General features: G+C 44.5%; 62 protein-coding genes, 1 pseudogene and 1 riboswitch (1 of these 64 running past the window's edge). Of the genes and pseudogenes, 52 read left to right on the forward strand and 11 right to left on the reverse strand.

Annotated features, from left to right (window positions below):
* Window positions 1-17: 17 nt before the first annotated feature.
* Both DEHRE_RS05870 and DEHRE_RS05875 read right to left on the reverse strand, forming a co-directional pair.
* Window positions 18-815: an ABC transporter permease gene (locus tag DEHRE_RS05870; protein WP_019225750.1), complete on the reverse strand. Its 798-nt coding sequence runs from the start codon at window positions 813-815 to the stop codon at window positions 18-20.
* A gap of 16 nt (window positions 816-831) precedes the next feature.
* Window positions 832-1119, reverse strand: a complete 288-nt coding sequence (locus tag DEHRE_RS05875; RefSeq protein ID WP_015042425.1) for a thiamine-binding protein — start codon at window positions 1117-1119, stop codon at window positions 832-834.
* Between the two features lie 115 nt (window positions 1120-1234).
* Window positions 1235-1341, reverse strand: a riboswitch (TPP riboswitch).
* A 186-nt stretch (window positions 1342-1527) separates the two neighbouring features.
* Between DEHRE_RS05875 and DEHRE_RS05880 the strand changes: the two genes are divergently transcribed.
* From DEHRE_RS05880 to DEHRE_RS05925, 10 genes and pseudogenes are all read left to right on the forward strand, one after another.
* Window positions 1528-2247: a demethylmenaquinone methyltransferase gene (locus DEHRE_RS05880; RefSeq protein WP_019225751.1), complete on the forward strand. Its 720-nt coding sequence runs from the start codon at window positions 1528-1530 to the stop codon at window positions 2245-2247.
* A 240-nt stretch (window positions 2248-2487) separates the two neighbouring features.
* The gene (locus DEHRE_RS05885; protein WP_019225752.1) at window positions 2488-2910 is read left to right on the forward strand and encodes a CBS domain-containing protein; all 423 of its coding nucleotides are present in this window, start codon (window positions 2488-2490) and stop codon (window positions 2908-2910) included.
* A 395-nt stretch (window positions 2911-3305) separates the two neighbouring features.
* Window positions 3306-3944, forward strand: coding sequence for a cobalamin B12-binding domain-containing protein (locus DEHRE_RS05890; RefSeq protein ID WP_019225754.1), 639 nt, complete (start codon window positions 3306-3308; stop codon window positions 3942-3944).
* Window positions 3945-3965: 21 nt separating this feature from the next.
* Window positions 3966-4145: pseudogene (locus tag DEHRE_RS05895) on the forward strand (uroporphyrinogen decarboxylase family protein); the annotation flags it as partial.
* A gap of 383 nt (window positions 4146-4528) precedes the next feature.
* Entirely contained in the window at window positions 4529-5155 is a 627-nt protein-coding gene (locus DEHRE_RS05900) for a YigZ family protein (RefSeq protein WP_019225756.1), read from the forward strand.
* Window positions 5156-5452: 297 nt separating this feature from the next.
* Window positions 5453-5929 (forward strand): TadE/TadG family type IV pilus assembly protein, encoded by a 477-nt coding sequence (locus DEHRE_RS05905; RefSeq protein WP_242837049.1) that lies wholly within the window; start codon window positions 5453-5455, stop codon window positions 5927-5929.
* Between the two features lie 15 nt (window positions 5930-5944).
* Entirely contained in the window at window positions 5945-6499 is a 555-nt protein-coding gene (locus tag DEHRE_RS05910; RefSeq protein ID WP_019225758.1) for a TadE/TadG family type IV pilus assembly protein, read from the forward strand.
* A 62-nt stretch (window positions 6500-6561) separates the two neighbouring features.
* Window positions 6562-7020: a pilus assembly protein TadG-related protein gene (locus DEHRE_RS05915; RefSeq protein ID WP_242837050.1), complete on the forward strand. Its 459-nt coding sequence runs from the start codon at window positions 6562-6564 to the stop codon at window positions 7018-7020.
* A 240-nt stretch (window positions 7021-7260) separates the two neighbouring features.
* Complete coding sequence (locus tag DEHRE_RS05920; protein ID WP_019225760.1) at window positions 7261-8256, forward strand: acyltransferase family protein; 996 nt, start codon at window positions 7261-7263, stop codon at window positions 8254-8256.
* Window positions 8257-8468: 212 nt separating this feature from the next.
* Window positions 8469-9110 (forward strand): HAD family hydrolase, encoded by a 642-nt coding sequence (locus DEHRE_RS05925; RefSeq protein ID WP_019225761.1) that lies wholly within the window; start codon window positions 8469-8471, stop codon window positions 9108-9110.
* Window positions 9111-9198: 88 nt separating this feature from the next.
* Here DEHRE_RS05925 and DEHRE_RS05930 read toward each other — a convergent pair whose 3' ends face one another.
* Window positions 9199-10593, reverse strand: a complete 1395-nt coding sequence (locus DEHRE_RS05930) for an NAD(P)/FAD-dependent oxidoreductase (RefSeq protein WP_019225762.1) — start codon at window positions 10591-10593, stop codon at window positions 9199-9201.
* 176 nt (window positions 10594-10769) lie between these two features.
* Here DEHRE_RS05930 and DEHRE_RS05935 point away from each other — a divergent pair, with 176 nt between their 5' ends.
* Window positions 10770-12086, forward strand: a complete 1317-nt coding sequence (locus DEHRE_RS05935; RefSeq protein ID WP_242837051.1) for a hypothetical protein — start codon at window positions 10770-10772, stop codon at window positions 12084-12086.
* 116 nt (window positions 12087-12202) lie between these two features.
* The gene (locus DEHRE_RS05940) at window positions 12203-13045 is read left to right on the forward strand and encodes a PRC-barrel domain-containing protein (RefSeq protein ID WP_019225764.1); all 843 of its coding nucleotides are present in this window, start codon (window positions 12203-12205) and stop codon (window positions 13043-13045) included.
* A gap of 18 nt (window positions 13046-13063) precedes the next feature.
* Here DEHRE_RS05940 and nth read toward each other — a convergent pair whose 3' ends face one another.
* Window positions 13064-13717 (reverse strand): endonuclease III, encoded by a 654-nt coding sequence (nth, locus tag DEHRE_RS05945; protein ID WP_019225765.1) that lies wholly within the window; start codon window positions 13715-13717, stop codon window positions 13064-13066.
* A 28-nt stretch (window positions 13718-13745) separates the two neighbouring features.
* The gene (locus tag DEHRE_RS05950; RefSeq protein ID WP_019225766.1) at window positions 13746-15125 is read right to left on the reverse strand and encodes a uridine kinase family protein; all 1380 of its coding nucleotides are present in this window, start codon (window positions 15123-15125) and stop codon (window positions 13746-13748) included.
* 267 nt (window positions 15126-15392) lie between these two features.
* Here DEHRE_RS05950 and thrC point away from each other — a divergent pair, with 267 nt between their 5' ends.
* The 10 genes from thrC (at window position 15393) to DEHRE_RS14095 (ending at window position 28310) form a co-directional block, all read left to right on the forward strand.
* Entirely contained in the window at window positions 15393-16874 is a 1482-nt protein-coding gene (gene thrC / locus DEHRE_RS05955; RefSeq protein ID WP_019225767.1) for a threonine synthase, read from the forward strand.
* A 373-nt stretch (window positions 16875-17247) separates the two neighbouring features.
* The gene (gene acs, locus DEHRE_RS05960; RefSeq protein WP_019225768.1) at window positions 17248-19179 is read left to right on the forward strand and encodes an acetate--CoA ligase; all 1932 of its coding nucleotides are present in this window, start codon (window positions 17248-17250) and stop codon (window positions 19177-19179) included.
* A 270-nt stretch (window positions 19180-19449) separates the two neighbouring features.
* On the forward strand, window positions 19450-19926 hold the full coding sequence (locus DEHRE_RS05965) for a hypothetical protein (RefSeq protein ID WP_019225769.1): 477 nt from the start codon (window positions 19450-19452) through the stop codon (window positions 19924-19926).
* Window positions 19927-20143: 217 nt separating this feature from the next.
* Entirely contained in the window at window positions 20144-20659 is a 516-nt protein-coding gene (locus DEHRE_RS05970; protein ID WP_176714397.1) for a CYTH domain-containing protein, read from the forward strand.
* A 144-nt stretch (window positions 20660-20803) separates the two neighbouring features.
* Window positions 20804-22603: an oligoendopeptidase F gene (gene pepF / locus DEHRE_RS05975; protein ID WP_019225771.1), complete on the forward strand. Its 1800-nt coding sequence runs from the start codon at window positions 20804-20806 to the stop codon at window positions 22601-22603.
* A gap of 14 nt (window positions 22604-22617) precedes the next feature.
* On the forward strand, window positions 22618-23469 hold the full coding sequence (locus tag DEHRE_RS05980) for an Mrp/NBP35 family ATP-binding protein (RefSeq protein ID WP_019225772.1): 852 nt from the start codon (window positions 22618-22620) through the stop codon (window positions 23467-23469).
* A gap of 111 nt (window positions 23470-23580) precedes the next feature.
* On the forward strand, window positions 23581-24834 hold the full coding sequence (locus DEHRE_RS05985; RefSeq protein WP_019225773.1) for an adenosylhomocysteinase: 1254 nt from the start codon (window positions 23581-23583) through the stop codon (window positions 24832-24834).
* Entirely contained in the window at window positions 24827-25453 is a 627-nt protein-coding gene (locus DEHRE_RS05990) for a GNAT family N-acetyltransferase (protein WP_019225774.1), read from the forward strand. Before DEHRE_RS05985 ends, DEHRE_RS05990 begins: the two co-directional genes overlap by 8 nt.
* 1280 nt (window positions 25454-26733) lie before the next feature.
* Entirely contained in the window at window positions 26734-27036 is a 303-nt protein-coding gene (locus DEHRE_RS15225; RefSeq protein ID WP_242837052.1) for a hypothetical protein, read from the forward strand.
* Window positions 27037-27251: 215 nt separating this feature from the next.
* Complete coding sequence (locus DEHRE_RS14095; protein WP_242837053.1) at window positions 27252-28310, forward strand: HD domain-containing phosphohydrolase; 1059 nt, start codon at window positions 27252-27254, stop codon at window positions 28308-28310.
* A 134-nt stretch (window positions 28311-28444) separates the two neighbouring features.
* Here the strand turns inward: DEHRE_RS14095 and DEHRE_RS06000 are convergent, their stop codons facing one another.
* The 4 genes from DEHRE_RS06000 to DEHRE_RS14915 form a co-directional block, all read right to left on the reverse strand.
* Window positions 28445-28861 (reverse strand): bactofilin family protein, encoded by a 417-nt coding sequence (locus DEHRE_RS06000; protein ID WP_019225776.1) that lies wholly within the window; start codon window positions 28859-28861, stop codon window positions 28445-28447.
* 18 nt (window positions 28862-28879) lie between these two features.
* Window positions 28880-29773 (reverse strand): M23 family metallopeptidase, encoded by an 894-nt coding sequence (locus DEHRE_RS06005; protein ID WP_019225777.1) that lies wholly within the window; start codon window positions 29771-29773, stop codon window positions 28880-28882.
* A 179-nt stretch (window positions 29774-29952) separates the two neighbouring features.
* The gene (gene uvrC, locus DEHRE_RS06010; RefSeq protein WP_019225778.1) at window positions 29953-31710 is read right to left on the reverse strand and encodes an excinuclease ABC subunit UvrC; all 1758 of its coding nucleotides are present in this window, start codon (window positions 31708-31710) and stop codon (window positions 29953-29955) included.
* Window positions 31670-31819, reverse strand: coding sequence for a hypothetical protein (locus DEHRE_RS14915; protein ID WP_162147878.1), 150 nt, complete (start codon window positions 31817-31819; stop codon window positions 31670-31672). Before DEHRE_RS14915 ends, uvrC begins: the two co-directional genes overlap by 41 nt.
* On the opposite strand from DEHRE_RS14915, the gene DEHRE_RS06015 reads away from it, so the two are divergent.
* Window positions 31809-32324 carry a hypothetical protein gene (locus DEHRE_RS06015; RefSeq protein WP_019225779.1) on the forward strand — a complete coding sequence of 172 codons (516 nt, stop codon included), beginning with the start codon at window positions 31809-31811 and terminating at the stop codon, window positions 32322-32324. The genes DEHRE_RS14915 and DEHRE_RS06015 overlap by 11 nt on opposite strands.
* Window positions 32325-32327: 3 nt before the next feature.
* On the opposite strand, the gene DEHRE_RS06020 is transcribed toward DEHRE_RS06015, so the two are convergent.
* Window positions 32328-32771: a DMT family transporter gene (locus DEHRE_RS06020; RefSeq protein WP_019225780.1), complete on the reverse strand. Its 444-nt coding sequence runs from the start codon at window positions 32769-32771 to the stop codon at window positions 32328-32330.
* Between the two features lie 146 nt (window positions 32772-32917).
* Here DEHRE_RS06020 and DEHRE_RS06025 point away from each other — a divergent pair, with 146 nt between their 5' ends.
* The 5 genes from DEHRE_RS06025 to DEHRE_RS06045 all read left to right on the forward strand — a co-directional run bounded on the left by DEHRE_RS06025 (window position 32918) and on the right by DEHRE_RS06045 (window position 36541).
* On the forward strand, window positions 32918-33274 hold the full coding sequence (locus tag DEHRE_RS06025; protein WP_015042459.1) for a hypothetical protein: 357 nt from the start codon (window positions 32918-32920) through the stop codon (window positions 33272-33274).
* A 199-nt stretch (window positions 33275-33473) separates the two neighbouring features.
* On the forward strand, window positions 33474-33959 hold the full coding sequence (locus DEHRE_RS06030) for a metallophosphoesterase family protein (protein ID WP_015042461.1): 486 nt from the start codon (window positions 33474-33476) through the stop codon (window positions 33957-33959).
* 46 nt (window positions 33960-34005) lie between these two features.
* Window positions 34006-34662 (forward strand): DUF2103 domain-containing protein, encoded by a 657-nt coding sequence (locus DEHRE_RS06035; protein ID WP_019225781.1) that lies wholly within the window; start codon window positions 34006-34008, stop codon window positions 34660-34662.
* Window positions 34663-34750: 88 nt separating this feature from the next.
* Window positions 34751-35356, forward strand: a complete 606-nt coding sequence (locus DEHRE_RS06040) for an FMN-dependent NADH-azoreductase (RefSeq protein ID WP_019225782.1) — start codon at window positions 34751-34753, stop codon at window positions 35354-35356.
* Window positions 35357-35752: 396 nt separating this feature from the next.
* Window positions 35753-36541 carry a GGDEF domain-containing protein gene (locus tag DEHRE_RS06045; RefSeq protein WP_242837054.1) on the forward strand — a complete coding sequence of 263 codons (789 nt, stop codon included), beginning with the start codon at window positions 35753-35755 and terminating at the stop codon, window positions 36539-36541.
* A gap of 151 nt (window positions 36542-36692) precedes the next feature.
* Here the strand turns inward: DEHRE_RS06045 and DEHRE_RS06050 are convergent, their stop codons facing one another.
* Window positions 36693-37985 (reverse strand): replication-associated recombination protein A, encoded by a 1293-nt coding sequence (locus DEHRE_RS06050; protein WP_025205466.1) that lies wholly within the window; start codon window positions 37983-37985, stop codon window positions 36693-36695.
* 209 nt (window positions 37986-38194) lie between these two features.
* Here DEHRE_RS06050 and DEHRE_RS06055 point away from each other — a divergent pair, with 209 nt between their 5' ends.
* From DEHRE_RS06055 to DEHRE_RS06165, 24 genes are all read left to right on the forward strand, one after another.
* Window positions 38195-38638, forward strand: coding sequence for an RrF2 family transcriptional regulator (locus DEHRE_RS06055; RefSeq protein ID WP_019225784.1), 444 nt, complete (start codon window positions 38195-38197; stop codon window positions 38636-38638).
* A gap of 75 nt (window positions 38639-38713) precedes the next feature.
* Window positions 38714-39883, forward strand: a complete 1170-nt coding sequence (nifS, locus tag DEHRE_RS06060; protein WP_019225785.1) for a cysteine desulfurase NifS — start codon at window positions 38714-38716, stop codon at window positions 39881-39883.
* A gap of 70 nt (window positions 39884-39953) precedes the next feature.
* Window positions 39954-40328: a Fe-S cluster assembly scaffold protein NifU gene (gene nifU / locus DEHRE_RS06065; RefSeq protein ID WP_019225786.1), complete on the forward strand. Its 375-nt coding sequence runs from the start codon at window positions 39954-39956 to the stop codon at window positions 40326-40328.
* A gap of 21 nt (window positions 40329-40349) precedes the next feature.
* Window positions 40350-41417, forward strand: a complete 1068-nt coding sequence (gene mnmA / locus DEHRE_RS06070; RefSeq protein WP_019225787.1) for a tRNA 2-thiouridine(34) synthase MnmA — start codon at window positions 40350-40352, stop codon at window positions 41415-41417.
* 164 nt (window positions 41418-41581) lie between these two features.
* Window positions 41582-42037, forward strand: coding sequence for a PRC-barrel domain-containing protein (locus tag DEHRE_RS06075; RefSeq protein ID WP_242837055.1), 456 nt, complete (start codon window positions 41582-41584; stop codon window positions 42035-42037).
* Window positions 42034-42237 (forward strand): hypothetical protein, encoded by a 204-nt coding sequence (locus tag DEHRE_RS06080; RefSeq protein ID WP_015042471.1) that lies wholly within the window; start codon window positions 42034-42036, stop codon window positions 42235-42237. Before DEHRE_RS06075 ends, DEHRE_RS06080 begins: the two co-directional genes overlap by 4 nt.
* A gap of 195 nt (window positions 42238-42432) precedes the next feature.
* On the forward strand, window positions 42433-43482 hold the full coding sequence (locus DEHRE_RS06085; RefSeq protein ID WP_019225789.1) for an AI-2E family transporter: 1050 nt from the start codon (window positions 42433-42435) through the stop codon (window positions 43480-43482).
* A 131-nt stretch (window positions 43483-43613) separates the two neighbouring features.
* Window positions 43614-46247, forward strand: coding sequence for an alanine--tRNA ligase (gene alaS, locus DEHRE_RS06090; protein ID WP_019225790.1), 2634 nt, complete (start codon window positions 43614-43616; stop codon window positions 46245-46247).
* A gap of 113 nt (window positions 46248-46360) precedes the next feature.
* A complete protein-coding gene (locus DEHRE_RS06095) occupies window positions 46361-46603 on the forward strand; it encodes an IreB family regulatory phosphoprotein (protein WP_020491685.1) in 243 nt (80 codons plus the stop codon).
* Between the two features lie 160 nt (window positions 46604-46763).
* Entirely contained in the window at window positions 46764-47723 is a 960-nt protein-coding gene (locus DEHRE_RS06100; RefSeq protein WP_019225791.1) for an aldo/keto reductase, read from the forward strand.
* A gap of 139 nt (window positions 47724-47862) precedes the next feature.
* A complete protein-coding gene (locus DEHRE_RS14980) occupies window positions 47863-48027 on the forward strand; it encodes a hypothetical protein (protein ID WP_015042477.1) in 165 nt (54 codons plus the stop codon).
* A gap of 35 nt (window positions 48028-48062) precedes the next feature.
* Window positions 48063-48470, forward strand: coding sequence for a Holliday junction resolvase RuvX (gene ruvX, locus DEHRE_RS06105; protein ID WP_025205471.1), 408 nt, complete (start codon window positions 48063-48065; stop codon window positions 48468-48470).
* 78 nt (window positions 48471-48548) lie between these two features.
* On the forward strand, window positions 48549-48863 hold the full coding sequence (locus DEHRE_RS06110) for a DUF1292 domain-containing protein (protein ID WP_015042479.1): 315 nt from the start codon (window positions 48549-48551) through the stop codon (window positions 48861-48863).
* A 163-nt stretch (window positions 48864-49026) separates the two neighbouring features.
* Window positions 49027-50061 (forward strand): endolytic transglycosylase MltG, encoded by a 1035-nt coding sequence (gene mltG, locus DEHRE_RS06115; protein WP_019225793.1) that lies wholly within the window; start codon window positions 49027-49029, stop codon window positions 50059-50061.
* A gap of 64 nt (window positions 50062-50125) precedes the next feature.
* Window positions 50126-51379, forward strand: coding sequence for a peptidase U32 family protein (locus tag DEHRE_RS06120; protein WP_019225794.1), 1254 nt, complete (start codon window positions 50126-50128; stop codon window positions 51377-51379).
* Window positions 51380-51490: 111 nt separating this feature from the next.
* Window positions 51491-51775, forward strand: a complete 285-nt coding sequence (locus tag DEHRE_RS06125; protein WP_019225795.1) for a DUF4911 domain-containing protein — start codon at window positions 51491-51493, stop codon at window positions 51773-51775.
* An 86-nt stretch (window positions 51776-51861) separates the two neighbouring features.
* Complete coding sequence (gene pilM, locus DEHRE_RS06130) at window positions 51862-53346, forward strand: pilus assembly protein PilM (RefSeq protein ID WP_242837056.1); 1485 nt, start codon at window positions 51862-51864, stop codon at window positions 53344-53346.
* 12 nt (window positions 53347-53358) lie between these two features.
* A complete protein-coding gene (locus DEHRE_RS06135; protein WP_019225797.1) occupies window positions 53359-53904 on the forward strand; it encodes a hypothetical protein in 546 nt (181 codons plus the stop codon).
* 14 nt (window positions 53905-53918) lie between these two features.
* On the forward strand, window positions 53919-54443 hold the full coding sequence (gene pilO, locus DEHRE_RS06140) for a type 4a pilus biogenesis protein PilO (protein WP_019225798.1): 525 nt from the start codon (window positions 53919-53921) through the stop codon (window positions 54441-54443).
* 407 nt (window positions 54444-54850) lie between these two features.
* Window positions 54851-55594 (forward strand): RNA polymerase sporulation sigma factor SigK, encoded by a 744-nt coding sequence (sigK, locus tag DEHRE_RS06145; RefSeq protein ID WP_019225799.1) that lies wholly within the window; start codon window positions 54851-54853, stop codon window positions 55592-55594.
* Between the two features lie 89 nt (window positions 55595-55683).
* The gene (locus tag DEHRE_RS06150) at window positions 55684-56217 is read left to right on the forward strand and encodes a YqeG family HAD IIIA-type phosphatase (protein ID WP_019225800.1); all 534 of its coding nucleotides are present in this window, start codon (window positions 55684-55686) and stop codon (window positions 56215-56217) included.
* 29 nt (window positions 56218-56246) lie between these two features.
* The gene (gene aroE, locus DEHRE_RS06155) at window positions 56247-57071 is read left to right on the forward strand and encodes a shikimate dehydrogenase (RefSeq protein ID WP_019225801.1); all 825 of its coding nucleotides are present in this window, start codon (window positions 56247-56249) and stop codon (window positions 57069-57071) included.
* Between the two features lie 2 nt (window positions 57072-57073).
* A complete protein-coding gene (locus DEHRE_RS06160) occupies window positions 57074-57514 on the forward strand; it encodes a prepilin-type N-terminal cleavage/methylation domain-containing protein (RefSeq protein ID WP_019225802.1) in 441 nt (146 codons plus the stop codon).
* A 14-nt stretch (window positions 57515-57528) separates the two neighbouring features.
* A protein-coding gene (locus tag DEHRE_RS06165; RefSeq protein ID WP_019225803.1) for a shikimate kinase crosses the window boundary here: on the forward strand, window positions 57529-57671 show its 5' portion. The gene runs 397 nt beyond the window's last position; the window shows 143 of its 540 coding nt (coding positions 1-143); it begins with the start codon at window positions 57529-57531; its stop codon lies off the right edge, out of view.

Raw genomic sequence — 57671 nt, forward strand, 5'->3', positions numbered from 1 at the left:
AAAGATACGTCCCTGGGTCAGCTTGTCCGTCTGTATCGGGAATACCAGGGAAGCAGTAGCCTGGTCAGAATAATAATGATTGCATAATAAAAGAAGCTGAGAGCAGTGATTGCAATGATTGCTGCAAATACTCTGTCGGTAAGGAAATTATTCGAAGAACGCAGCAGATAGACACCGAGCCCTTGGCTTGCTCCAAGCCATTCACTGATGACAGCCGTCATGACACTGTAGGCAGCAGCAATTTTCAAGCCTGAAAACAGTGCCGGCATAGCGTGAGGCCAACGGATTAGGGAGAATACCTGCCATTTGGATGCGCCCATGCTTTGCAGCAGATGCAGAAGATCTAAATCGCTTAATTCAAGGCCTTCAAGCAAACTGATCGCGATCGGAAAAAAACAGACCAGAACGACAATCAAGATTTTAGGCAGTACCCCATACCCCAGCCAGAGCAACAGCAGCGGTGCGACCGCTATCAAGGGGATCGTCTGGGAAATGATCAGAAATGGGTAAAACACCCGCCGAGACAGCGGAAACAGCGTCATTAGTGTGCTGACCGTCATGCCCAGAGCAACAGCGAGCCCTAAGCCCAACGTCGTCTCAATGATCGTTGCTTTGGTATGGCCCCAGATCACGTCCTTCGTATTCCAGAGAGCTTTCCCGATCTGAGAAGGAGAGGGAAGAAGCCAGCGGGGGATGCTGAAGTAATTTACCGTAAGCTGCCAGACTGCCAGCAGCACAACCAAAAAGAAAAGGGCAGGGGCATACCTCAGCAGTACAGCCGGTGGTCGGAATCTCCGGCTATTGTTTTTCAGCAATGGGAATCCCTTCTTTTCAGCGGTACTTGGCAATTTTCTCATTGATCGTGGAACCCTGGGGTACATAGTCAATTTTTACATTGGTCATTACCCTGGAAGCCCCGGCTTTGATACAAGCCTCCATAGCATCTTTGATGACCTGCCAGATTTCATCAGGCTCTCCTTCAAGTGCTGTTTCCATCGGACCGACTTCGTAGGGAAGGCCGCTTTGGGCGACAACTTTGATTGCTTCATCAACAACCGGATAGATTCTGGATTCCTCAACTTTTGGAATGACCTGAAAGGCCATTGTTATCTTCGCCAAAATACATTTCTCCTTCACGTATTTTATAGATTACTGTCCGTGACTTTGTAAATAATAAGACACTGCTTATCAACCATGACCGACAAACAAAAAACGCTGCAAAGGCAGCGCAGTTATTAAAGTTTTTTATTATTACTACGCTGGCATTACCCAGATCAGTTTTAAGGGTCGGATACGTGATATCCCTCTCAGCCAGCATCCCCAGCTCCCCATACTATTAAATTAGTTTTATCCTACCATAGTTGAAAATCATTAGCAATAGTGTTTTAGATTACTGTTTGCTTTTCATCAGATCATTTGCTTCTCAGGTGAGATATTCTAGATAGTTCTTAAATTGGACAATTTGGGCTAATTATCATATGATAGTACTGACCATATACTGGGCAAGATGGTACAAGGAGAGAGAAAATGGATTTTGCAGGCAAAGATAAATCAGAATACGTCAAGGAAACGTTTAACGCGATTGCCGGGAAATATGATCTAATGAATTCCCTGATGAGTATGGGGATGGATAACGCCTGGCGGGCCAAAGCAGTCAGGATTGTCGAGGCTAAACCCGGAATGAAGATGATTGACCTGTGCTGCGGAACCGGCAAGCTTACCAGAGAAATTGCCGTCGCCGTCGGGGATTCCGGCAGAGTCACCGGAGTCGATTTTTCAGAGGAAATGCTGGTTGTGGGCCGGAAAAATATTGAAAATGACCGTTACAAAGCGAGTATTGAGCTTTTGCAGGGCAATGCGATGAGCTTGCCTTTTACCGACAACAGTTTTGACGGAGCGACCGTTGGCTGGGGGCTCAGGAATCTTCCTGATCTGCGCCGCGGAATCCGGGAAATGATCCGTGTTGTCAAACCTGGTTCGATGGTTGTATCTCTGGATATGGGAAAACCGACTATACCGGTTTTCAAACAGTTTTACTGGCTGTATTTTGAGAAGATCGTCCCGTGGCTGGGAAAAATCCACGGCGGAAAACAAAAAGAATACACGTATCTTTATGATTCAGCCTGTGAGTTTGAATCTCAGCGTCAGCTCACCCTGATCTTTGCTGAATGCGGACTTCAGGATACGGGATATAAAAATCTTGTCGGCGGTGTTGTGGCGATCGTGTATGGCCGAAAACCAAAATGAATCAAACAAATAGAATAAAAATAAGGAATTCAATTATAAACAACAATAATAGCAGTAAATAACGTAATAAAATTATCCCCGGGTCAACCGAGGATAATTTTATTTTTACAGCAAAAGATAGTATAGATAATCATTTTTCTTTAATTAAAATCAACGTTTTACAAAGGGATTATTTACTGACATAATTCATTGGTTTCAGTGAAAAACTAGTGGAAATATTAAAACGGAGGTGTTTTTTATATGCGGGTCATGGATATTATGTCAACAGATGTAAGCTGGGTGGACCCAGCAGCCAAAGTTACGGATATCGCTAAAATTATGAGAGATAAAGATATTGGTGCTGTTCCGGTCGTTCAGGCCGGCAAAGTATTGGGAATTATTACAGACCGGGATATTGTTCTGAGGGTCATCGCTTCGAACAAGGATGTCAACCAGATGACGGCCGAGCAGTGCATGACGGTAGATCCAATCTGTATCGATGGCACGCAGGATATCGATACTGTTGCTGAAACCATGGCTGAATACCAGGTAAAACGTCTTCCTGTGCTGAACAAGGGGCAAATTATTGGGGTCATTGCGTTAGGTGACCTCGCGATTGAAAATATTCATATCAATGAGGCTGGAGAGGCTTTAAACGGGATATCGCGAGGCATCAGCCATTAATGCCAGATAGGAAAGATACTTCAATCATAAATGGGATATGCTTTACAATGGCATATCCCATTACATATTTTATGGAGGTTTTATGAGTGAAAACAAAATATCATTTTTAAGCGGCTCTTTTTTATGGTTTGGTGCTGCAATTTTCTCAGGCAGTTACGATGTGGTGGAAATTCAATAAATAGATACTGTCAGACAAAATCCAAAAGTATGAATTGAGATACATGTACCATAAAAGATTGTGTAATGTTACAGCTAAAGCAGTTCTAAAGATGCAATCAATGATCCGGATATATTTGAACATAAAATTTCTAAAAATCATTTCATACTAAATTTAAAAAAATGTATATTTGGTATAGTTGCTTGTATACACAAATTTTTATGGAGGATGATCTGAAGTGGTGGATTTGAAAGTCCTGACTCAAGCGATGTCCGATTTGGACGAAGACGTGCTAAACAAGGCCATTGATGAAGTACTAAGTAAAGACGACAATGCCGCAGAAGCTCAAGAAGTTGTTAAAGCTTGTCAGCAAGGTATGACACTCGTAGGTGAACGCTATGATTCGGGCGAGTACTTTATTGGAGATTTGGTCTTCGCCGGGGAAGTGTTGCAAAGTGTAATGGACAAGCTCAAACCGGCTTTAAGTGCAGGTTCCTCAGCAAAAGGCGGAAAGATTGTTTTAGCTACAGTCTTTGGAGATATTCATGACATAGGCAAAAATATTTTCAGATCCGTGGCTGAAGCCGCGAGTTTTGAGGTGATCGACCTGGGGATCAATGTTCCGGTTAACCAGATCGTGGACAAGGTAAAAGAGGTTAACCCTGATATTATAGGATTAAGCGGCGTACTGACTTTGGCGCTGGATAGTAAGAAAGAAACAGTTAATGCGCTTAATGAAGCAGGCCTTAGAAATTCAGTTAAGGTGATTATCGGCGGAGTACCCGTTAATGAGAATGTATGTAAAAGTATAGGTGCCGATGCCTTTTCGACAAACGCAGCTGAAGGTGTAAAAATATGCCAGAGATGGGTGGGTTGATCAATAAGTGAAGCTATGAACCTCTATCAAGAGCGGACCAAGGAAGAATGTATTGCCAAAGCGAAAGAATTAATCGATGGTATGGCAGGCGGAGGATACATTTTTGGCACCGATAAGGAGCTTCTTGCACCAGCGGATGGCAAGGCGGAAAACATCATCGCCGTAAATGAATTTGTCATGGAGTATGGTATTTATAAATAGGAGGTGTTTCACGATGGAAGAACAATTGTTGATTTCTTGGAGTGATATCGTTAAAGAGCTCCGGAACTCGCAGACAAGGACCCCGCGATGGGAATGAATTGGGATATTGGACAGGAAATGAGTTTTGCCTAGCCTATGTAACTTTCCTGGCACTCTTTTAAACAAATATCCGTACTGCCGGAAGTAGTTTACCAGTGCCTACTGGCAGGGAAAAATATAGAAGCAACTATCAGCCAGGAGAAAATCCTGGCTTTTTTGTGTTCGGTTATAGTGTGAAAAAGTCAAATATAAGAAGGGTTAAAGGATATAAGTTGAAATCTATGTTATATTTAGAATATAGGTACTGGCTAAAACTATAATTAAGTTAATGGTGGGGACGAAAAGTGGAAGCATTTAAAACAATCGAGAGAGAGACAGAGGCCGAACAAGTCGTTGAAAAATCAAGGTTTATCGCTTTGGTTAAATATATCGAAGGCACGGCCGAAGCCGAAAAAAATATGAAGGAAATCCGGGAAGTCCTTCCTAATGCCCGTCATTATGTATACGCTTACCGTATTCACGAAGGCAGGATTGAGAAAGCCTCGGATGACGGCGAACCGCAGGGTACAGGGGGAAGACCGGTCATGGAACTGCTCCAGCACCGGCAGCTCTGGAACATCCAGATCATTGTTGTGCGTTATTTTGGCGGTATCCTGCTTGGTACCGGTGGACTTACAAGAGCCTATGGCGGGACAGCCCGCCTTGCATTGGAGAACACAGCGATTGTCCAGCTCGTTCCGCACCGGATCTATGTACTCCGGATTCCGTACTCCTGGTTTGAACAGATCCGGTACGGCCTGAAGCAAAAGGGCATGGAAAGCGGTAATGAAAAGTTTAGTGAAGAAATTGATCTTGAAGTATACATCCGGGATGGAGATCAGGATACCTTTACTGGCTGGCTGCATGAATTCACCAACGGGCAGGTTTCCTGGAAGGATGCTGGGGCTGTATTAAAGTCGGTTAGCGTATAGAAAATAAGACCCTCAGGGGCCTTTTTTTTTACGCAAAATATGTAGGTACTGGGAACGCATGGATTAATCTACTGGTACTATTGGGAAACAAAAATAGTCCGAAAGTATCAATTTCTTGTAAAAGACATCATTTCGACAAATTTCCTCTTGAGGGTCTGAGTTTTTATAGATAGAATCCATATAAAACCAAATGTAAAATGATTGTAAACTAAACGTAAATATATTGTAAAAAATAGACAAGGCTTAACTAGTTGCATATGGCAGCGGCTGATTATATTAATGCTGGGCGGTAAAAATATGAAAATCAGAGAATTTATTAGTTTAAGAAAAATACGGGAATGCAAAAAAGGTCAGGCTATGGTGGAATTTGCACTGGTTTTGCCTATCTTACTACTATTTTTTGGTTTTATTTTGGATGCCGGACGAATTGTCGATGCACAAGTATTGGTACAGAGTGCAGCAAATGAGGGAATCCGGCAAGTTACCAGCAAGACAAATATCAAAGAACAAGTAAAAAATTCCATTAGTGATTATACAGACAGATTGGATTTTGATCAGTTAACCGTTGAGGCCAAAGCTGGAGAGACAAAACGAAGGAATTATACGTATCATGCGAACAAGGGATCTCAATTTCAAGAATTACCAAGCTATTATACATATTTTAACGCGACAGTAACCTTGGAATATGATGTACCGGTGCTCATGCCGCAGTCAAAATTGTTTTTGGTGATGAATTTAGGGTATTGTCAACATTTACTTCGCAGGTGTTTTTAGAGGGGTACCCTGAGGATGGTTAGAGATATCGAACGGATACGTTTGAAGGGAAGGGTGTTCAATTTGATGCGCATGCTAAAAAATGAAAATGGACAGGCACTTGTTGAATTTGCCCTGGTACTTCCTTTATTTCTAACGTTAACGTTTGCTGTGATAGATTTAGGGTGGATGATGAATAAGTATCTTACTTTTGATTACGCTTATCGCAATGCGTCTTGGACAATGGGTATAAGCTATGATAGTGATTATTCCCAAACTATCAGTGGAGAATCTGCCAAAAAAGCAATAAAAGAGGCAATGGAAAAGACATCGTCGCTGGTTGATGAGGAAGATCTGTCTGTGAGTGATGCCAAGTTAAAATGTTGGACTGAAAAGAAAGACTACTACACGCCCAAAAGTGGCGGCGGTACGGATCAAAATACAAAAAAATGGAGATATGCGCAGATCACAGCCAGTTTAGTTTATACAGTTGAACCGTTGACTCCGGTAGGAAGAGTGATATTCGGAGAACAGCTGACATTTACGAAAAACCTTAAAAAAAATCGACTGATTATGACAAAAGAAGGTTAGCAAATCAAAGTGTGTTAGGTCAGAAAGTAGGTGGCAATATGCCTAGAAGCGTCTGCTTGCTGATGCGTAAACTTTTAAAAAATGAAGATGGAAATATCACAATTCTATTTGCTGCCCTGTTAATTGTATTGTTTGGGTTTACAGGACTTGTTGTAGATATTGGCGGGATGTACTTAAATCGTCTACACTTGTTTGAGGTTGGGCAAATAATCAGGGATGCGCGTTTTAATGAAACATTGGCGATCGATCATTCGGAAAATCCTGAAGCGACGCTCAATGACATTGCCGACACCTATGCAGTATTAAATGGACTGGATGAAAGCCAGGTAAGCGTAGATTATTATCAGACAAAACTGACGGAAACAGAACGAAATTACGAATTGGATATTAATCTTACAGATACCTATGACTGCATATTTATAAAAATCTTCGGTATTGATACCCAAACAATTAATGTGACCATACATGGAACCAGTACAGCTGCAAAATCACCCCGAATATGGGCTCCAGGAAGAAAGTAGTCTTCATGTTCCCGACCTGGTTATCCGTGATAAATTCCTCCTGTTCCTCTGCCGGAAGCCCATATTTTTTTCCCCTCTGAAAAGATAAAAACTGCTGACAAACGATTGCCTTGTCAGCAGCCTGGCCCCCTGTTAAATACAAGGGGCCAATTAAATGCAATTTTTTAAGGATTCTTGACAAAATGAATGATATAATAAACCAGATCAAATCATCAGGAAAAGAAAGGAACCCGACAGAGGATGAATCAAAGAGATCCGTACTTCGACAACCTGAAATTCATGCTGATTGTTTTGGTGGTTGTCGGTCATATGATTGAACCCCTGATCTATATTCCAGCTTTCAAATCCATTTATGCGTTTATTTATTCATTTCATATGCCGCTGTTTGTTTTCATTTCCGGCTATTTTGCCAAGAATATTGATGATCCGAAATATGAGATAAAAATTATCAGCAAACTAGTCATACCCTATGTTATTTTCGAAATGATCTATTCCGTTTTTGACTTTTGGATTTTCCATAAGGAAAGCCTGCATTTTACTTTTTTTACGCCGTACTGGATCATGTGGTTTTTATTCAGCATGATTATTTGGAAAGTGGCGCTGCCTTATGTGGTCAGGATCAGATATGCACTGCCTGTTACATTTCTTTTCGGCCTTATTGCCGGATATACGGGTGAGCTGGGTTACTATGCGAGCCTGTCGCGGATTGTTGTTTTCTTTCCGTTTTTCCTGGCAGGCTTTTATTTTGAGAAAAAGCATCTGGAAAAGCTGCTGACGAAAAATTGGCGCTTCGCTGCTGGCGGTGTTATGCTACTGGCTTTTCTGGCTTTCTGTTATTTTGGTCAGAATTATACCGTTACGTGGTTTTATGGGAGCGCATCTTATCAGGCGCTTGGCGCTACGGAATGGTTCGCAGGTCTATACCGTGGAGGTATTTACCTGCTGGCTGTAGTTTTAGGTCTGAGCCTGCTGCTGCTGGTGCCTGGCAGGAAGGTTCCTCTGGTTTCAGCGTTGGGGCGCAATACGATGTATACGTATCTGCTTCATGGATTGATCGTGAAGGCCCTTGTTGCATACGGGTTTTATCAGGTTTTGCAGACAGGACCGCAGCGAGCGCTGGTAATAATACTTGGGGCAGCGCTGGCAATCATCCTGGCCTTGAACGGAATTAGAACTTTATTTAAATGGATGGTTGAACCCAAGGTGTCTTTTCTTTTTAAGGAGAACAGCAAATGAAAATAAATGAAATATTTGAAGGCTACATATTGGCGAATATGAGAGAAGTCAAATAATTAATTGGTTAATAAAAATAATATATATTGAATTAGAAAATCTCCTTCGGGATACAACTATACGGTTGGTTCTTTGGTGTATTTGAAAGTATTCGTACAATCAAGGAGGGGATTAGCATAGGAATCAAGCTTGCTGTATTTGATATTGACGGTACCTTGGCACCAACGGACGATCCGATTACTGCCCAGGTAGCCTGTAAATTAAGATCGCTGGAACGTCAGGGGATCAGAATTGTTTTTATTTCCGGTCGGACGGCTTCCTACCTGGCGGGATTGGCTAGGGGAATTGGGATCTGTCAACCTTTGGTTGCAGGAGAAAACGGCGGCGTTATTTTTGAGCCGCTGCGTAAATGGGAGAAAAAGCTTGAAGCTATCCCGCACCAGATAGGTGAGGTAATGAAGCAAGATCTTCTGAAAAAATTTCCGGATCTCTGGTTTCAGCCCAATCAGACGATGCTGACTGCCGCACCTAAGGATTTTTCCACGGTTAATTTATTGTATCAGGCAGTACAAGCTCTGGAACCGGTGAAGAGAAATAAGTATAAAATCAATCGATACGATGATTGTGTAGAGGTCATGCCCAAAGAAAACAGCAAGGGTCGGGCCCTTGCTGTGGTCAAAGAGATCCTTGGTATTCGCAGTGAGGAAGTCATTGTATTTGGAAATACGATCGTGGATTTGCCAATGAAAGACGAAACAAACGATTTCCTTATGATCGGGGATGCAGCCGTTGCGGAAGGTATCAGCAACTACCCCTGTATAGAAGAAGCTCTCGACTACCTCGAAAGCAATCTATAGTTTACATAGTTTCTAGCATGCAGATTTACGGGCCAATAGCCGAAAAGCGGTATTATAGCCCGCAGATAAGCCAAAACCTATAAGCCAGCTAGACTTCAAGCTTTTTTAGTATATTGCGGGCGACATAGATGCCGCTGGCTGCGGACTGGGATAGGGAACGGGTAATGCCTGCTCCGTCGCCAATCGCATAAAAATTCGAATACTTTGTTTCCAACTGCTTGTTCAGCTGTGGCCTGGCCGAATAGAATTTCACTTCAACGCCGTAAAGCAATGTATCATAGTTCGCCGTTCCGGGTGCGATTTTATCCAGTTTATAGATCATTTCAATGATATTATCGAGATGGCGTTTCGGAAGGGCAAGTCCAAGATCGCCGGCGTTCGCGGATTGCAAAGTGGGTTTGGTGAATGATTTCATCATTCTTTTTTCATTTGTCCGCCGGCCTTTCATCAGGTCGCCGAAGCGCTGAACGATGACACCTTCGCCAAGCATGTTGGAAAGCGTGGCGATATATTTGCCATACTTTAATGGTTCGTTGAACGGAGAAGTGAATTTATTACAGACCAGCAGCGCAAAATTCGTATTGTTGCTTTTCAGTTTATCGTCGGAATAACTGTGACCGTTTACAGTAAGTACGCCGACGGTATTTTCTGTGACGACATGTCCCCGGGGATTCATGCAGAAGGTTTTGACCAGGTCATTGTATTTCCGGGTGTAGTAATGCAACTTAGCCTCGTAGACTTCATCGGTGATCTGACTGAACACTTCGTAAGGAAGTTCGACTCTGACGCCGAGATCAATTTGATTGTTCGTCATCGGAATATTCATCTTCCTGCATAATGAAGTAAACCACTCGCTTCCAACCCGGCCAACCGCGCAGACCAGACAGTCACAGGAATATTCCCCAACGGCTGCGGACAAAATATACCTGTCTTTATTCTGGGAAACATCGATGATTTCTGTCTTATGTCTGATTTCAACTTTGTCCTTTAAAAAATTGAAGATATTGGTCATGATTTTAAGATTATTCTCAGTGCCAAGGTGTTTGACTTCGGCCTGGAGAAGATGAAGATCGTTTTGGAGCGCAATTTTTCCGATTTCGCGCGCTTTGGGAGTTTGGGTACTAAAACGTTTGGTCGTTGCGCCAAAGTCAACAAGCATGGAATCCATATACTCTATCAGATCCATGACATGGTCATTGGAGACATACTCATTCAGCCAGCCACCAAATTCGGTGGTAAAATTATATTTTCCGTCAGAAAAGGAACCGCACCCTCCGAACCCCTCCATGATCGCACAGGTCGGGCAATTGGCACATTTCACGGATTTGTTTTCAGTCAGGGGGCATTTTCGGTCGCGTATGCTGTTTCCTTTTTCAAAAATGCAGATGTTAAGCTTAGGGTTGTGTTTGATCAGTTCATAGGCACACATTATACCGGAGATTCCACCGCCGACAATACCGATATCATAATGTTTCATGATCATAGTCCTCTCATTTCAAATGATTCAACCCATAAAAAAGTATAGCATTTGTCTTTTGGAAAAGGAAGTGAATATCGTTTGCCAAGTCCCGGCATGCTTGTCTACTTTGCTTTTATTCTTTTGATCATAATCGCCATTTCTTTTAAGAAAAACCGGTAATCATTGCTGCCATTGGACTTTTGGCCGTAGGCGTGCTGGACACCGGCAGCTTCTTTGGGGGAATTCAGGCTGCCTTCCGGGGGTTTCTCCTGACAGCTGCGGATCTGCTTCCGATCATCCTGCTGATCGGATTGGTAGTCGCTATGACCGGCATGCTGAAAGAAACGAAAACGGAAACCATCCTGATCAAGCCAATTCTGAAGATTAAAAATGCCGCTTATTTGTACTGGCTCGCAGGGGTCATGCTGCTTACCTTTAGTTTATTTCTGTGGCCGACGCCTGCAGTCTCCCTGCTGGGGGCTTTGATCCTTCCACTGATTCACCGCAGCCGGATTTCTCCGCTTGGTTTGGCGGTTGGTCTATGCATTTTTGGCGAAGGAATTGCGCTGGCCGGTGATTACGTGATTCAGGGTGCGCCCAGCCTTAGCGCCAGGTCAGCCGGTGTCGCTCTGGAGCAGGTCTTACGGCAGTCTCTGCCGCTTGTATGCGGAAGCGGGATCATCGCTTCTTTGATCGGCTTTCGAATGATGATGGTTCAGCAAAAGAAAAACATTCCTGCGTACGTGGTGGCAGACAACAGGGAACGACTGGACGGGCAGAAGGGGGAGGAGCAGCAAAAAGAATTTGATGTACTTTCTCCGATAAAGCAAAACCATCAGATTCAGAAAAGAAAAAGAATGATCCTGGCACTGGCGGCAGTTGCATTTTACTTGTTGGCAGTGATCTGGCTGATCTATGGCAGATTGCGGGGAGACAGTGCCGTAGCGGTTATCGGCGGCGTAACGCTGCTTGTCCTGATTCTTGGCACGATTTTGACTGATTATAAGACATCTTTTAATACTTTTGGGCGGCATATCCAGACCGGAATGAAGTTTTCAATGGAGGTATTTGCCCCGATCGTTGTAATATCAGGTTTCTTCCTCCTCGGGACGCATTCCGGTTATGAAAATGTCCTGCTGCACCAAGGTGCGGGCTATCTGGAACAGCTGGCCTATAAGTTATCCGGTATCGTGGTGCTTAATAAGTATTCCTGTGCCTTGCTGGTAATGCTGACAGCGGTATTGGGGGCAATGAGCGGATCCGGTTTCGCTGCTCTGCCGTTAGCCGGCGGGATTGCGGCGGCTCTCGGACAGGCGGCCGGAATTTCAGCCGTTCCTTTGGCCGTTCTGGGGCAGGTTACGGCAATTTGGACAGACGCTGCAGTGATTCCATGGGGATTCCCGGCTATTGTCAGTGCGGTCACCCAAACGGAAGCCGCACAGATTGTCCGGCTGAATGTGCTGCCTTGGCTGGCTGCACTTTGTTTCAGCCTCATATGGACCTTATTCAGTTATTGAAGCAATAAGGTTGTATTTGTATTTTATTCGATAAAGAAGGAGAATTTTGTATGATTGTAGAACTACATTCAGAGTGCAATGATAGTCATTTTTAATAGGCGGGAGGATATCGGAAAATGAAGTCTTCGGCAGAAATTCGGGGTTTGAAAATTATCAGCATAAATGAAGGAAAGCAAATCAGCACTGTCAAAGACATCATCATCAATTCTGAGGATGGGAGTTTGGCTTTCTTTGTCATCGACCAGCCGTCAGATTATTTTGGTGCAAGATTAATCGCTTACGCCGATATCCTGGGGTTAGGGGATTATGCATTAATCATCAATGACAGCACCGTTGTTCAGGATGTTGCGCATAACAACCTTGCTGTGGAACTTCTAAAAAAAGATGTCAAGGTCGTTAGTTCTCAGGTTCTGACGACCCGGGGGTGCCTAATAGGTCAGGTGAAGGAAATACTGTTCGATGAAACAACCGGAATAATTGCAGCCTGTGAGGTCGTTGATCCGCAGGGGAAATGCAGCGAATTTAAATGTGATCACGTGATCACGTACGGTAAGGAGATCATTCTGATTGATGACAATCCTCCTTCTTCAGGAAAACAAGCCAAGGAACTGATCAAGCCGGAACGGAACAAGGCGTTAGAGGCATCCGAGCCATCGAGCGGTAAGGAGAGCCCGGCCTTGAGTGAAAAAGAGCTTTTGAAGAAGAAAATTGAACAGTTCGGTAAGAGTGAAAGTTTACTGAAGACAGCTGAAAATAGCGGGACAATCATATATCCGGAGGATTTTAATGTCTTTGAGCAGCGCCAGCTTCAGTTCCTGCTCGGAAAAACGCTGAATAATGACATTCAGCTTGAAAACGGTACAGTATTAAAAGCAGGAGAGCAAATTACGGGTGAGAATCTTTCCGGGGTGAAAAACCGCAGCACATTAATGCAGTTGACAGCTCATGTTGTAAAATAGGGTGAGGAAGAATTGATATTAGGAAGCACTGGTAAATACCGGACAGCAGTCTTTCAAAGGACAGACCGGGCATTCCGGCTTCCGGGCATGGCAAAGTCTGCGACCGTGAAAAATCAAACGGTGATGGGTATCAATCCATAGTTCCATAGGGATAAGAGCGGTAAGCTCTTTTTCTACTTTAGAAGGGTCTTTTTCCCGGGACAGACCGAGCCGATTGGCAACCCTCAGTACGTGGGTATCCACAGGTAAAGCAGGAATGCCATAGGCGTTTGCTAAGACTACTCCGGCTGTTTTACGGCCAACACCCGGCATTTTTACGAGGTCATCCAGATTCGAGGGGACATCTCCGTGATGTTCTTCAATGAGCAGCTCGCAGGTCTGCAGAATATTTTTGGCTTTGGTGCGGAAGAGTCCGATCGGGCGAATGATTTCTTCAAACTCGCGGGGAGTGATCTCCAACATCTTTTTGGGAGTGGGGCAGCGTTCGAAAAGTACGGCTGTTACTTTGTTGACCTTTTGGTCTGTGGTCTGGGCACTGAGAATTGTTGCAACAAGGAGTTCAAAGGGGTTGCGAAAATTCAGCTCACAGTGCGCTTCCGGATAGGTTTGTTCTAAAATACAAAGAATGCGGTTTATTTTACAATCACGCATCATAAGTCTGTTGGGTTCCATCATTTTCTCCTTGGATGATATGTTATGGCTATTCACTATAGATACTTCCTCCGATAAATTCCCGGAGAATTGAATTTAAGGGGATGTTGGATGTGTCCATGGGTTCAAAAAACGACAGAAGATTTAGCAAACGAATTGAAGTATCGTAAAACATATTTGTTTCCTGAATTTTTTCAAGAAGAGGTTCGGCAAAGGAACGCAGGGCGTTCATTTCAAAGAGCAGGCTGGAATTAAACATGATATCTGCTTCTTCCTGGTAGCGGAAAACGCTGGTATTTTCCCCGCGTCTGACACTTGGCCACTGATTCAGAGTCCGCTCCGGGCCAAAGCCCCTGAATTTATCGTCGCGTACGATTCGTCTGATCAGTCTCGCCTCAGTTGTCGGGACGCGGTTGTGGCGGTCGATATTCAGCAGGAAAAGCGCACTGATATAGACTTTAAAGAACGAATTTCTGTTAATGGTAAGTAAACCTGGGTTCAGGGCATGGATGCCTTCGACCAGCAGGATATTGTCCGAGTCAAGACGGATACAATTTCCGTCCAGATTTCTCTTTCCGGTGAAAAAGTTGAATACCGGTGTCTGGACCGTTTCTCCCATAATCAGTTTATCCAGATGTTCATTGAGCAGCGCAAGGTCCAAGGAGTATAGGGTATCAAAATCCAGCTGTCCGGAAGCATCACGCGGAATGTTTTCCCGATTCAGGTAATAGTTGTCCAGAGATAAGGAAATCGGTTTCAGGCCGTTGACGATCAGCTGAGTCGAGAGACGATGGGTAAAGGTCGTCTTCCCTGATGAGGATGGTCCTGAAATCAGCACGATTCTGACATTTTTATTTTCATTGGTTATTATATCCGCAATGTCCGCGATCTTTTTCTCCTGGAGAGCTTCAGCAATATTAATGAGATCGATGGAGTGGCCGTTTCTGATATAGGAATTCACGTCCTTGACCTCAGCCAGATCCAGGACTTCAAGCCAGCGTTGCGTTTCCGTATAGGTTGCTGAAAGCTTTTTGGGAAGAACAAAGTCTGCCAAATAACCGGACTCATCAGAAAAATCCAGAATAAATCCCGGCTGAAAAGGAATAAGCCGAAAATCCTTGATGGCAGAAGTATCCTCGAAGGCGGAATAAATTGATTTTATGATGGCTTCATCCAATTTGTAGATATGAAAATTCTCTTCTTTCCCCAAAAATTCAATGCAGTTTTTATTATAAGCCCAGCTCTTTAACGCTGTTTCAATCTGTCTGACTTCTCTGGGAGAGACCAAGGAGCCGGAAAATTCGCAATAAACGCCGTCAAGGATGGAATAAGGAATCTTCAGCATTTCTTCGGGGAACAGTTCCTGGATTACCTTGATTAAGCCGAGCAGCAAAGTCTGTCTGTATTTGCGGGTGAAATTATCTTTCATCGTATTTCGCCTTGCTTTCTGGTTGATTTGAGGAATGTCAAGCCATATGAGTCATTTTATCCAGTGCATCAGTTGCTTATCCAATATATTCTTGCTCAGGCGTAAAATACCTTGTCTTGTGTTCAAAATAATACAGGATAATCCTTGATAGTTAAGCAGGATTCTATTATAGTTATATTGTTTTTACGTGTCTTTTCATATAAAATCAAGTAAAATATCAATTATTGATGATTGAAATATTGCACAGTGATTATTGGAGGAGAAAAAATGTATCTTAGTACCCGCGGCAACATTGATGCTCAAACCTCTGCCCAGGCGATTGCTCTAGGAATGGTACCTCAGGGAGGACTATTTGTTCCTCAGGAGATCCCCTGCGTGGATTGGAAACAATATGCCAACTGCAGTTACGCCGAGCTTGCGCTGCAAATTATGAAGCTGTATTGCGGAGATCTACCGGCAGGAACGCTGGAAGAGGCAGTCAAAGTATACGGAGACGGACGTTTTGATACGTCAAACCCCGCACCGCTTGTTGAAGTCGGTGGCTGCGGGATGCTGGAACTCTGGCACGGCCCGACCGCTGCTTTTAAGGATATGGCCCTGCAGGTGCTGCCTTATCTGCTTACTGCAAGTATTAAAGAACTTGGACTTGATGTGGAAGTTCTGATTCTTACGGCGACTTCCGGAGATACCGGCAAGGCCGCCTTGGACGGATTTAAGGATGTTCCGGGTACCCGGATTGTGGTTTTTTATCCCGACGGCGGCGTCAGTGCTGTGCAGGAGCGCCAGATGGTTACGACAGGCGGAGGAAATACTTTCGTTGTGGCGGTCAACGGAAATTTTGACGAGTGCCAGACTGCAGTTAAAAAGATTTTTTCATCTGAAGAACTGCGCCAAAAATTGAATGCCAACCATATGGTTTTCTCCTCAGCGAATTCCATTAACTGGGGAAGACTGCTGCCTCAAATTGTTTATTATTTCTGGGCTTATCTCGAGGCAGTAAGACTCGGAAGAACTGCTGCGGAAGAGAAAATCAACATCGTGGTTCCCACGGGTAATTTTGGCAATATTCTGGCCGCTTATTATGCTAAGAGAATGGGACTGCCACTGGGCAAGCTGATTTGTGCATCGAATAAAAACAATGTGCTTACAGACTTCTTCACTGCCGGAACTTATGAAAGCAATCGTCCGTTTTATCTGACTTCGTCACCTTCAATGGACATCCTTATTTCCAGCAATTTTGAGCGCTTTTTGTTTGAAGTATCCGGAAGGGATGCCGGCAAGACCAGTAGCTGGTTCCAACGTCTCTCCAGCGAAGGGAAGTTCAGTGTGGATCCGGATACTTTGACTGCCTGTAGGGAGAATATGATCGCTGGCTGGACGGATGAAGAGGGTGTTTTCGAAACCATCAAAAAAGTGTATGAAGAAGACAACTATCTGCTGGACCCGCATACGGCTGTCGCGATGAAGGTTTACAACGATTATCGAGAAAACAGCGGGGACAAAACCTTTACTGTCCTGACTTCAACGGCGAGTCCTTTCAAGTTTGCTCAAAGCGTGCTGACAGCAATTGCCGGTGACAGCTACAGAGAATGTGGCCCCTGGGAAGCGTTGACCAGGCTCAGCGCTTTGACAGGCTGGGATATCCCTTCCGGGCTGCAGGGTTTAAGAGAGAAGCCTGCCCAGAAGGTATACAGGTGCCAGCCGGAGGAAATTACCGCTTATCTGGAAAGGAAATTTCTCAAGGACTAGTACCTATGTTGGACATATTTGGATTTGCACTTGCATTTGAAAATATCATCAAGTAAAATAATTAATTGGAAGGATGGGGAACCTTCCTGGGAGAAAAGGTGGACGAGGTGGCTGAAACAGGCAGTGGAACGTACGCTGCCTGTTTCACTTATTGATCTATAAGCAGGAATGAATGATCAGATGAGAAGCAAGATATTTAAAGACACATATAGATAAGATGATAAAGAAATCTGGAGATACCGGCGAAGGCCGGTATTTTGCGTTTAACCCTTAAATACGGGCAATTGGCTCCAAAGCAGACGATTTGGACAGTCGGTTGTGATATGATGAAAAAAATAAAAATTATCGTTGGGTCGGTAAGGAGGAAAAAGAGATGTCCAAAGAGATTACCCTAAGTTCAGAAAATAAACACGTCTTTCAGAGTTCAGAGGAATTCAGGAAAGATGCTCTCATTTCCGACCCGGGCATTTATCAAAAGGCAGAAGACAGATTGGCCTTTTGGGAAGAGAGGGCTTCAACGCTTAGTTGGTTCAAAAAATGGGATACGGTTCTAGAGTGGAATCCGCCATTTGCCAAATGGTTTAACGGCGGTAAACTCAATGCGTCCTACAATTGTTTGGACCGGCATTTGGCCGGGCCCCGGGCGGATAAAAATGCCATTGTTTTTGAAGGCGAAAATGGTGATACCCAAATGCTCACCTATAAGGAATTGCATCATGAAGTCAGCAAATTTGCGGGGGTACTTCGCTCTCTGGGTGTGAAAAAGGGGGATGTTGTCACCATTTATATGCCAATGATTCCGGAAGCAGTCGTTGCCATGCTGGCCTGCTCCAGAATCGGAGCGCCCCACAGTGTGGTCTTCGGCGGATTCAGCGCTGAGGCCATTCGGGATAGAATCAATGATGCTAAATCGAAGATTGTGATTACGGCTGATGCCGGCTATCGCCGCGGAAAGGTTCTTCCGCTCAAAGAAAATGTCGATGAGGCTCTGAAAGGTGTCGCGGAAATCGATAAAGTCATCGTGGTCAGACGGGTAGGCCTAGATAATGCCGTACAAGGAGAAAGAGATGTCTGGTACCATGAGCTGATGAAGGATGCTGCAGCCGATTGTCCGGCTGAAGAAATGGATGCGGAAGATATTTTGTTCATCCTATATACGAGCGGCACCACCGGAAAGCCTAAAGGCGTTGTGCATACGACCGGTGGTTACCTGACAGGTGTTTCGACGACCCATCAGTACATCTTTGATCTGAAGGAAAACGATGTTTATTGGTGTACGGCGGATATCGGCTGGATCACAGGCCACAGCTATCTGGTATATGGACCGCTGGCCAACGGTGCGACGGTATTCCTCTTTGAAGGGACGCCTGACTATCCTGCGAAGGACAGATACTGGGAACTGATTGAAAAGTACGGGGTAACCATTTTGTATACCGCGCCTACGGCAATCAGGACCTTTATGAAATGGGGAGAGAGCTATCCCCAGAAAAGAAACTTGAACAGCCTAAGGCTCCTCGGGACGGTTGGAGAACCGATCAATCCTGAAGCCTGGTTATGGTATCACAAGCATATCGGCGGAGAAAGATGCCCGATCGTCGATACCTGGTGGCAGACGGAAACAGGAATGATTATGATTTCAGCTCTGCCGGGAGTAACCGACATGAAGCCCGGTTCCTGTTCTGTGCCTTTCCCGGGTGTCAAAGCCGAAATATTGAACAGATCCGGACAGCCGGTTCAAAACGGAGAGGTTGGATTCGTGGCGATCACCGAACCCTGGCCGGCAATGCTCAGAACGGTTTATGGTGATGACAAGCGCTATAAGGACACCTACTGGGGCACATGGCCAGACAGATACTTTGCCGGGGACGGGGCCAAAATCGATGAAGACGGTTATTTCTGGATTATTGGCAGAGTCGATGATGTCATCAATGTTTCCGGTCATCGAATCGGTACAGCTGAAGTCGAAAGCGCCCTTGTTGAGCATCCGGCTGTGGCTGAAGCTGCCTGCATCGGTAAAAGCCATGAAGTGAAAGGGCAGGCGATCGCAGCTTTCGTCACCCTCCGTGAAGGGGTTGCAGCCAGGGAAGACTTGGTGAATGAACTTAAGAATCATGTTGCCGCCAAAATCGGGGCAATCGCCAAGCCTGATGAAATTCACCTTACGGAAGAATTGCCGAAAACCCGCAGCGGAAAAATTATCCGCAGAATCTTAAGAGATATTGCTGAAGGGAGGGCAATCGGCGATACGACGACCCTTGCCGATGCCTCAGCAGTTGAAGCGCTGCAGCAGATTGGGAAGCAGTAAGAGAGCAGGTATTAAAATTAAGCATTACGAGCAGGTACAAATGTCCCGGCTAAAATAAGCAAGAGCACTGCTGCTGTCATAAACAGTCAGAAGTGCTCTTTGCTTTGTAGGCCTTATGAACATCAATTGCTTTCTTAATTGGACAATGATTGGTCATGTCATAGATTTTTGTTTCCTGATATACAACATTTTGGACTGTCATTTGCATAATAATTCCGAAAAGCAGGAATGATTAATATCAGCATTCTCTTCAGTAAAGGAGCACGTTTTATGGCTGTAAAATTTATTCCGATGGTCTATACATTTATTTTTGTATTGACTATGGTTGCCGTTGTTCCGAGAGCAGAAATTCGAAGACTATCGATCTACGGAATCATATTCGGGGCTATATTTGATGTTATTGCGGCGGGCATCGGCTATTTCACCGGATTGTTCGGGTATATCAATTACCAGGAGTTCGGGATAATGGCAGTGCATTTTTTTGCTCCGATATCCTGGGCAGTATTTTATGTTATATACTTCTATTTATTACCTAAGAAAAATATTTACCGCTATGTTTATGTCTTATCCGGGATATTTTACAGCGTGATGTTTTCTCAGGTGATCTCAAAACTGGGAATTATAAATACGGGTCCGCTGGTTTATCCCATCATCCTCTTTATTATCTGGTTCCCATTGGCGACGTGGGGTTATTTGAAACTTGTTGATTACGATAAAAAACCAGGAGCTAAAACAGAAGACACTTGATCAAAATTTCAACCTTATTATTAGATTAAAGATAGATAATAAATTAAATAGACTTATATAGACCTTGGAAAATTTAAGGTATAATGAAGCTTATAAAATAAATTTGCAATAGTACCATGTCAACCCTAAATTCATATACTGTCAGCAGATTTCTCGTAATACCGCCTTGTCTTACCAAGAAATCTGCTCGCCATTTATTGTAATTTTAGGGGTTATTATGGTACTCGTATGGGAGTTGGGGATATTGGGACTGGAGATTGAGCGCAAGTACCTTGTTCATCAGCATCTTCTGCCGGAACTGAAGAAAGGGGAACGGATGATTCAAGGTTATCTTTCGGAAAAACCATCGGTCAGGTTCAGAATCAAGGGAAATCAAATGATGTTGACAATCAAGGATTATTATACGAAAAACAGGCGGTTCGAGTTGGAGACTCCGGCCAAGGAAGTAACGGAGGATGAGGTTCGGAAGCTTATGTCCTTGGCAATAAGCCCGCCCATCATTAAGACGAGATATACAGTGAAGAGCGGTCAGGGAATAATCTGGGAGATTGATGTTTATGAAGAGGAAAATACCGGCTTGATTACGGTGGATGCAGAAATTCCGCAGGAAGATTATCCGCTGGAATTTCCGGAATGGGTTGCCGGTGACCGTGAAATAACCGGCGAGAAGCGCTACACAAATCTTAATCTTGGCAGGAAGCCTTATACAACATGGGCAGATTTAGCCGAATAAAAAGATACCAACCTGTCGTTTACACAGACTGGTATTCTTGTTATTAAGGGCAAACAATTAGTATTAATTTGCTCAACAAATTAGTAATTTTTTCTTTTACTGTGTATAATATTTCGAGAAGATCAATTATTTGGAGGGATCAGTTTGTCAGAGACGTTACGTTCAAGGGAAGAAATCCCGCAGGAATATAAATGGAGACTCGAAGATATTTTTGCCAGTGATCAGGACTGGGAGACAATGTTTAGCGAAACAGAAAAGATGATTGGGCTTTCCGCAAAATATCAGGGACAGCTTGCCGGCGGTGCGGACATTTTTGTTGAATGTATGGAATGGGCAGACCGTTTCAGCCTGAACCTGGAAGAACTGTTTACGTACGCCCGGATGAGAAGGGATGAAGATAACCGGATTTCCCGTTACCAGGGGATGACAGACCGGGCGACAATGCTTTCAGTACAGGCCGGAAGCGCCTTGTCCTTTATTGTTCCGGAAATCCTGGCTATTCCGGATGAACGCTTTAGTGAGATTCGTCAGGATGAGAGATTGCAGATTTATCATCATTACCTGGAAAATATCTTGAGACAAAAACAACATGTCTTGAGTCTGGCCGAGGAAAAAATCCTGGCTGAAACAGGCGAACTGGCTTCAGCACCAAGCACGATTTTCAGCATGGCCAACGATGCGGATCTGAAAATCGGTCCGATCAAGGATGAAGAAGGCCGGGAAATTGAACTGACCAAGGGAAATTTTATCCGGTATATGGAAAGCAAAGACCGTAGAGTCAGACAGGATGCGTTTACGACGATGTATGCGGCTTACGGCAAACAAATAAACTCCTGGGCGGCAATGCTCGGAGCGAGTGTCAAGGCCGATGTTTTTTATGCAAGGGTCAGACACTATGATTCTGCGATTCAAAGCGCTCTTGACGACGACAAAGTGCCACTTTCCGTTTACGACGCGCTGATACAGACAGTTCATGACTATTTGCCGCAGTTCCAGCGGTATATCCAGCTGCGCAAAAAAGTCCTCGGCGTTACTGAGTTGCATATGTATGATATTTATGTTCCTTTCGTCCCTGAAATGGATACGCATATTCCGTTTGAGGAAGCGAAATCCATTGCACGCGAAGGGCTGAAACCTTTGGGAGAAGAGTATCTGGACATTCTGGACGAAGGATTTCGTTCCGGCTGGATCGATATCTATGAGAATATCGGCAAAACAAGCGGAGGCTACTCCTGGGGCACGTACAGCTCCCATCCTTATGTTTTGCTGAATCATCAGAATACGCTGGATTCCCTGTTTACGCTGGCCCATGAAATGGGGCATTCCCTGCACACGTATTTATCAAATAAAAACCAGACGCATCTTTATGCAGGATATAAAATATTTGTGGCCGAGGTTGCGTCCACACTGAACGAATCCCTGGTTATGCGTCATATGATCAATGCCTCGAATGACAGTAAAATGAAGGCCTATCTGATTAATCATTATCTGGAACAATTCAGGGGAACCGTGTTCAGGCAGACCATGTTCGCAGAGTTTGAAAAGGAAATACATGCTGCAGCCGAACGGAATGAATCCCTCACGGCGGACTACCTGTCCGAAATTTACCGGGACCTGAACTTGAAATATTTTGGGTCAGACATTGTCTTGGATGAACAGATCAATATGGAATGGACACGGATTCCGCATTTTTATAATGCTTTCTATGTTTATAAGTATGCGACAGGATTTTCAGCAGCGACGGCTCTCGCTCAGCAAATCGTGCAGGAAGGGGAACCTGCTGTACAGCGGTATCTGGCGTTTTTGTCCAGCGGAGGCTCAGATTATCCGATCGAACTTCTGCGCCAAGCCGGAGTCGATATGGAAAAACCGGAACCGGTTAAGCAGGCACTGGATGTTTTTGTGGAGCTGCTCGATCAGCTGGAAAAACTTGTAAGCGAATAATGGAGGTAAAAAAGGTGAGTAGTCCATGCAGCAGTTGTTCAACAGCTTCAACCTGCTCCGGCAGCTGCTCCTCAGTTCCGGAACTTACTGAAGCTCAAAAATTAAGTAATATTAAAAATGTTGTTGCAGTCATGAGCGGCAAGGGTGGAGTCGGAAAATCCTCTGTAACGAGCATGCTTGCAGTAAGCCTGATGCGTCAGGGCTATAAAGTCGGTATTCTCGATGCGGATATCACAGGACCCAGCATTCCGAAGATTTTTGGTCTCAAAGACAAAGCAAGTGCCGCTGAAAAGGGGATTATGCCGGTCAAATCCATGAGTGGCATCAAGATTGTTTCTCTGAATCTTATGCTCGAAAATGAGGATGATCCTGTGATTTGGAGAGGTCCGGTCATTTCCCAACTGGTGAAACAGTTCTGGACGGATGTGATCTGGGGAGAACTTGATTACCTGCTGATTGACTTGCCTCCAGGAACCGGCGATGTGCCGATCTCCGTATTGCAGTCTATTCCGGTGGATGGTTTGGTCATTGTCACAAGTCCTCAGCAGCTCGCTAACATGGTTGTTCGCAAAGCCATAAAAATGGCCACCATGTATAAAGCTACTTTTTATGGACTTGTTGAAAATATGGCTTATATTGAATGCCCGGACTGCAACAAGCGCATTGAGATATTCGGCAAACCGGCCGGAGAGAAGGAAGCTGCGGCGAATGAGATTCCTTATCTCGGCCAATTGCCGATTGATCCAAGACTGACGGCGCTTTCCGATGCCGGGCAAGTTGAAGAATATCAGTCGGCGCTGTTTGATGTAATTGCTCAAAAAGTTGATGCCTGCAGCAAGGAAAAAAGTCCGAAAGAAACAGCATAAGTACGCAAGCAAGACTGTACAATCAGGTCCTGAAAAGGAGCCTGATTTTCTTCCTAAGCAGTCTGACTTTTAGAACAAATACGTGTATAATAAAGCGGAGGAGGTGCTAAGATGAACGAAGTTTCTACCATTCGAGATATTAGGCTGGCTGCTGACGGACAACGAAAAATAGACTGGGTAAAACAGTACATGCCGGTGTTGAATTCACTTCGGGATCAATATATTCAAGAGCGCCCGTTTGCAGGGAAAAAAATTGTCATCTGCCTTCATTTGGAAGCAAAAACCGCATATCTGGCCTTGACAATTCAGGCGGGAGGCGGGGAAGTTGCTGTGGTCGCCAGCAATCCGCTCTCTACGCAGGATGATGTGGTAGCGGCTCTGGTCGAAAACGGCATCAGGGCTCATGCCTGGCACGGTGCGACAGATGAGGAGTATAAAGTGCATATCAATAAGGCCCTCGATTTTGGGCCTGATTATATCATTGATGACGGTGGGGATCTCGTTTCAACAATTCATACTTGCCGGCGGGAACTGATTGGCCAGGTTAGAGGTGGAGCGGAGGAGACCACAACAGGTATTCTCAGATTAAAAGCCATGTCCAGGGAAGGAAAGCTTGAATTTCCGATGATGGCCGTCAATGATGCCAGAAGCAAGTATTTATTTGACAACCGATACGGAACGGGTCAATCCGTCTGGGATGCAATTCTGCGGACAACCAATCTGGTCGTTGCAGGAAAAACGGTTTGTATCGTTGGTTATGGATGGTGCGGAAAAGGTGTGGCATTAAGAGCCAGAGGGCTTGGGGCGAAAATCATTATCTGTGAAGTTGACCCGGTTAAAGCCAATGAGGCCTGGATGGATGGATACGAGGTCATGCCGATGAAGGAAGCCGCTTCTATGGCAGATTACTTTATTACCGTGACTGGCAATAAAAATGTCATTACAAAAGATCATTTTGCACGGATGAAGAATGGTGCAATCCTGGCGAACGCCGGTCATTTTGATGTGGAAATCTCTAAGCAGGACCTGAGTCTTCTGGCTGTTTCCAAAAGAAAGGTCCGCCCCAACACTGAAGAATTTACCCTTGAAGACGGGAGAAAAATCTTCTTGCTTGCTGAAGGCAGACTGGTGAATTTAGCTGCAGGAGACGGTCACCCGGTGGAAGTAATGGATATGTCTTTTGCGTTGCAGGCTTTGGCCCTCGAATATCTGGTAAAAAACCAGGGGCTTGAGAACAAAGTTTTTAATGTTCCGGAACAACTGGATAACAGGGTTGCGCTGATGAAGCTTCATTCACTTGGACTGCAAATTGACAGCCTGACATCGGATCAGGCGGAATACCTAGCAGGATGGGTAAATGAATAAAGAGGAATGGATCAACATTACCTGTACTATCCAGACTTCGAAAGGGGAACTGCTGATATCCGGGGTGACATCTCCGGATATCTTGGAAAAGCTTGAAATTGACCAGCAATTAAAAGCTTTCCGTCCGGCTGCCAAACAAAAAAAAGCCATTGTTGAGATCAGCTGTCTTCCACAGGGAAAAGTCGTCTCAGCCCAAATCAATGGGGAGCTGGTCGGCTATATTACGTTTCATCCGCCGGATGAATTTGAACGGTGGTCATCCGGACAAGACAAGGTTCTGGAGCTCGGAGCGATTGAAGTGTCTCCTCGCTACCGCAATTATGGAGTAGCCCGCAGGATGCTGGAAGCTGCTTTCGGTGACGAAAAAATGGAAGACTATATTGTGATTGCAACAGAATATTACTGGCACTGGGATTTGGATGGAACAAACCTGCCGATTTGGGAATACAGGGAAATGATGCGCCGTCTGATGACGCATACGGATCTGCTTATTAAAGATACGGACGATGAGGAAATCACATCTCATCCAGCCAATATGCTGATGGTTCGCTATGGGAAAAATATCACAAAAAAAATGATACATAATTTTGATCGACTTTTATTTTTAAACGGCAAATAATGGTGTGGTTTTTGGTCGGCAATATAGACTGTTTTGGCCGAATTTAGCCGAAAATAATCAACTGACGGAAATAGACGATTCTTTAATCAACGAACGTTCAGTTATCTGCGGTATGAATTCGCTTTATAGTACATCCGGCTTTTGCAAAAAATACGGATTATGTATAAAATGATATGGAAGCTATATGTATAAAATGATGTGGAAGCTAATAAAAATGAACTAGTGAAAACTAATTATATCTTAGTTTCAGATGTGTAAGGTTCCTTTGGATCATGGAGCGTTATTCTAGTGCATGAAACGGTCATTCGAGGGCGGGCCTAAGAATCCGCTAAGGGCATACCGATGAAGTTCCTGGTGGTGGCTTGGGACGCCCAGTCGTGGGCTGCTGCTGGGAGTTAAGGACAGAGGGGGATCCGCAATGGCATGTGGGCGCTACCCTTTATCCGTGGAGGCCCAGGTACGTGGTTTGAAACATAGCTACGGCTTGGGGATGAACCTGCATTAGGAAGGAACTTAGTGCAGTGTAGCCTGCCTTGAGGTGGAAAAGTTGGAAAGGCGATGATTGGTTAACTGGTGTTGGCAAACATCCGTTATACCTGCCGGAAATTCTTTTCTGCAAAAGAGGCTAGGGTGACCGGGAGTGTTAAGGAAAACTTCTAGAGCGTTTTATTGAGAAGGATTGAAGTGCGGACTAAGTGGCGATCAAGTTCTGAGAAATGGCAACATTTCAGACCAGGAGGAAGGGGAAACCGCCCTTGCAGGAAACCAAAGGGATCCTGGTGGGAAAACCTACTTGACCTAAGCCGCAACATTTACTTCTCGATATCCTACAATCCAAGGGACTACCATCAAAAGTGGTATGTAAGATAAGGTTCTGTATTGTAGGGATAACCCCCTAAATAAGAGTAACTCCAAACCTATAAGATGCTGTTAATAGTTTTATACTGTTGGCAGTATCTTTTTGTAAATTTAGGGGTTTATATCGTGTCCCCAACCGCTTTTCGGCTATTGACCATTCATGGAGCTTTAAATAAATATTTAGTAATAAAAATATTTTGAAAAACAAAATTTTTCTTGAGTAAAATGTTTTATAATAGTATAATTAAGAACAAATAAGAATTTTTTAAATTTAAAATGACGATCATTTGGTAGCCGATTTACACTTCTTCTAAAATTATAAAACTTCTTTTAGAAAGTGAGTAAGCATTTTTGCATACACATTTGGCTGTTGAAAAAGGAATTTAATAAATTCATTAAAAAACAGACTCATATATGAACAATTGCTAAATAAAGTTTCTCTTATTACTCTTGAAGATAGTGATATAGACGATTGCATAAATAAAAGTCTTCAAGTTCTTGGAGAAACTCTATTAGTTAGTCGAGCCTATTTATTAGAACCTTATCAAGAAACAAATATAAATAATAATTTTGTATGGGTTTCGCCCGGTATCGTGCACGAAAAAAATAATCTTCATGATATGTCGGAATGTTTTACACCTTGGTTACTAAATCAAGTGGAAAATAATAAAATAATATGTTTTTCAGACATTGAAGATATTCCCGATGAGATGACAAAAAAATAATACTTAACCAAAGGATAAAATCTCTTTTTATTATCCCGTTATTTGTTAAAAATATATACTACGGTTGTTTAGGTTTTGATGTATGGGGAAATTATCGTGAATGGCTGGAAGTTGATGTTAACTTTCTCCAGTCTATTGCTAGAATTCTTTGTTCAACTATTGCAAATGATATGGCGAAAAAAAGCATGAATTTCGAACGTATTCAATACTGTACTATGTTTGATAGCATCAATGCGGGAATTTACGTTTCGGATATAGAAAACTACAAAATACTTTATGCAAATAAATTTATTAAAGATATTTATGGTAGAGAACCGATAGGAGAGTTATGCTATAAGGTCTTGCATAATAAAGATTATCCATGTATTTTTTGTACAAATCAAATTATAAAAGAAACCAAGGACAAACCATATATCTGGGAACATTATAATACTTTTGTAAATAAATATTTTGAAATTACCAATAAGATAATCCGTTGGAGGGACGGCAGGGATGTTCGCTTTGAATATATGTGTGAAATGTCAAAGTATAAGCAAGTGCAAACGGAATTATTAATGGAAAAGGAAGCAATTAAGTCATTGGAAGCAAAACTAAAAAAAACCAATGAGAAATTACAAATCCTTTCACAATCTACAATTACAGCATTGAGTGAACTGTTAGAACAAAAGGACTCATATACGGCTTCTCATCAAACAAATGTTGCTAATTTGTCTTGTGCTATAGCCAAAGAAATGAAATTACCGGAGGAACAAATTAAAGGAATAAAAGTAGCTGCACTACTACATGATATTGGAAAGATAGCTATACCTTTAGATATACTTAATAAACCTCGTAATTTAACAGATAATGAATTCAATTTAATCAAAGAGCATGTTCAGAATGGTTTTGAAGTTATTAAGACCTTAGACTTTTCCTGGCCAATTGCTAAAATAATTTTACAGCATCATGAAAGAATGAATGGCTCTGGGTACCCAAATGGTTTACGAAATAATGAAATACTTATAGAAGCAAAGATATTAGCTGTTGCGGATACGATAGATGCGATGTCTTCTCATAGACCTTATAGACCTGCCCGTGGTTTAGGAGAAGCAATGGCTGAAGTATTAAAACATAGTAATGTTTTATATGATAGTGAGGTAGTCAAAGCTTGTTTGTCAGTACTTATGAAAGAAAATAAAAAAAATAAAGTTATAACTCAAAAAAATTTTCAATATGCCTCTAACCATAGCGAAATTAATAAAATAAATAAAAATATCGTATGTTATAATATCTAAGAACTTAGACCTCAAGAAGATATGTTATTGGACGAAAAAATTCCTCATATTTGACACAGAGCTAAAAAAGGAGTTTTGCTGGGCTGCTGTTACAGCATTCCTGCAAAACTCCGAATCCGAATATGCATTGTTTCTTAGGACTTTTTTTCAGGGGAAGCATCATCGCGATGATCTATACTGTCAGAGACGATCGAACTTGTGCCGACAAAGATGGCGCCCTGGTCGATCTTAAGCTGTTTGGCGGTGATGTCCCCGTAGAGGCGGGAGGTAGGGCTTAATTCCAACAGGTCTCCGACCTTAATGTTCCCACAGACAACGCCCGTAATCGTTGCTGTAGCAGCAGAAATATTGGCTTTTACTGAGGCAGACTGACCGATGATTAAGTCGCCCCCGACTTCAACAGTGCCTTCGAGCTTGCCGTCTATCCGAATATTGCCGCTCGATACCAAAGACCCCTTGAGCTCACAGTCTTCGGCAATGTATGTAATATTTGTGTTCGTGCTGATATTGCGGATAACCGGTTTTATGTCGTTTTCTTTTTTACTAAACATGCTTAGCCGCTCCTTTTTTTATTGCGCTTCGGTATAGGTAGTAAAGACTGTCGGATCAACGAGTTCGCCGTCAACATAGGCCTGGTAGTGAAGGTGGCTGCCGGTGCTCCGGCCGGAATTTCCGCTGTACGCGACAATCTCGCCTTTCTGAACCGTGTCTCCGACTTTGACTGTCAGTTTGGAATTATGGGCATAAAACGTTACAACGCCATAGCCGTGGTCAATCTGCACCCTTCGTCCCCAATAACCGTCATAGCCTGCATAAGTGACGGTCCCGGCAGCAACCGCCTGGACAGGTGTGCCATAATCGCAGGCAATATCAATACCGGAATGAAATTCACTGCTCCAGCCGCCAAAAGGATTGCGGCGATAGCCAAAAGGTGAGGAGATCGGGCCATTGACCGGAAGAATATTCGGTGTCCGGTTCAGCTTGTCTTTGTATTCTACGGAAGCATCATAATACTCCTGCAGGGTTTCCACATGAGAATTGAGCAGATTTGAAGCCTGATCAAGGCTTTCCGGCTCGGAATATGACTGTACGGAGTAACTGCCGCGGCTGACTTCCGTCGTACTTTTCTGCTGGATTTTAAGAATGCCGGCAATTTTAGATTCCAGTGAGGAGATGGTTAACAAGTTCTGATTGATTTCGGATGTCTTTTCATTTAATCTAGCGATTTCCAGATCCTTGGCCTGCAACTGATCTTCAAGCTTATCGACATAGGCAATTTTTTGCTGATAAACATTGATGTAATGAGCCTGGTAAATGTCATAAGCAAAAAGTCCCGTAAAAAAGATACCCAGTGCAGCTGAGCTGGTAACAATCATTTTTTTCGCTTTGACAGAAAACTGAATCTGCCGGGGTGCTTTGTCGTGGTCAGGGTGGATAATAATAATTGAGTATTTGTGCTTCAAAATATCACTCCTGAATAAGACACAAAAAACGAAAATATATTATATTTTCGCGTTTTTGTGAGTCATTAATCCATTTTCTAGGATATACGTCTTTGACTGTCTTGTCAAGGCAGGAAGAAAAATCAAACAAACATCAAAGAAAATTTTTAACAAGATATAAAATAATATCATACCTGTTTTTACGTATGGTGAAAGTGGTTATAGACTTCTTGGGCGGCCACTGCCGACAAACCGGACTTAATAAATTCTTCAGGTGCAGCATTTTTGATCGCATCCAAAGAATCAAAAGTTCTGAGGAGCATTCTTTTTCGTTTTGGCCCGATTCCGGGGATACCATCCAGCTCCGATGCGGTCATGTTTTTAATCCGCTGCTGCCTGTGGAAAGTGATCGCAAAACGGTGCACTTCGTCCTGGATTCGCTGGATCAGATAAAACACCTCGATTCTGGTGTCAATAGAAAGCTCACGGCCTGCTTGATTGATCAGACTGCGCGTTTCGTGCCGGTCGTTTTTAACCATACCGGCAACCGGAATGGTCAAGCGGAGCTCCTTCAGAGCATCAAGTGCGGCTTTGACTTGTCCTTTTCCGCCATCAACCAGAATCAGATCCGGCATTGCGGATTCTTCTCTCTGCAGACGGGAATAACGGCGCCCGATAATATGCTTGAGGTAGGCAGTATCATCATTGTTGTTCGCGAGCGGAGCAATATTAAATTTGCGGTAGTTTGCCCGAAAGGGTTTTCCGGCTTTAAACTGAACCATACCCCCGACAATATTGCTGCCGAACAGTCCAGAAATATCGAAGGCTTCGATCGTATCGGCCTGAGCGATTCCGAGAAGTTTACATAATCCTGTCATCGTTTTCTGAATCTCTTCATTTTTGTCTTTTTCCAGGTCCATTTTTTCTTTCAGAACAGTCTCAGCATTCGAGGCGGCCATTGCCAGAAGTTGTTTGGTTTTACCTTTTTTAGGTATGGTCAGAGGAAGGATGTCCATGACTGCGGTCGATTGGATTTCAGGAATACAAATCTCATCCGGAATGACCATCTCGTCCGTATAGTACTGTATCAGAAATGAAAGAAATGATTCTTCCGGTTCATCGTAGTAGGCAAAGAAGAAACTGTCCCGGGTAACCAGTTTACCCTGACGAAAACAAAAAACCTGAATATTCATTAGCTCTTCATTAAACGCGTAGGCCACGATATCGCGGTTTCGCAAATCACTTAGCGTAATATTTTGTTTTTCACTGATGGTTTTCAGGTCTTGAATCAGATCCCGGTATTCTCTGGCTGCCTCAAACTGCAGCGCTTCGGCGGCTTTGGTCATTTTTCCTTCCAGCCAGTTGATGATGCTTTTTTGATTGCCGCGGAGGAACATGGTGGCTTTATCGAGGACCTCCTGATATTGTTCAGGCTCAATAGGATGGATACACGGACCGAGACATTGTCCAATATGATAATAAAGACAGGATTTGGCAGGGATCTGACTGCATTTGCGGAAAGGAAGCAGCCGGTTCAGCAGGCGGGCAGTTTCTCTGGCCGCTGTTGCATTGGGATAGGGACCGAAATATTTGCCGGCTTTTTTGGAAAATTTACGGGTGACAATAATCCGGGGGTGTTTTTCGGATGTTATTAATATATACGGATAAGATTTATCATCCTTCAGCATAATGTTATAGTACGGGTCGTGTTTTTTGATGAGGTTGCATTCGAGCAGGAGAGCCTCAACCTCAGAAGATGTCAGGATATATTCAAAGTCGGTAATTTCACTGACAAGTTTTTGGGTCTTCTGATCATGGGACCCTGTAAAATAAGACCTTACCCGGTTTTTCAGCACCTTGGCTTTGCCAACGTAAATAATCTTACCAGTAGCATTTTTCATCAAATAAACGCCAGGATTATCCGGCAGCAATTTCAGTTTCTTTTGCAGCAAATCCATCAAAATTTTTCACCTCAGTTAAATTGTAGGGGGAATATTTAAAAGATGCAACGTCATATTCTCCAATAAATGGACGTATATTTTCTTGGGGTGGTATTATGCGCAGCAACGCCTGGGGACGTCCTCCTCAAAATGATATCTGGGGCGATATTAAAGTGCTTGCATTATGGATATTCATCGTTGGTATTGTCGGATATTTGCTATTCCCGGATTTTTTTCATAATGTTTACGATCAGCTAACCTCCGCAACTGCAAATACTGAAGAAATAGGCGAAATTACGCTGCCAACATCAAGTGAGGTTAAGGATACCACAACAACAGGGGATGGGACGGATACAAATAGTGTCTATAATTCCATCTATACTGGGGACAGTGAAATCTCAGACGGATACTGGGCGTTGTTTGTCGGCGATAACGAGTTTCAGCAACTTTCTTTGTCGACAGAGAGCTATGCGTATATTATAAGGCTTATCGATGGAGATCGGAAAGGGGAAGCAACAAAAATATTACTGCTTTCCGCTAATGGCAATATTCACAAATACGTGGTCACGGAAGAAGTTTATAATATCCTCTTGAATTTAAATATGATCAATGGCCGTTCCGGAACAATCTAGTATTTATTTAAACAGCAGCTTTGCCCCACCGACAAAAAGTGCAAGACCCAGCAACTGCCACGGATTCCAACTTATTCTTTGGACCCCGAAAAGCCCAAAGTGATCAATAATGACCGCAAGGCCGACTTGTCCAAGGATAATGGCCGTCGTGGCATTGCATACGCCAATTCTGGATATCGTTATGGCGACTAAGGCAACGATTCCGACACTTAACGCTCCTCCCAAATAGAGATACCAAGGGATTTGCAGCCATTTATGCCCAAACATAGGTACTTTCCAAGCCAATACGGCCAGAAGGGCAATCAAACTGCCAATGATGTGTACGATCAGCGTCGAAGAAAGCAAAGAAGTTTTTTGCGTCAGCTGTGAATTCAGCGTTCCCTGCACGGCCATTGCAGCTCCGGAGATTGCTGCCAGAACAGCAGGCAGCGAAAAAAATTTTAACATACTCTAACCTCCACTAAATTGGCACATATATTAAAATAAAGATTTGATGTTGGGCAAGAACACCAAGTCAGTAAAAAATATAGTAGTATTTGTTCCGTCTTACAGGGAAAAATGTTGATAAGCAGCTAATGAAAAGAGGTGGCAGAATGAATATAGATCCTGAAATGGTCAGAAGGGCGCAGATGTTGCTTACTTTAGATCATTCTTTGCCTCAGGTTAAAGAGATTCTTTTACGGGAAGGTTATTCGGATGATCAAGTGGCTGATCTGATAGATGCGACAGAAGAAGTACTCAATTATTTTGTTCCGCCTGTGTTTGACGACAATAAAATCGCGATAGATATCCGCCATTCCAATAAAGACCTTGACGGTGATCCGAGCCCCGATCTGCTTGTAGACCGATTCAGCGGCAAGATAGAGCTGCTTACTCCTCATTTGCAGGAAACCTGGAGGGTTGCCAACGAAATTCGCAAAACCTTAAAATGTCAATGCCAGTATTTATAACGTTCTATAACAATGAAGAGAACAGAGATGAATGTCTCTGTTTATTTTTACATATTGTCTGTTAAATTATGTAGACAGCTATTGGCAAATCAGCAATTATTCATTACTATTATATAAATACGAAATTAACCAAATAATCCGAAAAGTATTAAATGTGGAACATGTATCCAAAGCAGTCTGACAGAACGGGAGGAAAGAAATGAAAATTGCCATTCTTTCTGATACACATATTCGCTATGGACGGAAACTCCCATCATTTGTCTGGAATGTTTTAAGTGAGGTTGATACAATTATTCATGCAGGAGATGTTGTGACGAAGAGTCTAATCGAGGAACTGGATTTGATTGCACCGGTCATTGCAGTCAGAGGAAACTGTGACTGGTTAATGGAAGAGCTGCCGGAGAAAATCATAGCCAAACTAGGTTCTCTAAGGATTGGTGTTACGCATGGTTATCTTGGATCAGGAAAGAATACCCCGGAAAGGGCTTACAATTTCTTTTCGGGAGAAGATGTAGATATGATTATCTTTGGACACAGCCATATACCTTATAAAAATGTCTATGAAGGGGTATTGCTGTTCAATCCTGGATCTCCAACAGAAAGAAGAGGACAGCCACAGTTTTCGATGGGCTTATTAAACTTAAGTGAAAAAGGAAATTTTGATATCCAGCATCTGTTTTTTTAATCTGTTTTTTAATTATTTTGTCCGTCGCGCAGCTTGAGGTTATCATATGAAATTTCGCCGCAATAAAATTAAAAGGGAACACAGTATCATTACCGGCGCCCTGGACTGGCTGGAGGATTTGAGTAAGCGCCGCGAAATCACAGACATTATTCCCGGGGTGATTGATGTAACCAATACCAGGGAACGCGGTGCGACCTATCAATACGAGACACCGACCGGATGTAAGATCCTACTGAAAAATGGTGGATCTGTTCAGGAGGCCTTTATCGTTACCCGGAGCCCTGAGGTAGTCAAGGAATGGGCGGCAAAGCTCATGGAAGAAATCAATTATTTTCAAGCTGCGCTCGAAGAGACCCGGGATGCCCTCCCACAGAAAGATCACCAGAAAACGGAAACTCGGGCTGCCAAACAAAAAGCTCCGGTCCGGACAAAGTCGGCAAATGGATCAGTCCGGGAAACTTCAGAAACCTTTCTCAGCAGCAGGGACGCTCTGCTTGCCGGGATTAAAGAAGATTATCAGCTCGTGGAAATCAATCGGGGTCTTCGGGATTCCTATGTTGAAAGCCTTGCCAGCATGGGAGATCTGGAAGATCCTAAATTGGAAGACGCTTTGCAGCCGGAGATACGCCAGGCGCTGGAGAAACTGCAGGAGAAGCTCCAGGGTAAGGGAAAAATTCGGCAAAAGCAGCCAAAGCGAAGATGATTGTTTTGGTTTGAAATGGCAGTCATAGCTTTATCAAAAATGACTAAAACTATTTGAAGATTGTCAATGATTATGGAGGATAAAAATTATGGCTAAAGTACTGTATATTAAAGCAAATCCCAAGCCGGACGAGCAGTCGAGGACGTTTCGCCTTTCAGGGAGTTTTATCACCGCCTACAGGCAAAACAATCCTGGTGATGAGATTATTACCCACGATCTCTACCAGGAAGGTGTCAAGCCGCTGTCTGCAGAGGATCTACAATCTGTTTTTGGTCCAAAGGACGCGGATTCCGTCAATCATCCCGTTTTAAAGTATGCTTATGAGTTCAAGGCCAGTGATAAAATCATTATCGCTGCTCCAATGTGGAATCTTAGTTTTCCATCCATTCTCAAATGTTATCTGGATTATATTACGGTCACCGGGATTACCTTTCATTACACCGAACAAGGCCCCGTGGGCTTATGCCAGGGAAAAAAAGCTGTTCATATCGTAACCCGGGGCGGCGCTTATTCGGAAGGAGCAGGCGGTGCTTATGAAATGGGTGACAGGTATTTAAGAACAATTTTCGGTTTTCTGGGCATCACCGACTTTACAACAATCGCTGCGGAACAACTTGATGTTATCGGATTTGATGCGCAGGGAGAACTCTCCCAAAAAATGCAGGAAGCCGAAGAAAAAGCCAGAACATTTTAAGCTAGATACTGGTATTAATTAAATAAATATACGAATGACCCGGCTCTTCCGGGGTATTGTTCTGTCTTGATGCTCAGATGAATCATTTTGGAAAAAATTCCAAAATTAGGATTGTTATCCTAAAAATATCATGTTATGATTTTCAATATGACTGGTATTAATTTAAAAAAGAATAGAGATGGGGTTAGTGAAGGAAACGAATCTTAAGCAGGGGTTTTATCTAGTCCTGTTAAAGGCCATGATACTGCTATCAGCGTTTTCTATTATTGGAAATCTTGCCGTAGGCTACCCATTAAGCCTCAATATTAAATGGATTTTTTTACTCGTTTTAGCAGTATGCAGTTTATTGTATGAAAGACATAGAGGTTTTTCCGAGCGCAGCAAATTTTTGTTTTTTTGGTTCTGACAGGGATTGTTCTGCCTTTTGGTTTTATCGATGCCGGAGGAAGTGACAGCTTTACGATTGCGTATGTATTTTTTCTCTTGATTGTCGCCAGTTACATTCTGGACGGCTGGTATCGCAATACAATTATCGCTGTGATTATTCTGGCTTTTATCGGTGTCCACACTTACGCCCATTATTTCCCGGAGAGAATACCCGTACTGGATCCCGGCAGTTTTTTCGTGGACCAGCTGATTCAGGTTCCAATTGTCCTGTTTTTGAGTTTCTTAGTTGTACGCTATTTTGCTGACGCTTACTACCAGACGAATCGAAGGCTCATGCAACTCGCTCATTTTGATGAGCTGACAGGGCTGCTGAACCGAAGAAATTTTAATGATATCCTGCAGAAACAGTTTGAATCCGGAAATCACAACGGTCATTTGATCATGCTTGATGTCGATAATTTTAAGATGATTAATGATAAAGAAGGACATCTAGCAGGAGACGATGGACTGAAACATTTGGGGGCTATTTTAAGGCGGCATTTTGATAATGGGAAAAATATGATCAGCCGTTGGGGCGGCGATGAGTTTATTGTTGTTTATTTTGGTGAAAGCGGACACGTGGAGACGGTTTTGGAACAAGTCAAAACAGAATTTAAAGACTATGTGAAAAATATTGAACCGATGGTCGACCTTAGTTTCGGGATTGCCCCGTTGCAGGGATGCCAGACCCCGAATGATGTACTGGCAAAAGCGGATGAGGTCATGTATGAAAAGAAAAGAGAAAAGAAGAACAGTTAGCCTGATTTTCTTTTCTTAGAGATTATCGATGTACACTTGTGCTAAAAGACAGCGAGGTGTGCGTTTTTTTTGCTCGGATTTTTAATTGTTGCCAACTATTTGTCATTGACATGAAAGAAAAATTATTTTTCTCACAGATTAGGTAAGTTTATTAAGTCGGTTTTCCTCTGTTCTTGTCTATCCCGCGACCGGTCGGATCAAAGAATTTTGCTCCCTTGGCTTCTTCGGGCAGGTAGTCCTGTTCGACCCAGTTGCCCGGATAAGCATGCGGGTAAAGATAGTCTAAACCATGGCCAAACTTCTTGGCGCCGGGATAAGAGGCATCTTTCAGATGCAGCGGCACTTGGCCGGCTTTGTTTGCTTTGACGTATTCCTGAGCCTGATTGATCGCCGCAACAACAGAATTGCTTTTCGGAGCAGTCGCAATAGCCAGGACAGCTTGTGCCATCGGTATTCTGGCTTCAGGCAGGCCAACCCACTCCAAGGCATTGGCTGCGGCATGGGCCTGGAGCATGACTGACGGATCAGCAAGGCCGACGTCCTCGGAAGCATGCACGATGATCCTGCGCATGATGAACCGAGGGTCCTCGCCGGATTCCAGCAGAACAGCAAACCAATACAGGGCTGCATCAGGATCGGACCCGCGCATACTTTTGATCATCGCCGAAATCATGTCGTAATGGTTGTCACCATTTTTGTCAAAACGGAAGTGTCTTTCCTGAACGGACTCTATGGCGGTTTCCAGATCAATCCTGCGGATCCCGTCTTCAGGAGCTGTGGTCAGAACTGCGAGTTCGAGCGCATTTAACGCCCGGCGCAAATCTCCGCCGGCGAAATCAACCCAATGCTGAAAGGCTTCTGCTGTAATCTCCGTATGGTAATTACCAAGACCCCGCTCATTGTCCTTCAAGGCATTCTCAAGCCCCAGACGGAGTTCATGTTCTGAAAGAAGATTCAGTCTGAAAATCGTGGAACGGCTTAAAAGAGCGGAGTTGATTTCAAAATAAGGGTTTTCAGTGGTTGCTCCGATAAAGGTGATCATACCGCGTTCAATAGCCGGGAGTAGAACATCTTGCTGGCCTTTGTTGAAACGGTGGACTTCATCGCAGAACACAAGCGTCTTCTGCTGATAAAGATGCAGCCTTTCCTCGGCTTTTTCCAGAATATCTCTGAGCTCTTTGACGCCGGAAGAAACAGCATTGATCCGGATAAAGTTTGAGGTTGTTTTATTGGCGATGACCTGGGCCAGGGATGTCTTACCTGTTCCAGGCGGACCGTATAAAATGATCGATGTCACCCGGTCTGCTTCAATGGCGCGGCGCAGAAGTTTGCCGGGCCCAAGAATTTCCTGTTGGCCGATTAATTCTTCGAGGGTACGGGGACGCATTCTGTCGGCCAGGGGAGCAACTTTGCCGGAGTCAAAAGCAGCCGAAAAAAGATTCATTTTCTTTTTCCTCCAAAATTATTCTTGCAGATATACTTGATCATTGATAAACCAATAATAAAAAGGAAATGTTATGAAAGATGAATCCATTATATCAAATAAAATTGCAAAAGAATAACCAGAATGCTTATTGACAAATTCCGATTGGTTTAGTAGGATATAAGCGTACTGACGAAGGGTAACATTTTGCATGGCATGAGGTGAATTGCGTGAGATTTTCTACCAGGGGCAGATATGGCGTACAAATCATGGTTGATTTAGCCCAGCACGCGGCTGATGGTCCGGTTTCCCTGAAGTCTGTCGCTGACAGGCAGAAACTATCTGAGCATTATCTGGAACAGCTCGTTCCTGAGCTGCGTAAGGCAGGGCTGGTCAGAAGCATCCGGGGGCCCCAGGGCGGGTATGAACTGGCCAAGCGCCCTGAACAAATCAATATCGGCGATGTGATCAGGGTACTGGAAGGGCCGATCGCACCAGTCGAGTGCGTTACCCAGTCGGAAGAAGACTGCTGCCAGAAAACAGATTTCTGCGTAACGCGGGAAGTATGGATGAAGGTTAGGGATTCCATCAACGGTGTCGTTGATTCTATTTCTCTGGCTGATTTACTAAAAGAAGCAGGTAGCGGCGGAGAAAACTTGGGATTTCTTCAATAGGTGTCTGAGATGATGATTTTGCTACGATCTGTCAGATAATTGTCGACAGATAAGAGCTGCTTAATGGGGGATAAGATGAAACGAATATATTTGGATCATAGTGCCACAACGCCGGTTGACCCGCAGGTGGCAGAGTTAATGATGGTGTACTTTACAGAGTACTACGGAAATCCATCCAGCGTACATTCCTTTGGAAGACAAGTTCATAAGGCCATCGACGAAGCCAGAGAAAAGGTTGCATCTCTGATTGGAGCAAATCCTTCGGAGATTACCTTTACCAGCGGCGGAACGGAAGCTGATAACCTGGCCATTCAGGGTGCCGCCAGAATAAGAGCAAAAAAAGGCACGCACCTGATTACTTCGGCGATTGAGCATCATGCTGTTCTGGATACTTTTAAATACCTGGCTAAAAACGGCTACGAAATAACCATTGTGCCGGTCGATGAGGAAGGCTTGGTAAGTGTTCAGGATATAGAAAAAGCAATCCGTCCGGACACGATTTTAATCAGTATTATGCACGCCAACAACGAGGTCGGGTCGATTCAGCCTGTCGCTGAAATAGGCCGGATTGCCAGGGAAAAAGGGATCCTGTTCCATGTCGATGCCGTCCAGTCTCTTGGAAAACTGCCAATCGATGTAAATCAGATGAATGTTGACCTGTTAACGATATCGAGCCATAAAATCTATGGCCCGAAAGGGGTCGGGGCTTTATACATTCGCAAAGGCGTCAGGATTTCTCCGCTTGTTTTTGGCGGTTCGCAGGAGAGAAAAGTCCGTTCCGGTACGGAAAACGCTCCGGGGATCATTGGTTTTGGCAAAGCCTGTGAGCTGGCCGGACAAAGGATGGCAGACGAAAATATTGAACTGGTCAGACTCCGTGATAAATTATTCGACGGAATCCTCGCCAGCATTGATCGTGTCAAGGTGAACGGCCCGCGTGGCGCCAAGCGTCTTCCGAACAATGTCAATATCAGCATTAATTTTATTGAAGGAGAATCACTGCTCTTAAGTCTCGATTTGGTTGGAATAGCCGGTTCCAGCGGTTCGGCCTGTACTTCGGGATCTTTGGATCCTTCGCATGTTTTACTGGCCATGGGTTTAAGCCACGAGGTTGCCCATGGTTCTCTGAGGCTCTCGCTTGGCAGACAGAATACGGATGAAGAGATCGATTATGTGTTACAGGAGCTTCCGAAGATCGTGCAGCGCTTAAGAGAAATGTCTCCCTTATATCATAAAGCAATTTGAACTAGCTTAAAGCAAATAGATAGTTCCTCAAAGCAAGTTGAAAGACAGGAATAAGACAGGAGTGAATCAGATGTATTCAGAAAAAGTAATCGATCATTTTACGAATCCCCGCAACGTAGGTGAAATTGAAAATGCAAATGGCGTTGGGCAAGTCGGCAACGCCAAGTGCGGCGACATTATGCGGATTTCAATGGTTGTTGAAAACGATGTTATCAAAGATATCAAGTTTAAGACATTTGGCTGCGGGGCTGCGGTAGCGACCAGTAGTATGGTTACGGAAATGGTCAAAGGCAAAAGCGTGAATGAAGCCCTGGATATTTCGAACGCTGCTGTTGCCGAAGCCCTTGGAGGTTTGCCTGAAGCCAAGCTGCACTGTTCCAATCTTGCCGCAGATGCTGTTCATGAAGCTATCAAAGACTACATCCAGAAAAAGACCAAGGTCTGAGGAAGGATGAAGGTTAAACGTATGAAAGTTGCTGTTGGAATGAGTGGCGGCGTGGATAGTTCCACCGCCGCTGCTTTACTTCAAGAAAATGGTCATGAGGTGATCGGAGTCACCATTGTGACCCATGAAGGCGGACTTGCTGAAACCGCTGCGCTGGAAGCAGCTGAGCAGCTCAGGATACCGCTGCATGTGCTTGATTTCCGGACGGTTTTTAAACAGGAAGTCATTGATTCGTTTGCGGAGAGCTACTACAGAGGGGAAACGCCAAATCCGTGTGTGCTGTGTAACCGGAAAATCAAATTTGGAGAATTGCTGAAACAGTCGCGCAGACTTGGTGCCGACTATCTTGCGACCGGTCATTATGTTCGGAAAATGGTTGACGAAACTTCAGGCCGCTGGCTGATCCAAACCGGGCTGGACGCGAAAAAAGACCAGAGTTATGTGTTATACTCCTTAAGCCAGGAGCAGATTGCCCATGCACTTTTCCCGCTTGGTGATTATACGAAAGAACAGGTCAGGGACTTGGCGAGGAACAGAAAATTGACAGCTGCTGACAGCAGTGAGAGTCAGGAAATCTGTTTTATTCCTGACAACAACTATGCGGAATATATTAGGACGGCAATGGGCAAAGATTCTGAACCAGGTGATTTCACGGATTTCTCCGGCCGCATTATCGGCAGACACAGGGGATTGATCCATTATACGGTCGGACAGCGCAAGGGATTAGGGGTAACATTTGGTAAACCAATGTTTGTGGCTTCGATTGACCCGGTTGGCAACAGGGTAATACTTGGAGAAGGAAATGATCTCTATACCGATGTTCTCTGGGCGACAGATCTGAACTGGATTGCTCTGGAAAGGCTGTCCGGCCCCTTGAAGGTGCAGGCCAAGATTCGTTACAAGGCGAATCCCGCAGCAGCTGTTCTTTATCCTGAAAATAATCTTGTCAGGGTTCAGTTTGAGACTCCGCAGCGGGCAGTTACTCCCGGTCAGTCGGTTGTGTTCTATGACGGGCCGACGGTGTTGGGAGGAGGGGTCATTGTATCGGATAAGTGCGGAATCCGCCAAGATCTTCTTAAGGCAGAATAAGAAGTGATTGACGGAGGGCTGACCCGTGCGAAATACTTCTTTCAGCGATATTTCAGTTTTATGTCATAATATAAAATGCGATATTGCTGAAAGGAATATTATCCTGATATTCCGGCAATAATACTGGATATAATCCTAAGGCAAATGAGGGAATTATGCGGAGGATGAGAGATATTGTCCGGCTCCCGGTGATTGATCTAACTTCCGGGGAACGTCTGGGCTGGGTAAAAGATATCATATATAATGAAAAAGACAATACGGTTTCCGGCGTCATCGTGGAAAAAGATTCTCTGCTCACGCACCCGCTCGAAGACATGAGCAGAGATGATATCGTATCTTTCGGCAAGGATTCCCTTGCTGTTAAGAACCCAGAAGGGAAAAAGATTTCAGGTGCATCCTGGTCTCAGAAAGTCGGAAACAAGGTTTTTAATGGAGAAGGCGATATCAAAGGAACGATAGGCGATATCTATGTGGACAACACAGTCCAAAAAGTACTTGGTTATGAAATATCAGACGGTCTTTTTGCGGATTTGGTGAAGGGCAGGGAGGCTGTATTTGAGGAAAACATTCTTTGCGAGAGCCAGGATGTTGTTGTGATTGAAGGAGGTTCATTGTCATGATTTGCCCGGTTTGCGGGGGACGACAGACCGGAAAGGTCGGTGTGGAACAATACTATTGCTGGGACTGTTTTATTGAATTCAACAGTCATACCGATCAGGTAGTCGTATTTGATTTGGAAGAAGATGGGACACTGGTAGCGTGGGAAGATTTCTTCCTTGAAAGCGAGCAGATCGTTCAGGCTCAGGCAGCTGCTGAATGACGCCGAATTGCCATGTCTATACCTTCATACCGTGCATGTGTAGGATAGAGTTGGCGCTTCGCTTATACCATGGATGGCAAGTAGCGGCAAGGCCAAGAAGCTAAGGCCACGGCCTGTCCATCGGGGGTTGGGATTTTCAAATTCATTTTGAAAAGACCACCCTTTATTTGTCTTAAAACATAACAGGAGGCGAGTATGGGACAGACCAAGCTGCGTTGGATTTTTGGCATCTTGTTGGTTATAGCAGGCTTCCTTCTGTTTATGAAGGTTAAAAAGATTGCTTTTTCTTTTGCAGCAGGCGCCGTTATAGCCTATCTTTTAAGTCCCATGGTCAATTGGCTCGAAAAAAAAGGCCTGCGCCGACGGTGGGCAATTGCCTTGATTTTCCTTTGGATTGTGGTTTTGCTTGCTGTGCTGTTTTTGTTGCTGCTGCCTACGTTTTACCTGGAGCTTGGAAGACTGTCCGTCGTACTGCCAGAGAGGCTGGAAGTCATTTACCATTATGTACAAACTGGGAAAAGTGTCTACCCGCAAAATATCCTGCCTGAAGAGCTCAGCAGATTAATGGATAAAAAACTGATTCAGGGGCAATCCTATCTGACCGGCTGGCTGGAAAAGGTCATGGAAAATATTCCGGCTTTGCTTTCTTCCATCGGATTAATGGTTCTTTCCCCAATTCTGGCCATCTATTTTTTGACCGACTGGAGAAAAATCGCGGATGGGGTTTTAATGCTTGTTCCTGGCAGGATGAGGGAGCAGTGGCACAAGGTATTACAGGAAATTGATTATGTGATCAAACGGTATATCCAGGGCAATATGATTGATGCGGTCATCGTCGGCCTTCTGATCGGCATAGGGATTAAGCTCATCGGTATGGAATATGCGCTGATTATCGGGATCATTTGCGGAATTACCAATCTGATCCCATATTTTGGTCCGATCTTAGGTGGCATACCGTCAATTTTACTGGGCTTAAGCAGATCCCCTCTGATGGCTGTAAAAGTCACCCTGGTAATCTTCATTGTCCAGCAGCTGGACAGCAATCTGATCAATCCGCGTCTGATGAGTAATAAAATCGGGCTTCATCCGCTCTGGGTCGTTTTTGCTCTTTTGGCCGGCGGGGAAATCGGCGGTTTGCTCGGAATGCTTTTTGCCGTTCCACTGGCAGCGGTCCTGCGTATTATCATCAGAAATATTTATTATTATCTGATTGCACCGCGAGATCTGAAGTCAACGAAGAATTAAGTAGGATTTGTGGCTATCAGGTCTGTTGACAGGCAACTTCTCTTTTGGCTATACTTATTTTAGTGTATCAGAAAGTTTATTATTTTAGAGTTGACAAGGCACGAGGAGCCTTCCATATAAGGAGGAAGTAGATGTATACCGGAAATCAACTGCGTGAAATGTTTCTGAAATATTTTGAGGGAAAAGGACATGTTATTCAGCCCAGCGCCTCCCTGATCCCGAAAGATGATCCTACTTTGCTTTTAACGGTAGCCGGAATGGTTCCGTTTAAGCCATATTTTTTAAGGCAAGTGGAACCTCCGTTTTCGAGAGCGACCACCGTTCAGAAATGTGTCCGGACCCCCGACCTGGAGAGTGTCGGCAAAACGGCCAGACACCATACTTTTTTTGAGATGCTCGGTAATTTTTCTTTTGGTGACTATTTTAAAGAGGAAGTCATTCCATGGGCCTGGGAATATATTACCGTCATACTGCAAATTCCCGTCGAAAAGCTCTGGGTGACCATCTATCCAGAGGACGAAGAGGCCAGAAGTATCTGGTCAAAGGCAGGTGTAAGTCCGGATCGGATTGTCGCCGATCCCGAGAATTTCTGGGCTGCCGGACCGGTCGGACCTTGCGGGCCTTGTTCGGAAATCTACGTAGATCTTGGAGAAAGCCGGGGCTGCGGCAAAGATGATTGTGCAATTGGCTGTGACTGTGACCGTTTCCTGGAGGTTTGGAACCTGGTCTTTATGCAGTACATAAGAAATGAAGCCGGTACACTGACTCCTCTGCCGAAGCGAAATATTGACACCGGGATGGGATTGGAAAGAATCGCATCGGTGATTCAGGGAGTTGAATCCAACTTTGATACGGATTTATTTATGCCACTCATCAATAAAACGGCAGAAATCGCCGGCTTGCAATATAAAAAAGATCCGAAGACGGATGTTGCGTTGAAGGTCGTTGCCGACCATGCCAGAGCAGTATCTTTTATGCTGGCGGACGGAATTAGGCCGAGCAGCGACGGACGTGGTTATGTTTTGCGGCGAATCTTACGCCGGGGCATTCGTTTTGCCCGGCTTTTAGGAATTGAAAAGCCGTTTTTGGAACAAATATTCCGTGTTATCCAGGAACATTATGCACACTGGTATACGGAGCTCAAGGAGAATGAAAATTTTATCCTCAATCATTTGCGGCTGGAAGAAAAGAATTTCCAGGCTACCCTCGAGCAGGGCATGCTGATCCTTCAGGATAAGGTGAAAGCGTTCAGAGAATCGGGTCAGAAGATCCTCAGTGGGGAAGACGCTTTTCACCTGTATGAGACCTATGGTTTCCCGGTAGAATTGACGGAAGAAATGTTGCTGGAAGAGGGGATCTCCGTGGATATGGAGTCGTTCGACAAAGCATCGGAAGAACACCGTCTGCTGGCGAAAGAACAATCCCGTCAGATGAAGGCTGCCGGGGAAAACAGCCTGCTCACAGAAAAAGCAAAAAGACTGGGGCCGACCCGTTTTCTCGGTTATGAACAACTGGAAAGTGACAGCATCATTGAAGCGATGTTCAATGAAGAAGGGGAAGTGGATGGGGCCGGTGAAGGAGAGGAAGTCATTTGTCTTTTGGATCAGACACCTTTTTATGCTGAGAGCGGCGGACAGATTTCAGACGAAGGAATCATCCGGACCGGCAAGGCGTATGCTGAAGTACTGGAATTGCGGAAACTTCCGAGCGGCGCGATCACGCACCGTCTGCTGATCAAGGACGGCGTGCTGAAAATAGGGGAAAAGGTCCACACCGTCGTCAATAAGGAAAAACGCAAGGCCATCGCCGGACACCATAGTTCAACGCATCTTCTGCAGACGGCGCTGCGTAAGATCTTGGGAGATCACGTCCAACAGGCAGGTTCTCTTGTTACGAGTGAACGCCTGCGGTTTGATTTTTCACATTTTTCACCGCTTACGGCTGAACAAATTACCGAAGTAGAAAACAACGTGAACAGGAAAATTATGGCGAGTCTTACGGTGCAAGCGGAGGAAATGAGCATGAACCAGGCCCGCGAAAAAGGCGCGATTGCGTTATTTGGCGAAAAATACGGAGAAATTGTGCGTTTGGTCGAAATGGGTGATTACAGCAGGGAACTCTGCGGCGGAACGCATGTCAAAAATACAGGGGAAATCGGCTTGTTTAAAATCATTTCCGAGGGCGGTATCGGCGCAGGCTTAAGAAGAATAGAGGCTGTGGCCGGTATGGAATCTTTGGCATACTTAAGAGAAATGGAGAGCCAGTTCGATGAGATCAGTACGGTGCTGAAAGTTCAACCAAAGGAAAGCGTGAAAAAGGTTCACCTTATGACTGCTCAGATCAGAGAACTCGAAAAAGAAATTCAGCAGCTGAATGCTAAGCTGTCTAAATATGAAGCGGACAGCATCATGAGCAAGGTTCAGGATATCCACGGCGTAAAAATACTTGCTTCCAGGGTTCAGGCCCCGGATATGGAGACACTCAGACAAACAGCGGACATGCTCCGGGACAAGCTGAAAGAAGGTGTCATTGTACTGGGCGCTGTTGCCGACGAAAAAGTAAATCTGGTGACTGTGGTTCATCCGTCGGGGTTAAATGGACTTCATGCCGGCAAAATTATTAAGGAAGTGGCTTCGATTACAGGCGGCGGAGGCGGGGGCCGTCCCGACATGGCCCAGGCCGGTGGCAAGGACTCTTCCAAGCTTGGCGAGGCGCTGGATAAAGTGCCTTCCATAATCCGTCATTTTTTGGGGCATAATAGTTAAAGATTACTAAAAAAGTGAAAATATTTTTAACAAACTGACAGGTAATCTTTGGATCAATGCAGAATAATGTATAACATACTGGTGAAAGAAAGGAGGTATAAACCTTGAGTAAGATGGAAGAAACCATGATGTTCAAATCCCATCCAGGTGACAATTCGCCGCGGGAAATATTGCAACAGGTTTATGCTGCACTGCAGGAGAAAGGATATGATCCGATCAATCAATTGGTGGGTTATTTGATGTCCGGAGATCCTGTCTATATTACCAGTCATAATCAGGCCAGAACCAAAATCCGTAAGCTGGAACGGTATGAATTGCTGGAGGAACTGGTAAAATTTTATTTGCGCGATCTATAAAAAAGATTTTCTTACTTTTTATTTTCACCTTTTTTCTTTAGGAATTTCTTTTGGCATCTGAATACCTTGCGTTTTTTTGAATTTTTTCAATTAACACGAATGGTTCTTATTTTTGCGTTGCGTTTGATTAGCTGCCCTCACAGTACGTGGGGGTTTCGTTTTGGAGGACAGTCATTTGCTGAAGGTCAAATTAGGGCTAAAGGGTCCGACGGTGTCGGAGATATGTTTTGGCAGCCTCGCGATTTCTTCGCTTCAGGGCAGAGTGAGCGAAGAGCAGGGAAGAGAGATCCTTCAATATGCGTTTTCAAGGGGGATAGATTGGGTCGATACGGCAGAACTCTATGAAAACTATAGTCAGTTAAAACCTGTTCTGACTAGGAACCCCGAGATGAAAGTAGTATCCAAATCTTATGCGGTGACGCATCAGGAGCTGGATGCGAGTCTGGAGAAAGCCAGAAAGGAACTGGGCAGGGACTCTATTGATATCTTTCTACTTCATGAGCAGGAAAGCCATCTGACGCTCAAAGGACATGCTGCGGCCTGGGAAGGACTGCTTGAAGCAAAGGCCAGGGGTCAGGTCGGGGCGATCGGAATCTCGACCCATGCGGTTCAAGGGGTAAGAGCAGGGGCACTTCAGCCGGGTCTTGACGTGATTCACCCGCTCATTAATTACCAGGGGCTCGGTATTATCGATGGAAGTCTTGGGGACATGCTGGAAGCTATTGCGTTTGCAGCTGAATTAGGTATCGGGATCTATGCGATGAAGGTTTTTGGCGGTGGGCACTTGGCGGCTGAACCGGAAAGGGCCGTGAATTTTATCCGGAGTATTCCAGGAATTCAGGCGATGGCTTTAGGCATGTCATCGATTCCGGAAGTAGACTATAATCTGGCACTGCTAAACGAGGAACCTATATCCGATGAATTGCGTCAAGCGGTTCTGCACCGGGAGAGAAAACTGTACATCGCCGACTGGTGCCAGGGCTGCGGAAAATGCGTCGGCGGCTGCCCGCAAAATGCGCTTTATCTTAACGATGGACAGGTTTGTCTGCAGCCGGAAAGATGTGTTCTATGCGGATACTGCGGCAGATATTGCCCGCATTTTTGTTTGAAGATTATATGAAAAAATTTAAATAATATCTTCCGTAGACTGGGATAATAATAGCGAAGAAAAATGTTAGGGTATATAATTAGGATAAGAGACGTACATCTGAAAATAACCGAATAGTGATACCAAAATATACAGACAGGGGGACGCTGTTATGAAAAAGAAAGTTCAGGAGTATTGCATTGAGTGTGGCGAAATTACTGAATTCCTGTATGATGGCGAAGAATGGTTGTGTAAGAATTGCGGAAGTCACAATTCGCAGGGTGTAATGAACGACTCTATTCCATTAAACAACGATGACGAGCAGGACCGGGCATAGACCTTGCGTGGTCAGGCAGTTGCTGAGGTGCATGAATGAGGATAATGGGGCTGGATCTTGGTGAAAAGACGATTGGCGTCGCGATGAGCGATCCGCTGGGTATTACCGCCCAGGGAGTGGAAGTCATAAGAAGAACTAAAAAAGAGAAAGAGCGGGAAGAATTAGCCCGCCTGATTCGGGAATACGAAGTGGATGAAATTGTTCTGGGATATCCGAAGAATATGAATGGGACACTCGGTGAAAGGGCGAAGCTGACGGAGGTTTTTGCCGAAGAACTTCGCGAAGGCTATTTACTGCCGGTGAAGTTGTGGGATGAACGGCTGAGCACCATCGGAGCCCAAAGGGCCTTGCTGGAGGCAGATCTATCCAGAGCAAAGAGAAAAAAAGTCATTGATAAAATGGCGGCAGTATTCATTCTCCAGGGATATCTCAATAGCAAGTGAATGGAAATTGAGATACCATTTGACTTTCTTTTCCTGCCAAGGTAGAATTACAATATCTGATTTGAAGAGGTGATACATATGTCCGATGAAATTAATAAGCAAGATGATCTTGATGATGAAGAGGTTTTTGATGTCATTGTCTTAAATGATGACGAAGGAAATGAAAACGAATTCATGCATCTTGCCACCCTCGAAGTTGAAGGCAGTACGTATTTCGTGCTTCTTCCTGTTGAAGAAACAGAAGAAGACGAAGAGGAAGCCGAAGCCATTATTCTGAAGCTTGGCAAAGATGAAAACGGTGAAGACATGCTCATGGATATTGAAGACGATGAGGAATGGGAAAAAGTTGCCGATGCTTGGGAAGAAATGGAAGACGAGTTTGACGAAGAATAAGCAGAAAATTTGTTCTTAAAGTCATAAATAATTTTAGAAACTCACGCTGAAAAGCGTGAGTTTCTTATTGACGAAAAAAAAGGTATAATAGCACATAGCAGGTTTGTCAATTGATCATTATTTTAGTCATCTAAATTCTGGGATAAGGAAAGAGAGAGGTAAAGTGAGGAGAAAACGCCGAAAGGCTCCTGTAAGAAAAAAAATCTATAGGATTGGCATTGTTTTGGTTTTGCTGCTTGTGCTGTTGGCCAGTGGATCATGGTGGTCAGGGAATTTAAAGCCGGTCTCCGATTCTTCCGATAAAGTTGCCTTTGTTCTGGAGCCTGGCATGAATGCCTCTGAAGTTGCGGCCAAGCTTGAAACTGACCATTTAATTCGCCAGGCAAGTGTGTTCCGCCAGTTATGCCGGATTAACAAAGCTGATTCCAAGTTGGTTGCGGGATTATATTATCTTTCACCTTCCATGAGCGCCAAGGAGATCCTGGATACGCTGATGAAAGGACCGGAACCGGAAGTTGTCCGGATTACGATTCCGGAAGGATATACGGTTGCCCAGATTGTCGATAAGCTCGTCGAGAATAGCTTGGGAACGAAGAATGAGTTTTATGACGCTATGAAACGATTTGATCAGGATGATTACAGCTTTTTGGCAGATATCCCTTCGGGTGAAAACCGGCTGGAAGGCTTTCTGTTTCCCGACACGTATTTCTTTGATAAAAAAGCTACGCCCTCACAAACCATTGATCGATTTTTACAGCGTTTTAAACAGGAACTGACACCTGAAATCACGAAACGGCTGGCTGAACGGAATATGTCTGTTTCTGAGTGGCTCATCAAAGCTTCTCTCGTCGAGAAAGAAGCGAAGAAAGCTGAAGAAAGACCACTGATTGCAGGTGTTTTTGAAAACCGTCTGAAAATTGACATGCCGCTGGAATCCTGCGCAACGATTCAGTATATCTTGGGTGAAGTCAAACCGGTACTGACCATTGCGGATACCCAGATCGATTCTCCGTATAATACGTACCGGAATACCGGGCTGCCTCCCGGACCGATTGCGAACCCCGGTCATGCTTCTTTACAGGCCGCCCTTTACCCGAAAGGTACCGACTATTTCTTCTTTGTCGCCAAAAATGACGGGTCACATGCTTTTGCGGTTACCTATGAGGAACATTTAAAAAATGTAAGCATCTATCAATAGAAATATTTGATAAAAACGTGATGATTAATTGTTTAAGTTTAAAAATAATGCAGCGGAGAAACTGATGAATAAACCGGAACTCCTGGCACCTGCCGGGGATTTTGAAAAGTTAAAATTTGCGTTTGCGTATGGTGCTGATGCGGTATATGCAGGGGGGGCTTCGTTTGGCTTGCGGGCTTATGCCGGGAACCTGAATGATAATGAACTTAAGTGGGGAGCCGAATATGCGCATAGGCTTGGCCGGAAAATCTATATAGCCGTTAACATTTTTGCGCATGAACAGGATTTTGCCGGACTTAAGGATTATCTGATCAGATTAACGGAGCTTGAAATTGACGGGATTATCGTCTCTGATCCCGGGATATTGTCCCTGGCCCAGAAGGAAACGCCGGGTCTGCCCGTCCATTTGAGCACGCAGGCCAATTGTACGAATGCAGCCAGTGCCAACTTCTGGTTTTCCCAGGGCGTGCGCAGAGCCGTACTTGCAAGGGAACTTACACTGGAAGAACTAAAAACCCTCTGTCCCCAAGCCCAAGGCGAATTGGAAATCTTTGTCCATGGAGCCATGTGTATGTCGTACTCGGGACGCTGCCTTCTGAGCAATTACCTCACTGGTCGTGACGCCAACCACGGAGAATGTACCCATCCCTGCCGCTGGGGCTACGCGCTGGTCGAAGAGAAGAGACCCGGACAGTATTTTCCGTTGGAGGAAGATGTCAGGGGAAGCTATATATTTAACTCCCATGATCTTTGCCTTCTGCCCCATTTGCCTTTATTAAAAGATTTAAATCTGGCAAGCTATAAAATAGAAGGTAGAATGAAAAGCGCCTATTATGTAGCGAGTACGGTCAAAGTATATCGTGAAGCTTTGGACGTCCTGTGGGAACAAGGAGAAACAAAATTTAGAGAAAAAATTCCCTCCTGGCTTGCTGAAATGGACAAGGTGAGTCACCGTGACTATTCGACCGGATTCCTTTTTGGAAAACCGGGGGCTGAAGCGCATAACATTGAGACTTCCAATTATATCCGCGAATACAGTTTTGTCGGAAGAGTGCTGGAACAAGAGGAATGCGCGGCAATCGGGAAGGAAACCGAATATGGCTGTTGGATAGAGCAGCGTAATCATTTTCGGGAAGGCGACGAGCTTGAAGTGCTTGCCCCGGAAGGAGAACCGTGGACATTTAGAGTGAACGGCCTCTGGAATTTGGACGGGGAGGAAACCGATGTGGCAAGGCATCCGCAGCAAAAACTGAAGATTGCGGCTCCCGCACCGTTGCAACCTTTCAGTATCCTGCGAAAAGTTGTGCCTGCCCGTTAGGTTCATGATCACCCAAATCATTCATACAAGCTTGATATACCCTAGGGAAGAACAACCTGAGATAACAACAAAGAATAAAAGCATCGGGCAAAGACACAGGAGAAAGACCAGATGAAAAAAGACGAGAATACGGAAAACGAAAATCTAAAAGCGAAATCAATTGCTGAAGAATCCCATATCAGCTGGGAAGATTCTGATCTGCTGGTCAAAGCAAGGATTCTTCGCTCGGATATTCAGCTTCTGGCCAAATATGTCGAAGGACTTGGTCACCTGGGTGTGATCACAACGACCGATAAAGCCAAAGGTGAAGTAATGATCCAAACGACCAGGTACTGCTGGCCTGAACTAGAAAAAATACTCTCGGCACTTCCTTTGCAAATGGAGATTTTACCCTAACTGGAATTTGATATTCCTTGAATTATAATTGGATATTCTGCCAGAATCTTGTTGTTCTGAGAAAAATCCTATACTATTATAGTGTTATGGGTGATACGAGAAGAGTAGGAGAGACTTTCCGCATGAAAAAACACTGGCTGGCTGTCATCGGTGAAAATGAATTGTCAATAGCCACAATTGCTGTCGGAAAATCTAAAGAAATTGAGATACATATGCATGCATCATACAAGGAACCGGGCGGTAAAAATATTGGCTATGCCGTGCCGGCCGGTTATGATGTTTCGGGTCTGAAGAACTGGCTTCAATACCAGCGGATACCGCTCCATAAACTAAAAATTGCCGTTTCGGGTCAAGGATTAATTACGACCATTATTACACTGCCGAATATGGCGGATCAGGAACTCGAAAAATTTATTGCCGGAGATATGGATGAATATCTTGAACGGTATACCGATCATTATATTGTGGACTATCGCATCCTGAAAAAATATCAGGAAAACGGGGTACCCATGTTAAAAGTCCTCCTGGCAGCTTTCCCGGCCGAAAAAATGAAACAGGTTCAGTCGTTTTGCCGGGATCTTGGGATTGAGCCCAAGACGGTGGATCTTACTGCGGATTGCCTGGCCAGAATTTATTCTTTTTTGGCAGAAAGAATGCCTGCACATGCTTCCCAGGGAAATACGGAACAAGGACAAAACAATAACGATTTCGCGATTGTTTCTTTAAATCCGGGGCTGATTGAGTTTGTACTGCTGGAAAATGGCAGCTTCTTTTTGTATACCGATTTAAAAGTTAATACGGACGAGAAAACCGTCCATGCAGAAGAAACTCTCAATGCGGATGAAAGAAATCAAAATGCGGGTAGAACAGGCAATACCGAAAAACATGCTTTCCCCGAAGACTTGCCCCAATCAACAGGCCAGGAACCTTCTGATCTGTTAAATGAATTAATTGGGTTGGAGACCAAAGATGACGAATATCCGCGGCTCGATTTTTATAAGGTTCAGAACCTGCGGAATAATCAAGAAGCATTATCTCTGGAGGAATTAGAAGCCGCGGAATTCTATTATTCCCAGCTGGAATCCGTCAAATCGGTCAAAGAAAAAGACGAGTTTGTCCTGGAAGATTTATTTGTGCCTTACGAGTTATTGGACGAGGAATTACCTATCTCTTCTACATATCAGGATTTAGAAAAAGAAATGGCCGCTAAAGCTGACAAAAAAGCTGATAAAAAAGCTGACCTGAGTATGTACAGTTCGCCGAGAGAACTTTCCGATATTTCCGGTAAATTAGATTTAAGCCCGATCATATCCGCATTATCCAAGCTATTGAACTTCTATTCCGACCGTCATGCCGGAAATTCGGTAGGGACAATCTATCTGACCGGAGAGTACTGCCTGTGGCCGGGACTGGAAGAATATTTTCGAAAAAGTTTGCGGATCAACACTGAAACGGGCTTTCCAAATAACTGGATGCCGCTGTTTAAGGCGGACGGGGATACAAGCCTAGCGGAAAACTGGCAGAAGTATGGCAGTCTGTATGGGCTCGCCTTACGTGAAGATATACACTAGCTGGAGGGGCAGATGAACGAAAGAACACAGTTTAATTTTGCGCTGCGCTGGGAAATTGAAGCCGGCAGCGGAAAACAGCCTGTTCGAAGAAAGCTTAGCGTCGTTGTTAGGATAATCGCTGTTGTTTTTGCTGTCATCATTCTAGCCTCCCCGTGGGTTTGGCAGCAAAAACTGGCCTTAGATTTAGGAAGGATTGAAGCCAGCATTCAGTCCTACAATGAAGTTGCTGCTGTCATGGCAGAAAACGACAGGCTCCGTTCCCTGATCACTGATCAGCGCAGCTTTCTGGAGCTTGGGACAAGGGGATCAATCAGCAATCCGGCAGTTATAAGGAGTCAAATAGGCGGACTTTTGCCGGGAGACGCGCAGGTCACTTCTTTTCTGCTTCAGGCGGATAATAGGGTCCAATTGCAGCTGATCCTGCCTGAATCAGTAAATATCCGCAGTTTGGAAAATATTTTCATTGATTCGGGTAGGTTTGAAAGTTTTGATATCCAAACGATTTCATTGAATGACAGGGGACAGACGTTAAATCTCGCTCTGAAACTGAAACCGTAGGAGAAATAGAAACCATGCGTATGAAGAAAAATGGCATTTTAATAACAGGCCTGATCATTCTGCTCGGGATAGGTTATGTCTATCTGCTGGTTGGTCAGTGTGGGGTGCTGCAGAAGAATTCAGCTCAACTCCGCGAACGCGAGGCTTATTTGGTGACGTTGCAGAACAATTACATCAATTTGTCCGGGCTGAAACAGGAACAGACGGATTTAACAGCTCAAGCTGCTGAACTGGATCTGACCGTTCCGAAAAACCTGGTCAAACCGGATATGATGGTCTTTATTTTCAATCTGGCTAAAGACAGCGGGATCAATTCTCGGGATCTGACTTTTGAAGAGATGAAAGATGAAGGCAGTTATTGTTCTCTGGCTATGAATTTCTCCTGTACGGGGTCAACCGCCAAAATCTATGCCTTTGTGGAACGGCTTCGCAAGGTAAGTCAGTATAATCTGGCGCTGGACAGCATCCAGGTAACCGAAGGCGAAAAGGATACGACTGCAGCCAGGATTAGGATCATTGCTTTCGGATACAAAGAATAAACAACTGAAGGTGATTTTAAACAAAAATGCATCCATTTTGGGGTATTGTTTTACTTGCTCAGGATGGTGTAGCCTTGCACAGATACTGCGCTCACACGTTCTCGCTGCTACAAACATAACCCCTTGCTAATATGCCAAAACCTCTGGGCTTTCTGCAAGTGAACCGTTGGCATATTTAAAAGCTGCTGGTTTATGTTTGCTAAACGCAGCTGGCACTTGCGTTCACTTCGTATCTGTGCAAGGCTGCACTGCCCAAGGGAAAAGAAAAACTGCAAATGTAACACTTTATGGCTGAGTTTTGTACAGCCATTTTTGTTTGACCAAAAAATTTCCGGCTCAGGATAAGCAGTATTCTTTTGCTCCGCGCATAGTTATTAAAAGAGCATGCGTAAGGAGTTGAAGGGTTAATGATTGCTGAAGCTTTTCTTGTCGGGCTTGCCTTATCGGTGATTAAGGGCGTTACCCTGCTGGTATCATATATTAATAATAATGCGTTCCCCCAGCCGTTAGGAGAAAGGGAGGAAGCCGAATATCTGAGTATCCTGGCGGACTACAAAAATGCCGGAAATTTTTCCAATGAACTTGTCGCGGAAAACGCGCGAAATAAACTGATTGAGCATAATCTGAGGCTGGTCGCGCATCTTGTAAAAAAATATGACGGAACCGGAGCGGACAGTGACGATCTAATTTCGATCGGGACCATCGGCTTAATCAAGGGCATCAATACGTTCAACACGGAAAAGGGAACCAGACTCGCCACCTATGCGGCACGCTGCATCGAAAATGAGATTCTGATGTATTTGCGCTCCCTGAAAAAATCCCGCGGGGAAGTGTCCATTTATGACCCGATTGGTACGGATAAAGAAGGAAACGCGATTAATCTGATTGATGTCCTGGGTACAGATCCGGATGCAATTTCGGATCAGGTGGAAAGTCAATTTGAACAAAAAGTGGTCCTGGAAAAACTCAAATATTTGACAGGAAGGGAACAAACGGTGATAAAACTTCGTTTCGGTCTGATGAACACGCCCAAAAAGACTCAGCGAGAGATAGCCAAACTGCTGGGAATCTCCAGGTCCTACGTCTCACGGATAGAGAAAAAAGCGGTGCAGAAACTGATGGAGGAAATGAAGGATCACCGGGAAAAATAACAACCTGTCAGGTACAACTTGCCTTAAACTTGCCAGAAACAGGTTGCTCTTGGATATTGAGCTGATATATAATTATTTGGTAATATTAAATGGAAAGCAGAGGAACCGGTATGCGCGGAATCTTACGACCGGATTTTCAATATGAGATGCTGCAGGATATTCAGGCAGAGGATCTGCAGGCAAATGGCATCAAGGGTTTGATCCTGGATCTGGACAACACCATAACACCTTGGAATGACAGAACTTTAACCGAAGACGTGATTGCGTGGTTTAAAAAAGTGAATGACGCAGGGATTAAAGCCTGCATCGTTTCCAATAACAGAGGACCCGAAAGGGTTTCTGCGGTTGCTGATGTGCTGGAAATACTTTATGTTTACAGGGCCAAGAAACCGCAGAAAAAAGCTTTTCTGAGAGGGATTCGGGTCCTGGATATTCCGGAGTCCGAGGTCGCAGTGATTGGGGACCAGCTGTTTACAGATGTTTTTGGCGGCAACAAGCTCGGACTTAAGACCATATTAGTTTCACCGATTGCTCAAAGGGAATTCCCGGGTACGAAAGTCCTACGTTTTATGGAACGGCTGGTAGGCAGAAAAGCCAAGTATACCCGCACCATAAAATCTTAAGAATACTTAAGGCTATTAAGGGGATATGCATGAAGTATGCAATCATCGGTTATCCTGTGGAACATTCCCTGTCTCCGAAAATGCACGAGGCAGGATTTAAGGCTGCCGGTTTGCCTGCAATCTACGACAGGATAACAGTTCAGCCGACTCAACTGGCTGAAAGTATCGGATATCTCAAAAATAACGGCTATGACGGCTGGAACGTCACGTATCCGCTGAAGGAAAAAATCATTCCTTATATGGATGTCCTGACTCCTGAAGCGCAACGTATTGGCGCAGTCAACACCGTGAAAGTCCAAAACGGAAGACTCTATGGGCATAACACGGACGGGGGCGGCTTCATTCAGGCTTTGCTGAGTAAGGGTTTCGTTTTTGAGGGCAAAGAAGTTGTCATATTAGGGGCCGGAGGAGCTGCCAAAGCCATTGCGGCAGCCCTGGCATCCTTACAGGTAAAAATGCTTATTCTTAACAGAAGTGAGGAAAAAGCTGTGATTCTCGCCGGAAAAGTCAACACGCTCGGCGGAAATGCGGCCTCGGGTATTTTGGCACCCGGGCACTGGCTGGAGGTTGTGGATTTGCTGATTCAAACAACCTCGATTGGCATGAAAGGCGAAGCGTATACGATCGATCTTCAAGGCCTTAATCCTTCGGCTTGGGCCGTTGATCTGATTTACCATCCGGCCGTTACAGATTTCATGGCACAGGCCGCTGCCTGCGGCTGCCGGTCCATGAATGGTCTGGATATGCTGCTGTTTCAGGGGATCCTTGCCTGGGAGTTCTGGCTGGAGCAGAAGGCTCCGCTGGACATTATGCGGAAAGCTTTGCAGGAGAAATTGGAAGGTAACAAAGGATAGAAATGCAGGGGATAGGAATGGTAGCAAAGCGAAGAAACGGGTACTCATTGATTGAGATCCTGCTTGTGCTTGCACTATTATCAAGTGCAGCCTTTACTTTCCTTGTGCACATTCCGCAGCAAATGGAGGAACGGAGACTGGAACTCTCAGCGGCAGTTCTGCTTCAGGACTTACGGGAAGTTCAGCAGACAGCTTTGGCTGAGAATGTTTGGTATAAAGTCAAATTTTCTGTTTATACCGGTGAATATAAGATCTTCAGACAGGGAGAATTTATCCGCAAAGTTAACCTGGAGAATGGTGTGCACTTTGCCAATAGTCCTTCTGATCTTACTTTTCGCCCGACAGGGACGCCTGACACCGGTCTGACGGTCATGCTGGCGTCAGGGGATTTAGAAAGAAATGTGATTGTTGCGCCTGTGATGGGCAGGATCAGGATGGAATAGAGAGGTGAAATTTCGTGTCCGATAGCCTGAATTCGATACCCCAAAATATTGTACTTATCGGCTTTATGGCTGCTGGAAAAAGCAGTGTCGGCAAGCTTCTGGCCAGGGAACTCCGCTGGGCATTTCTGGATACGGACAGTGAGATCGAAAGAGTGAC

This window comes from Dehalobacter restrictus DSM 9455 (genome assembly GCF_000512895.1).
In the GTDB taxonomy this organism is placed as follows: domain Bacteria; phylum Bacillota; class Desulfitobacteriia; order Desulfitobacteriales; family Syntrophobotulaceae; genus Dehalobacter; species Dehalobacter restrictus.

Bases quoted from the DNA above. Each gene is read 5' to 3' on its own strand.
- DEHRE_RS05880 (WP_019225751.1), top strand. From the start codon at position 1,528: ATGGATTTTGCAGGCAAAGATAAATCAGAATACGTCAAGGAAACGTTT.
- DEHRE_RS05885 (WP_019225752.1), top strand. From the start codon at position 2,488: ATGCGGGTCATGGATATTATGTCAACAGATGTAAGCTGGGTGGACCCA.
- DEHRE_RS05905 (WP_242837049.1), top strand. From the start codon at position 5,453: ATGAAAATCAGAGAATTTATTAGTTTAAGAAAAATACGGGAATGCAAA.
- DEHRE_RS05910 (WP_019225758.1), top strand. From the start codon at position 5,945: ATGGTTAGAGATATCGAACGGATACGTTTGAAGGGAAGGGTGTTCAAT.
- DEHRE_RS05915 (WP_242837050.1), top strand. From the start codon at position 6,562: ATGCGTAAACTTTTAAAAAATGAAGATGGAAATATCACAATTCTATTT.
- DEHRE_RS05920 (WP_019225760.1), top strand. From the start codon at position 7,261: ATGAATCAAAGAGATCCGTACTTCGACAACCTGAAATTCATGCTGATT.
- DEHRE_RS05930 (WP_019225762.1), bottom strand. From the start codon at position 10,593: ATGATCATGAAACATTATGATATCGGTATTGTCGGCGGTGGAATCTCC.
- DEHRE_RS05940 (WP_019225764.1), top strand. From the start codon at position 12,203: ATGAAGTCTTCGGCAGAAATTCGGGGTTTGAAAATTATCAGCATAAAT.
- nth (WP_019225765.1), bottom strand. From the start codon at position 13,717: ATGGAACCCAACAGACTTATGATGCGTGATTGTAAAATAAACCGCATT.
- DEHRE_RS05950 (WP_019225766.1), bottom strand. From the start codon at position 15,125: ATGAAAGATAATTTCACCCGCAAATACAGACAGACTTTGCTGCTCGGC.
- thrC (WP_019225767.1), top strand. From the start codon at position 15,393: ATGTATCTTAGTACCCGCGGCAACATTGATGCTCAAACCTCTGCCCAG.
- acs (WP_019225768.1), top strand. From the start codon at position 17,248: ATGTCCAAAGAGATTACCCTAAGTTCAGAAAATAAACACGTCTTTCAG.
- DEHRE_RS05965 (WP_019225769.1), top strand. From the start codon at position 19,450: ATGGCTGTAAAATTTATTCCGATGGTCTATACATTTATTTTTGTATTG.
- DEHRE_RS05970 (WP_176714397.1), top strand. From the start codon at position 20,144: ATGGTACTCGTATGGGAGTTGGGGATATTGGGACTGGAGATTGAGCGC.
- DEHRE_RS05985 (WP_019225773.1), top strand. From the start codon at position 23,581: ATGAACGAAGTTTCTACCATTCGAGATATTAGGCTGGCTGCTGACGGA.
- DEHRE_RS05990 (WP_019225774.1), top strand. From the start codon at position 24,827: ATGAATAAAGAGGAATGGATCAACATTACCTGTACTATCCAGACTTCG.
- DEHRE_RS14095 (WP_242837053.1), top strand. From the start codon at position 27,252: ATGTTTGATAGCATCAATGCGGGAATTTACGTTTCGGATATAGAAAAC.
- DEHRE_RS06000 (WP_019225776.1), bottom strand. From the start codon at position 28,861: ATGTTTAGTAAAAAAGAAAACGACATAAAACCGGTTATCCGCAATATC.
- uvrC (WP_019225778.1), bottom strand. From the start codon at position 31,710: ATGGATTTGCTGCAAAAGAAACTGAAATTGCTGCCGGATAATCCTGGC.
- DEHRE_RS06015 (WP_019225779.1), top strand. From the start codon at position 31,809: ATGCGCAGCAACGCCTGGGGACGTCCTCCTCAAAATGATATCTGGGGC.
- DEHRE_RS06020 (WP_019225780.1), bottom strand. From the start codon at position 32,771: ATGTTAAAATTTTTTTCGCTGCCTGCTGTTCTGGCAGCAATCTCCGGA.
- DEHRE_RS06025 (WP_015042459.1), top strand. From the start codon at position 32,918: ATGAATATAGATCCTGAAATGGTCAGAAGGGCGCAGATGTTGCTTACT.
- DEHRE_RS06030 (WP_015042461.1), top strand. From the start codon at position 33,474: ATGAAAATTGCCATTCTTTCTGATACACATATTCGCTATGGACGGAAA.
- DEHRE_RS06035 (WP_019225781.1), top strand. From the start codon at position 34,006: ATGAAATTTCGCCGCAATAAAATTAAAAGGGAACACAGTATCATTACC.
- DEHRE_RS06040 (WP_019225782.1), top strand. From the start codon at position 34,751: ATGGCTAAAGTACTGTATATTAAAGCAAATCCCAAGCCGGACGAGCAG.
- DEHRE_RS06050 (WP_025205466.1), bottom strand. From the start codon at position 37,985: ATGAATCTTTTTTCGGCTGCTTTTGACTCCGGCAAAGTTGCTCCCCTG.
- nifS (WP_019225785.1), top strand. From the start codon at position 38,714: ATGAAACGAATATATTTGGATCATAGTGCCACAACGCCGGTTGACCCG.
- nifU (WP_019225786.1), top strand. From the start codon at position 39,954: ATGTATTCAGAAAAAGTAATCGATCATTTTACGAATCCCCGCAACGTA.
- mnmA (WP_019225787.1), top strand. From the start codon at position 40,350: ATGAAAGTTGCTGTTGGAATGAGTGGCGGCGTGGATAGTTCCACCGCC.
- DEHRE_RS06075 (WP_242837055.1), top strand. From the start codon at position 41,582: ATGAGAGATATTGTCCGGCTCCCGGTGATTGATCTAACTTCCGGGGAA.
- DEHRE_RS06080 (WP_015042471.1), top strand. From the start codon at position 42,034: ATGATTTGCCCGGTTTGCGGGGGACGACAGACCGGAAAGGTCGGTGTG.
- DEHRE_RS06085 (WP_019225789.1), top strand. From the start codon at position 42,433: ATGGGACAGACCAAGCTGCGTTGGATTTTTGGCATCTTGTTGGTTATA.
- alaS (WP_019225790.1), top strand. From the start codon at position 43,614: ATGTATACCGGAAATCAACTGCGTGAAATGTTTCTGAAATATTTTGAG.
- DEHRE_RS06095 (WP_020491685.1), top strand. From the start codon at position 46,361: ATGGAAGAAACCATGATGTTCAAATCCCATCCAGGTGACAATTCGCCG.
- DEHRE_RS14980 (WP_015042477.1), top strand. From the start codon at position 47,863: ATGAAAAAGAAAGTTCAGGAGTATTGCATTGAGTGTGGCGAAATTACT.
- ruvX (WP_025205471.1), top strand. From the start codon at position 48,063: ATGAGGATAATGGGGCTGGATCTTGGTGAAAAGACGATTGGCGTCGCG.
- DEHRE_RS06110 (WP_015042479.1), top strand. From the start codon at position 48,549: ATGTCCGATGAAATTAATAAGCAAGATGATCTTGATGATGAAGAGGTT.
- DEHRE_RS06120 (WP_019225794.1), top strand. From the start codon at position 50,126: ATGAATAAACCGGAACTCCTGGCACCTGCCGGGGATTTTGAAAAGTTA.
- DEHRE_RS06125 (WP_019225795.1), top strand. From the start codon at position 51,491: ATGAAAAAAGACGAGAATACGGAAAACGAAAATCTAAAAGCGAAATCA.
- pilM (WP_242837056.1), top strand. From the start codon at position 51,862: ATGGGTGATACGAGAAGAGTAGGAGAGACTTTCCGCATGAAAAAACAC.
- DEHRE_RS06135 (WP_019225797.1), top strand. From the start codon at position 53,359: ATGAACGAAAGAACACAGTTTAATTTTGCGCTGCGCTGGGAAATTGAA.
- pilO (WP_019225798.1), top strand. From the start codon at position 53,919: ATGCGTATGAAGAAAAATGGCATTTTAATAACAGGCCTGATCATTCTG.
- sigK (WP_019225799.1), top strand. From the start codon at position 54,851: ATGATTGCTGAAGCTTTTCTTGTCGGGCTTGCCTTATCGGTGATTAAG.
- DEHRE_RS06150 (WP_019225800.1), top strand. From the start codon at position 55,684: ATGGAAAGCAGAGGAACCGGTATGCGCGGAATCTTACGACCGGATTTT.
- aroE (WP_019225801.1), top strand. From the start codon at position 56,247: ATGAAGTATGCAATCATCGGTTATCCTGTGGAACATTCCCTGTCTCCG.
- DEHRE_RS06160 (WP_019225802.1), top strand. From the start codon at position 57,074: ATGCAGGGGATAGGAATGGTAGCAAAGCGAAGAAACGGGTACTCATTG.